Origin of the sequence: Aliivibrio sp. EL58, assembly GCF_900312675.1 — a bacterium.
In the GTDB taxonomy this organism is placed as follows: Bacteria; Pseudomonadota; Gammaproteobacteria; order Enterobacterales; family Vibrionaceae; genus Aliivibrio.
This window is the reverse complement of sequence record NZ_OMPC01000012.1, coordinates 287,790-345,460: the sequence shown is the minus strand read 5'-3', so window position 1 is coordinate 345,460 and position 57,671 is coordinate 287,790. Positions and strand designations below refer to the sequence as shown.

The 57,671-nt window shown below is 39.1% G+C and carries 52 protein-coding genes (2 of these 52 cut by a window edge); 13 read left to right on the top strand and 39 right to left on the bottom strand.

Features of this window, described 5'->3' with window-relative positions; translation table 11 throughout:
* The 3 genes from alaS to ED622_RS19685 form a co-directional block, all read right to left on the bottom strand.
* A protein-coding gene (gene alaS / locus ED622_RS19695) for an alanine--tRNA ligase (protein WP_122036720.1) crosses the window boundary here: on the bottom strand, window positions 1-690 show its 5' end (the start). The gene continues 1,890 nt to the left of window position 1, outside the view; the window shows 690 of its 2,580 coding nt (coding positions 1-690); its start codon is at window positions 688-690; its stop codon lies off the left edge, out of view.
* Between the two features lie 244 nt (window positions 691-934).
* Window positions 935-1,978, bottom strand: a complete 1,044-nt coding sequence (recA, locus tag ED622_RS19690; RefSeq protein ID WP_122036719.1) for a recombinase RecA — start codon at window positions 1,976-1,978, stop codon at window positions 935-937.
* 140 nt (window positions 1,979-2,118) lie between these two features.
* Window positions 2,119-2,616, bottom strand: coding sequence for a CinA family protein (locus tag ED622_RS19685; protein WP_122036718.1), 498 nt, complete (start codon window positions 2,614-2,616; stop codon window positions 2,119-2,121).
* 140 nt (window positions 2,617-2,756) lie between these two features.
* Between ED622_RS19685 and mutS the strand changes: the two genes are divergently transcribed.
* From mutS to ED622_RS19660, 5 genes are all read left to right on the top strand, one after another.
* Window positions 2,757-5,291, top strand: a complete 2,535-nt coding sequence (gene mutS / locus ED622_RS19680; protein WP_162922578.1) for a DNA mismatch repair protein MutS — start codon at window positions 2,757-2,759, stop codon at window positions 5,289-5,291.
* Window positions 5,292-5,514: 223 nt separating this feature from the next.
* Window positions 5,515-7,191 (top strand): AMP-binding protein, encoded by a 1,677-nt coding sequence (locus ED622_RS19675; RefSeq protein ID WP_122036716.1) that lies wholly within the window; start codon window positions 5,515-5,517, stop codon window positions 7,189-7,191.
* A gap of 428 nt (window positions 7,192-7,619) precedes the next feature.
* The gene (gene codB / locus ED622_RS19670) at window positions 7,620-8,861 is read left to right on the top strand and encodes a cytosine permease (RefSeq protein WP_122036715.1); all 1,242 of its coding nucleotides are present in this window, start codon (window positions 7,620-7,622) and stop codon (window positions 8,859-8,861) included.
* A 10-nt stretch (window positions 8,862-8,871) separates the two neighbouring features.
* Window positions 8,872-10,149, top strand: a complete 1,278-nt coding sequence (locus tag ED622_RS19665) for a cytosine deaminase (RefSeq protein WP_060992419.1) — start codon at window positions 8,872-8,874, stop codon at window positions 10,147-10,149.
* A gap of 112 nt (window positions 10,150-10,261) precedes the next feature.
* Window positions 10,262-10,501 (top strand): VF530 family DNA-binding protein, encoded by a 240-nt coding sequence (locus ED622_RS19660; RefSeq protein WP_045101298.1) that lies wholly within the window; start codon window positions 10,262-10,264, stop codon window positions 10,499-10,501.
* 139 nt (window positions 10,502-10,640) lie between these two features.
* Here ED622_RS19660 and fusA read toward each other — a convergent pair whose 3' ends face one another.
* Together fusA and radA are read right to left on the bottom strand one after the other, a co-directional pair.
* Window positions 10,641-12,725, bottom strand: a complete 2,085-nt coding sequence (gene fusA / locus ED622_RS19655; RefSeq protein WP_122036714.1) for an elongation factor G — start codon at window positions 12,723-12,725, stop codon at window positions 10,641-10,643.
* 193 nt (window positions 12,726-12,918) lie between these two features.
* Window positions 12,919-14,298: a DNA repair protein RadA gene (radA, locus tag ED622_RS19650; protein WP_122036713.1), complete on the bottom strand. Its 1,380-nt coding sequence runs from the start codon at window positions 14,296-14,298 to the stop codon at window positions 12,919-12,921.
* A 114-nt stretch (window positions 14,299-14,412) separates the two neighbouring features.
* Here radA and ED622_RS19645 point away from each other — a divergent pair, with 114 nt between their 5' ends.
* The 3 genes from ED622_RS19645 (at window position 14,413) to ED622_RS19635 (ending at window position 18,887) form a co-directional block, all read left to right on the top strand.
* Window positions 14,413-16,758: a PilZ domain-containing protein gene (locus ED622_RS19645; protein ID WP_122036712.1), complete on the top strand. Its 2,346-nt coding sequence runs from the start codon at window positions 14,413-14,415 to the stop codon at window positions 16,756-16,758.
* Window positions 16,759-16,867: 109 nt separating this feature from the next.
* Window positions 16,868-17,548, top strand: a complete 681-nt coding sequence (locus ED622_RS19640; protein ID WP_122036711.1) for a response regulator — start codon at window positions 16,868-16,870, stop codon at window positions 17,546-17,548.
* Window position 17,549: 1 nt separating this feature from the next.
* Window positions 17,550-18,887 (top strand): ATP-binding protein, encoded by a 1,338-nt coding sequence (locus ED622_RS19635; protein ID WP_122036710.1) that lies wholly within the window; start codon window positions 17,550-17,552, stop codon window positions 18,885-18,887.
* A gap of 46 nt (window positions 18,888-18,933) precedes the next feature.
* On the opposite strand, the gene ED622_RS19630 is transcribed toward ED622_RS19635, so the two are convergent.
* The 15 genes from ED622_RS19630 to serB all read right to left on the bottom strand — a co-directional run bounded on the left by ED622_RS19630 (window position 18,934) and on the right by serB (window position 31,587).
* Window positions 18,934-19,596: an OmpA family protein gene (locus ED622_RS19630; protein ID WP_122036709.1), complete on the bottom strand. Its 663-nt coding sequence runs from the start codon at window positions 19,594-19,596 to the stop codon at window positions 18,934-18,936.
* Between the two features lie 15 nt (window positions 19,597-19,611).
* Entirely contained in the window at window positions 19,612-21,000 is a 1,389-nt protein-coding gene (locus ED622_RS19625) for a pilus assembly protein (protein WP_122036708.1), read from the bottom strand.
* A gap of 2 nt (window positions 21,001-21,002) precedes the next feature.
* The gene (gene tadF / locus ED622_RS19620) at window positions 21,003-21,551 is read right to left on the bottom strand and encodes a tight adherence pilus pseudopilin TadF (RefSeq protein WP_122036707.1); all 549 of its coding nucleotides are present in this window, start codon (window positions 21,549-21,551) and stop codon (window positions 21,003-21,005) included.
* Complete coding sequence (locus ED622_RS19615; RefSeq protein WP_122036706.1) at window positions 21,526-22,011, bottom strand: TadE/TadG family type IV pilus assembly protein; 486 nt, start codon at window positions 22,009-22,011, stop codon at window positions 21,526-21,528. Before ED622_RS19615 ends, tadF begins: the two co-directional genes overlap by 26 nt.
* Before the next feature lie 8 nt (window positions 22,012-22,019).
* A complete protein-coding gene (locus tag ED622_RS19610; RefSeq protein ID WP_122036705.1) occupies window positions 22,020-22,760 on the bottom strand; it encodes a hypothetical protein in 741 nt (246 codons plus the stop codon).
* On the bottom strand, window positions 22,753-23,625 hold the full coding sequence (locus ED622_RS19605) for a type II secretion system F family protein (protein ID WP_122036704.1): 873 nt from the start codon (window positions 23,623-23,625) through the stop codon (window positions 22,753-22,755). Before ED622_RS19605 ends, ED622_RS19610 begins: the two co-directional genes overlap by 8 nt.
* Window positions 23,625-24,542, bottom strand: coding sequence for a type II secretion system F family protein (locus ED622_RS19600; RefSeq protein WP_122036703.1), 918 nt, complete (start codon window positions 24,540-24,542; stop codon window positions 23,625-23,627). Before ED622_RS19600 ends, ED622_RS19605 begins: the two co-directional genes overlap by 1 nt.
* Before the next feature lie 2 nt (window positions 24,543-24,544).
* Window positions 24,545-25,828, bottom strand: coding sequence for a CpaF family protein (locus ED622_RS19595; RefSeq protein ID WP_122036702.1), 1,284 nt, complete (start codon window positions 25,826-25,828; stop codon window positions 24,545-24,547).
* A gap of 6 nt (window positions 25,829-25,834) precedes the next feature.
* Entirely contained in the window at window positions 25,835-27,073 is a 1,239-nt protein-coding gene (locus ED622_RS19590; RefSeq protein WP_122036701.1) for a chromosome partitioning protein ParA, read from the bottom strand.
* A gap of 49 nt (window positions 27,074-27,122) precedes the next feature.
* Entirely contained in the window at window positions 27,123-27,593 is a 471-nt protein-coding gene (locus ED622_RS19585) for a hypothetical protein (RefSeq protein ID WP_122036700.1), read from the bottom strand.
* Window positions 27,590-28,900 (bottom strand): type II and III secretion system protein family protein, encoded by a 1,311-nt coding sequence (locus ED622_RS19580; protein ID WP_122036699.1) that lies wholly within the window; start codon window positions 28,898-28,900, stop codon window positions 27,590-27,592. Before ED622_RS19580 ends, ED622_RS19585 begins: the two co-directional genes overlap by 4 nt.
* A 4-nt stretch (window positions 28,901-28,904) precedes the next feature.
* Window positions 28,905-29,717 (bottom strand): Flp pilus assembly protein CpaB, encoded by an 813-nt coding sequence (gene cpaB / locus ED622_RS19575; protein ID WP_122036698.1) that lies wholly within the window; start codon window positions 29,715-29,717, stop codon window positions 28,905-28,907.
* A 7-nt stretch (window positions 29,718-29,724) separates the two neighbouring features.
* Window positions 29,725-30,156: a prepilin peptidase gene (locus tag ED622_RS19570; protein ID WP_254052660.1), complete on the bottom strand. Its 432-nt coding sequence runs from the start codon at window positions 30,154-30,156 to the stop codon at window positions 29,725-29,727.
* Between the two features lie 17 nt (window positions 30,157-30,173).
* Entirely contained in the window at window positions 30,174-30,395 is a 222-nt protein-coding gene (locus ED622_RS19565) for a Flp family type IVb pilin (RefSeq protein ID WP_122036696.1), read from the bottom strand.
* A 223-nt stretch (window positions 30,396-30,618) separates the two neighbouring features.
* A complete protein-coding gene (serB, locus tag ED622_RS19560) occupies window positions 30,619-31,587 on the bottom strand; it encodes a phosphoserine phosphatase (RefSeq protein ID WP_122036695.1) in 969 nt (322 codons plus the stop codon).
* Window positions 31,588-31,720: 133 nt separating this feature from the next.
* On the opposite strand from serB, the gene ED622_RS19555 reads away from it, so the two are divergent.
* Window positions 31,721-32,317 (top strand): YtjB family periplasmic protein, encoded by a 597-nt coding sequence (locus tag ED622_RS19555; protein ID WP_122036694.1) that lies wholly within the window; start codon window positions 31,721-31,723, stop codon window positions 32,315-32,317.
* 67 nt (window positions 32,318-32,384) lie between these two features.
* Here ED622_RS19555 and deoD read toward each other — a convergent pair whose 3' ends face one another.
* From deoD to ED622_RS19500, 10 genes are all read right to left on the bottom strand, one after another.
* Entirely contained in the window at window positions 32,385-33,101 is a 717-nt protein-coding gene (gene deoD / locus ED622_RS19550) for a purine-nucleoside phosphorylase (RefSeq protein ID WP_105054054.1), read from the bottom strand.
* Between the two features lie 71 nt (window positions 33,102-33,172).
* On the bottom strand, window positions 33,173-34,393 hold the full coding sequence (locus ED622_RS19545; RefSeq protein ID WP_122036693.1) for a phosphopentomutase: 1,221 nt from the start codon (window positions 34,391-34,393) through the stop codon (window positions 33,173-33,175).
* Window positions 34,394-34,403: 10 nt separating this feature from the next.
* Complete coding sequence (deoA, locus tag ED622_RS19540; RefSeq protein WP_122036692.1) at window positions 34,404-35,735, bottom strand: thymidine phosphorylase; 1,332 nt, start codon at window positions 35,733-35,735, stop codon at window positions 34,404-34,406.
* 115 nt (window positions 35,736-35,850) lie between these two features.
* Complete coding sequence (gene deoC / locus ED622_RS19535; RefSeq protein ID WP_122036691.1) at window positions 35,851-36,627, bottom strand: deoxyribose-phosphate aldolase; 777 nt, start codon at window positions 36,625-36,627, stop codon at window positions 35,851-35,853.
* Window positions 36,628-36,892: 265 nt separating this feature from the next.
* Complete coding sequence (locus ED622_RS19530) at window positions 36,893-37,063, bottom strand: XapX domain-containing protein (RefSeq protein WP_122036690.1); 171 nt, start codon at window positions 37,061-37,063, stop codon at window positions 36,893-36,895.
* Window positions 37,064-37,336: 273 nt separating this feature from the next.
* Window positions 37,337-38,593 (bottom strand): NupC/NupG family nucleoside CNT transporter, encoded by a 1,257-nt coding sequence (locus tag ED622_RS19525; RefSeq protein WP_122036689.1) that lies wholly within the window; start codon window positions 38,591-38,593, stop codon window positions 37,337-37,339.
* A 199-nt stretch (window positions 38,594-38,792) separates the two neighbouring features.
* Window positions 38,793-39,569 (bottom strand): TatD family hydrolase, encoded by a 777-nt coding sequence (locus tag ED622_RS19520; protein WP_122036688.1) that lies wholly within the window; start codon window positions 39,567-39,569, stop codon window positions 38,793-38,795.
* Between the two features lie 216 nt (window positions 39,570-39,785).
* Window positions 39,786-41,366: a peptide chain release factor 3 gene (gene prfC / locus ED622_RS19510; protein ID WP_122036686.1), complete on the bottom strand. Its 1,581-nt coding sequence runs from the start codon at window positions 41,364-41,366 to the stop codon at window positions 39,786-39,788.
* An 85-nt stretch (window positions 41,367-41,451) separates the two neighbouring features.
* The gene (gene rimI / locus ED622_RS19505) at window positions 41,452-41,898 is read right to left on the bottom strand and encodes a ribosomal protein S18-alanine N-acetyltransferase (RefSeq protein WP_122036685.1); all 447 of its coding nucleotides are present in this window, start codon (window positions 41,896-41,898) and stop codon (window positions 41,452-41,454) included.
* Window positions 41,888-42,289, bottom strand: coding sequence for a DNA polymerase III subunit psi (locus ED622_RS19500; protein WP_122036684.1), 402 nt, complete (start codon window positions 42,287-42,289; stop codon window positions 41,888-41,890). The genes rimI and ED622_RS19500 overlap by 11 nt, the downstream gene beginning before the upstream one ends.
* A 167-nt stretch (window positions 42,290-42,456) precedes the next feature.
* Here ED622_RS19500 and ED622_RS19495 point away from each other — a divergent pair, with 167 nt between their 5' ends.
* On the top strand, window positions 42,457-42,921 hold the full coding sequence (locus ED622_RS19495; protein ID WP_122036683.1) for a hypothetical protein: 465 nt from the start codon (window positions 42,457-42,459) through the stop codon (window positions 42,919-42,921).
* 46 nt (window positions 42,922-42,967) lie between these two features.
* On the opposite strand, the gene ED622_RS19490 is transcribed toward ED622_RS19495, so the two are convergent.
* Window positions 42,968-43,471, bottom strand: a complete 504-nt coding sequence (locus tag ED622_RS19490) for a GNAT family N-acetyltransferase (protein WP_122036682.1) — start codon at window positions 43,469-43,471, stop codon at window positions 42,968-42,970.
* On the bottom strand, window positions 43,461-43,979 hold the full coding sequence (locus ED622_RS19485) for an SCP2 domain-containing protein (protein WP_122036681.1): 519 nt from the start codon (window positions 43,977-43,979) through the stop codon (window positions 43,461-43,463). The genes ED622_RS19490 and ED622_RS19485 overlap by 11 nt, the downstream gene beginning before the upstream one ends.
* 218 nt (window positions 43,980-44,197) lie before the next feature.
* Between ED622_RS19485 and ED622_RS19480 the strand changes: the two genes are divergently transcribed.
* The 3 genes from ED622_RS19480 (at window position 44,198) to ED622_RS19470 (ending at window position 48,332) form a co-directional block, all read left to right on the top strand.
* Window positions 44,198-46,225, top strand: coding sequence for an EAL domain-containing protein (locus tag ED622_RS19480; RefSeq protein ID WP_122036680.1), 2,028 nt, complete (start codon window positions 44,198-44,200; stop codon window positions 46,223-46,225).
* Window positions 46,226-46,442: 217 nt separating this feature from the next.
* A complete protein-coding gene (locus tag ED622_RS19475) occupies window positions 46,443-47,444 on the top strand; it encodes a peptidase U32 family protein (RefSeq protein ID WP_122036679.1) in 1,002 nt (333 codons plus the stop codon).
* A 9-nt stretch (window positions 47,445-47,453) separates the two neighbouring features.
* Window positions 47,454-48,332, top strand: coding sequence for a U32 family peptidase (locus ED622_RS19470; RefSeq protein ID WP_122036678.1), 879 nt, complete (start codon window positions 47,454-47,456; stop codon window positions 48,330-48,332).
* Window positions 48,333-48,435: 103 nt separating this feature from the next.
* Here ED622_RS19470 and nlpI read toward each other — a convergent pair whose 3' ends face one another.
* The 7 genes from nlpI to nusA all read right to left on the bottom strand — a co-directional run.
* A complete protein-coding gene (gene nlpI / locus ED622_RS19465) occupies window positions 48,436-49,395 on the bottom strand; it encodes a lipoprotein NlpI (protein ID WP_122036677.1) in 960 nt (319 codons plus the stop codon).
* Between the two features lie 110 nt (window positions 49,396-49,505).
* Complete coding sequence (gene pnp, locus ED622_RS19460; protein WP_122036676.1) at window positions 49,506-51,635, bottom strand: polyribonucleotide nucleotidyltransferase; 2,130 nt, start codon at window positions 51,633-51,635, stop codon at window positions 49,506-49,508.
* A 351-nt stretch (window positions 51,636-51,986) separates the two neighbouring features.
* On the bottom strand, window positions 51,987-52,256 hold the full coding sequence (gene rpsO, locus ED622_RS19455; RefSeq protein ID WP_060992441.1) for a 30S ribosomal protein S15: 270 nt from the start codon (window positions 52,254-52,256) through the stop codon (window positions 51,987-51,989).
* 163 nt (window positions 52,257-52,419) lie between these two features.
* A complete protein-coding gene (truB, locus tag ED622_RS19450; RefSeq protein WP_122036675.1) occupies window positions 52,420-53,376 on the bottom strand; it encodes a tRNA pseudouridine(55) synthase TruB in 957 nt (318 codons plus the stop codon).
* The gene (gene rbfA / locus ED622_RS19445; protein WP_122036674.1) at window positions 53,376-53,783 is read right to left on the bottom strand and encodes a 30S ribosome-binding factor RbfA; all 408 of its coding nucleotides are present in this window, start codon (window positions 53,781-53,783) and stop codon (window positions 53,376-53,378) included. The genes truB and rbfA overlap by 1 nt, the downstream gene beginning before the upstream one ends.
* A 112-nt stretch (window positions 53,784-53,895) precedes the next feature.
* Entirely contained in the window at window positions 53,896-56,571 is a 2,676-nt protein-coding gene (gene infB, locus ED622_RS19440; RefSeq protein WP_122036673.1) for a translation initiation factor IF-2, read from the bottom strand.
* 23 nt (window positions 56,572-56,594) lie between these two features.
* Window positions 56,595-57,671 carry the 3' portion of a transcription termination factor NusA gene (gene nusA, locus ED622_RS19435; RefSeq protein ID WP_122036672.1) on the bottom strand. 411 nt of this gene lie beyond the right edge of the window, so the window shows 1,077 of its 1,488 coding nt (coding positions 412-1,488); its start codon lies off the right edge, out of view; its stop codon occupies window positions 56,595-56,597.

Here is a 57,671-nt window from a genome sequence, read left to right as displayed (position 1 = left end):
CTTTGGAAGTGGTTCCATTGTGCCGTCCGCTTGACGGTTGAACTGCATGAAAACGTTGTTCCAAATTTCGATGAAACGGTCACCATCTTCTTCAGGAGTACCTGGACGGCCACCCCAAATGTGCTCACCATGATCGTAGAAAATTTCAGTACAAGGACCACAAGGACCAGTGTCACCCATTTGCCAGAAGTTATCTGATGCATAAGGTGCGCCTTTGTTATCACCAATACGAACGATACGGTCTGCAGGGATACCCATTTCTTTATTCCAGATTTCGAATGCTTCGTCATCTGTTTCGTAGATAGTCACTAATAGACGATCTGCAGGAAGCTCTAAACGCTCTGTTAGGAATTCCCATGCGTATTTAATTGCGTCTTGCTTGAAATAATCACCAAAGCTAAAGTTACCTAGCATTTCAAAGAAAGTATGGTGACGAGCAGTAAAGCCTACGTTTTCTAAATCGTTATGCTTACCACCAGCACGAACACAACGTTGAGCGGTAGTTGCACGAGTATAGTTACGCTTCTCTGAACCTAGGAAACAATCCTTAAATTGGTTCATACCGGCATTGGTAAATAGAAGAGTTGGATCATTTGCTGGAACTAGAGAAGAACTCTCAACAATTTGGTGTCCTTTGCTTTCAAAAAAAGCAAGAAACGCACGGCGGATCTCGTCAGTGCTCATATACATGTGGATATTCCTGATTGAATCGTAGGTTAACTCACTCTTGTACTCAGTTAAGACAAGCAGTGTTTTTTAGACAGAATTTCGAACATTGTATACGCAAATGAGAGCGAAATATAGATTGAGTAGAGCGATCAAGTAAGGAAAGAGAAATAATTCTATTTGTGATTAGGGCAGTCTCTTTTTATAGACGTAAAAAAGCCAAACACGATGGTTTGGCTTTCTATTATTTCACTAAGAATTGAATAAATTAAAACTCTTCGTTTTCTTCTTCAATTTTCTCTTCGATTTCAGGTTGCTCTTCTGCAGGTGTTAATAACATCTCACGCAGTTTATGGTCTAATTCAGTCGCAATTTCTACGTTCTCACGCATGAACTTAGAAGCATTTGCTTTACCTTGGCCAATCTTGTCGCCATTGTAGCTATACCAAGCACCTGCTTTATCTACTAATTTATGCTTAACACCTAAATCAATTAGCTCACCTTCACGGTTAAAGCCTTTACCATATAGAATTTGAGTTTCCGCTTGCTTAAATGGTGCTGCAATTTTGTTTTTAACTACTTTGATTCGAGTTTCGTTACCAACAACCTCATCACCATCTTTTACTGCGCCAGTACGACGAATATCAAGACGAACAGAGGCGTAGAACTTAAGTGCATTACCACCGGTTGTCGTTTCTGGGTTACCAAACATCACACCAATTTTCATACGAATTTGGTTGATGAAGATACACATACAATTTGATTGTTTTAGGTTACCCGTTAACTTACGCATTGCTTGAGAAAGCATACGAGCTTGAAGACCCATGTGGCTGTCGCCCATTTCACCTTCAATCTCAGCTTTTGGCGTTAGTGCAGCAACTGAATCGACTACGATTACATCAACCGCTCCAGAGCGTGCTAATGCATCAACGATTTCTAATGCTTGCTCACCAGTATCAGGTTGAGAACATAGTAATTGGTCAATATCAACACCCAGCTTTTGAGCGTAGATTGGGTCTAGAGCATGCTCTGCATCAATAAATGCACAGGTTTTGCCTGCTTTTTGTGCTTGAGCAATCGCTTCCAAAGTTAGTGTTGTTTTACCTGATGATTCAGGACCGTAGATTTCTACGATACGTCCCATTGGTAAACCGCCAGCACCTAGAGCAATATCAAGAGATAAAGAACCAGTAGACACAGTTTCAACATCCATTGTGCGGTTATCGCCCAACTTCATAATTGAACCTTTACCAAATTGTTTTTCAATTTGACCTAATGCTGCGGCCAGTGCTTTTTTCTTGTTATCGTCCATTTGATTCTCCAGATTTCTAGATCACTAAATCAGTTAATGATTAGTAGTATACTGTCTATTCATACAGTGTCTATAGGCTTGCTAGTTTTTTTATTAAATTTTCTATTGCGACTTAAGAAAAACAACCATAAACCATTGAATTAATTAAACTCTAACAACCTAGTCTTTATTGTGAGAAATGCATATTCGATCGCACTTTGCCTTACTTCACTACGATCACCAGTAAAATATACAGTCGTTTCTTGATGCCAATTAGTTTTATCTGCAAAACCAAAACACACAGTCCCAACAGGCTTATCTCCTGTTGCTCCTCCTGGGCCTGCAATGCCACTAATAGACACACTAATATCAGCATGACTGTTGTGTAACGTCCCTATTGCCATCTCTTTGACTACCGCTTCGCTTACCGCACCAAAAGCACTTAACATATCTAAACTAACACCCAATGACTCTTGCTTTGCTTCATTACTGTAGGTCACAAAACCACGTTCAAACCAAGCAGAACTCCCTGCATTCTCTGTCGCACAAAAAGCAACACCACCACCAGTACACGATTCTGCACAAGCCATCGTTTTGCCTTGTTGCATTAATAGCTCGCCAACTTCTTGCGCGAGTTGAGCATTTTTTGTCATATCCATTAAATTCTTCCTGTCTTGATTCGAATTTTATTGATTCTATCTTTGATTGCCGCTTTGATTCACGTATTCTTAGCAACAAATATTCTCAACACTCATTAGGTCTCGTTGTGGCAACAAAATCAACTGAAAAACACACCCCAATGATGCAACAGTACTTGCGTTTAAAATCTGAAAATCCGGATATCTTGCTGTTCTATCGTATGGGCGACTTCTATGAGCTTTTCTATGATGATGCCAAACGAGCCTCTCAGCTTCTTGAAATATCGTTAACTAAACGAGGCTCCTCAGCAGGTGAACCAATACCAATGGCAGGTCTTCCTTACCATGCCGTTGAGGGTTATTTAGCCAAATTAGTTCAGCAGGGCGAGTCTGTTGCTATCTGTGAGCAAATTGGAGATCCTGCTACGAGTAAAGGTCCAGTTGAGCGTAAAGTGGTTCGTATCGTAACTCCAGGGACTGTAACCGATGAGGCTCTTCTTCCAGAGCGTTTCGATAATCTTATTGCCGCTATTTTTCATCATAAAGATCGCTTTGGTTACGCCACATTAGACATTACTTCTGGTCGATTTAAAGTATCAGAACCAGGCACAGAAGAAGCAATGTTGGCTGAGTTGCAACGAACTTCTCCTACAGAGCTTTTGTTTAGTGAAGATTTCGAACCTGTGCATTTATTAGAGAAACGCAGTGGGAATCGTCGTCGCCCAGTATGGGAATTTGAACTAGAAACCGCTAAACAACAATTGAACCAACAGTTTGGCACACGTGACCTAATTGGTTTTGGAGTAGAAAAAGCGGAATTTGGTTTATGTGCGGCTGGCTGTCTTATTCAGTATGTAAAAGACACACAACGTACAACCTTGCCTCACATTCGTTCTATTGTGATGGATCATCAAGATGACTCGGTGATCTTAGATGCAGCAACACGCCGTAATTTAGAAATAACCCAAAATCTAGCGGGTGGTTTTAATCATACGCTATCAGAAGTGCTCGACCACACATCAACCGCAATGGGCAGCCGTCTTCTAAAGCGCTGGTTACATCAACCAGTTAGAACTCATCAAGTTTTAAATCAACGTCTTGATGCGATTGGAGAATTAAAAGAAAGCGGATTATTCACAGAGCTAGCTCCCCAACTAAAGCAAATTGGTGATGTAGAGCGAATTCTTGCTCGCTTAGCTTTACGTTCTGCTCGTCCAAGAGATTTAGCTCGTTTACGCAGCGCATTACAACAACTGCCTGAGCTTGCACAAAGCACCAAAGAATTTGAACAAACTCATTTATTAGAACTGGCTTCACTTGCGCAGCCTATAGACTCAATTTGCGAACTATTAGAACGCGCAGTGAAAGAGAACCCTCCTGTTGTTATTCGTGACGGTGGCGTATTAGCTGATGGTTATAATGAAGAGCTCGATCAATGGCGAGATCTCGCTAATGGTGCGACGTTATTTTTAGAGAAACTTGAGCAAGAAGAACGCGAACGTCATGATATTGATACCCTAAAAGTCGGCTATAACAACGTTCATGGTTTTTATATCCAGATCAGCAAAGGTCAAAGTCACAAAGCACCTGCTCACTATGTTCGTCGTCAAACATTGAAAAATGCAGAGCGTTACATTATTCCTGAGCTGAAAGAGCATGAAGATAAAGTGCTAAGCTCAAAATCAAAAGCCTTAGCGATAGAGAAAAAACTGTGGGAAGAATTGTTTGATCAACTTCTGCCTCACTTAGAACAACTTCAACTAATGGCCAATGCGATTTCTGAATTAGACGTATTAAGCAACCTTGCTGAACGTGCTGATAGCTTAAATTATTGCCGCCCTACCTTATCATCAGAGATAGGGATGCAAATTGAAGGTGGCCGTCACCCTGTTGTTGAACAAGTGATGAGTAATCCGTTTATTGCCAACCCAATCAATTTAAACGACAACCGAAAAATGTTGATCATTACTGGACCAAATATGGGTGGTAAATCAACCTATATGCGCCAAACTGCATTGATCGCTTTAATGGCTCATGTTGGTTGTTATGTTCCCGCTGATTCAGCAAAAATTGGCCTATTAGATCGTATATTTACCCGTATTGGAGCATCAGATGATCTTGCTTCTGGACGCTCAACATTTATGGTTGAAATGACAGAGACAGCAAACATCCTGCACAATGCCACCAAACACAGCTTAGTGTTAATGGATGAAATTGGTCGCGGTACAAGTACTTATGATGGACTCTCTCTTGCTTGGGCAAGTGCTGAATGGTTAGCAACAAAAATTAATGCAATGACATTATTTGCAACTCATTACTTTGAACTGACTGAATTACCAAACCTATTTAATGGTTTAGCGAATGTACATTTAGACGCTGTAGAGCATGGCGATGAAATTGCCTTTATGCATGCAGTTCAAGATGGTGCTGCCAATAAATCTTACGGTCTAGCAGTTGCTTCTCTGGCGGGGGTTCCAAAAACGGTAATCAAAAAAGCTAAACAAAAACTTCAACAACTTGAAAATGGTCAGCCTAAAAACCAACCATTAGCGACAACTCAAGTAAAACAAGAGCATCAACTCTCTCTTATTCCTGAGCCAAGTGAAGTTGAAGAAGCACTAGCAAATGTAAACCCAGATGATCTAACACCACGACAAGCGTTAGAAGAGCTGTATCGTCTAAAAGCGTTACTGTAATCATACTGAGTAAGGCAGTAGCTCTACTGCCTTACTTTTCCTTCGCCTTCTTTTCTCCTCTTTGAATCTCCCTAAACAAGTCACCCCTTAAACTCATTCTAGAACTACAAAATAAACAAATTACCTCTCATTATTTCGAACCAAATTTGACTATTTACTCAAAAGGCATTTAACTTAACATAAAATTAACAATAATAATTACAACAACCTGCAGGATGCCGCCATGAGTCAGCCATTATTCGATCACAATACCAACCCTCAACTCCCTCATGAAGCGATGCTTAAATGGGCCGAGAAAAAACCAAATTCAATTTTCCTTCGTCAAATAAAGGAGAGGCACTTTGTTGACTATACCTTCTCTGAAGTGGTTGATAAGGCGCTACGCTTAGTGACCGCATTACAAAGTATGGGGATACAACCAAAAGATCGCGTTGCCTTAATTTCTAAAAATTGTGCAGAATGGTTTATTACTGATTTAGCTCTAATGCTTGGGGATTTTGTTAGTGTTCCTATCTTTCCAACCGCAGGGTTAGATACCATTGAACATTGTTTAACGCACAGTGATAGTAAAGCGCTCATTGTTGGTAAACTCGATAATAATGAAGCGACCACTCAAGCAATAAAAAACCTTCCTCACCTTTCTACCATTGCTTTTGATTATGACTCAGCGGCTCAATCTCAGTATCAATTTGAAGACCTAATTAAAGAACATCAGCCTTCCGAATTCAGACCTGACCATAACGACAATACGTTAATGTCTATTGTATATACTTCAGGAACATCAGGGTTACCAAAAGGGGCAATGTTAACCTTTGGCGGCTTTAGTCGTTCGTCCAAACATCTCGTTAATCATATTGGGATGCAACCCGATGATCGTTTATTTTCCTACTTGCCTCTTGCTCATATAACCGAGCGTGTATACATCTTAGGCTCTGCATTTTTCGGAGGCATTCAAACCGCCTTTCCTGAATCCTTAGATACCTTCATTGATGATGTAAAAATGCATCGTCCTACTTTATTTATATCAGTTCCCCGATTATGGACGGTCTTCCAACAACGAATTCAAGATAAATTGCCTCAGAAAAAACTCAATATATTACTCAAAATCCCGTTTGTTAATGGCTTAATCAAACGTAAATTGGCTGATGGCTTAGGCTTAGATCAAGCTCGAGTTCTAGGTTGTGGTTCCGCCCCTGTCTCTGCCGGATTATTAAAATGGTATGAAAGCATTGGCTTGAATATTACTGAAGCGTGGGGAATGACTGAGACTTTTGCTTATAGTACCCTCAACCACCCTTACCGTTCAGATAAAGTTGGAACGGTTGGCTCAGCAGGTCCTGGCGTTGAATTGAAAATAGCAGCAGATGAAGAGATTTTAGTTCGAGGTGACGGACTCTTTGCCGGCTACTATAAAAATGATGAAGCGACGGCAGAAACGTTTAATCAAGAAGGTTGGCTACACACTGGAGATATTGGCTCCATTGATTCTGAAGGGTTCTTAACAATACAAGGTCGCAAAAAAGACACATTTAAAACAGCAAAAGGCAAGTTTGTCGCTCCAGTGCCTATTGAGAAACGAATTTTTGATCTTAGTAATTTAGAAATGATGTGCCTTATTGGTTCAGGGCTTCCAGGTCCGATTCTACTAGCTATCCCTCACTCATATCCTAATTTTGACCAAGAACGGTATGAAAGAACCGCGCTAAAAAACTTAGAGACCATTAATAGTGGTCTCGAGTCTCATGAGAAGCTAAAAGGCATCTTAATGATCAAAGAACCATGGAGTATCGAAAATGGTATTTTAACTCCAACATTAAAGATAAAACGTCATATTCTAGAGAAAAAATACCACGAATTTGCATCTTCTTGGCCAACAGATAAAAAAATAATCTGGGAATAGTCCTAAATAGAGATGATTTACCGACTAAAATAGCAATCTAATTACAATAAAGACCTTAAAGCCATATAAATAAAGCTTTAAGGTCTTTTTTTAAACAAATTAAATAACATAGCATTCCCATAATGAACCGATAACCAATAAAAACAAGTAAACACCCTAGCGGTAATCATGTAAGTTTAAATTCCTCACCTAAAGTAGATTTTTCCCACCAACGGTTAGTTTTTACATATTTAAAAGTAAGGCAACCGTTTGTAATTAAAAATAATTTCTAATTCAAAAACAGACAAAACATTTAAAATCAATAGGATAAGCACGAGCTACTTATAAAATAGCAAATAAGCCTTATTGACATTATTAATAATCCCTTTAGACTCCTGTCCGTTTATCAAAATCCTGATCAAAAAATTCAAAACAGACGAGGTTCACACATGTCTCACGATAACGATTATAGCTTAGGTCCAGTACCTAAGACCGCAAGAAAAGGCGTTGTTTCACTTACTTTAGTAATGCTTGGACTCACCTTTTTCTCTGCAAGTATGTGGACAGGGGGATCGTTAGGAACGGGGCTCTCTTTTGATGATTTCTTCCTTGCTGTTCTCATTGGTAATTTAATTCTCGGCATTTATACTTCTTTTCTTGGTTACATCGGCGCTTCAACTGGTTTATCTACCCACCTTCTTGCTCGTTTCTCTTTTGGTTCTAAAGGTTCTTGGATCCCCTCTTTACTTCTTGGCGGTACTCAAATCGGCTGGTTTGGTGTTGGTGTTGCAATGTTCGCAATCCCCGTCCACAAAGCAACAGGCATTGATACCAACGCATTAATCGTAATATCAGGTCTATTAATGACGGTTACTGTTTATTTTGGTATTTCAGCATTAATGGTTCTTTCCATGATTGCGGTTCCTGCCATTGCCGTCTTAGGTGGCTACTCTGTGCTTACCGCCGTTGACAGTATTGGTGGTATTGCAGAATTACAAAAAATTCAACCTGAAGAACCAATGGACTTCTCTATTGCACTTGCAATGGTTGTCGGTTCATTCATTAGTGCTGGTACATTAACCGCTGATTTTGTGCGATTTGGTAAGAAGCCAATGGGCGCTGTTGCTATCACAATGATTGCCTTCTTTATCGGCAACTCATTAATGTTCATCTTTGGTGCTGCTGGTGCAGCGGTAACTGGTCAGTCTGATATTTCTGAAGTAATGATAGCTCAAGGTCTACTGATCCCAGCAATCATCGTATTAGGTTTAAATATCTGGACAACTAACGATAACGCCCTTTATGCATCAGGCCTTGGCTTCTCAAATATCACAGGCTTACCAAGTAAGTATATTTCAATGCTTAATGGTTTAATTGGTACTGTTTGCGCATTATGGTTATATAATAACTTTGTTGGCTGGTTAACTTTCCTATCAATAGCTATCCCACCAATTGGAGGGGTTATCATCGCTGACTTCTTCATGAATCGTAAGCGTTACATGGATTTTGAAAACGCAAAATTTAAAACGATTAACTGGGCAGGTATAATCGCTGTTGCTATTGGGGTTGCCGCTGGTAATTTCTTACCTGGTGTTGTTCCTGTAAACGCCGTTTTTGGTGGCGCACTAAGTTATCTAGTACTTAACCCTCTTTTAAACAAAGAAAAAGCATCTAAAACAGAAGCTGCATAGAAGAATTCTTATGACTAATTTATTAATTAAAAATGTGGCATTACGAGATCAAGAAGGGTTATTCCAAATCTTGATCCAAGATGGTCAATTCAAAACTATCGTATCAAATGAGCAAGATCTTGCTTTTTCAGGTGACACCTTGGATGCTGAGGGCGGTCTAGCCAATGCACCATTTTGTGAGCCTCATGTTCACTTAGATACGACTCAAACTGCGGGTGAGCCAAGCTGGAATATCTCAGGAACTCTTTTTGAAGGGATTGAACGTTGGTCTGAGCGTAAAAAACTTCTAACCATTGAAGATGTTAAGAGCCGCGCTAAACAAACACTAAAATGGCAAATCGCGAACGGCATTCAACATGTTCGTACCCATGTAGATGTGTCTGATCCAACATTAATCGCACTAAAAGCAATGCTTGAAGTAAAAGAAGAGATGAAAGAGTGGGTTGATATCCAAATCGTCGCTTTTCCTCAAGAAGGTATTCTTTCTTACCCAAATGGTAAAGAGTTATTAGAAGAAGCCGTTCAACTTGGTGCTGATGTTATTGGTGCAATTCCTCATTTTGAATTTACTCGTGAATACGGTATTGAATCTCTACATTACGTTTTTGAACTGGCACAAAAATACGACCGTTTGATTGATGTTCATTGTGATGAAATTGATGATGAACAATCACGTTTTGTTGAAACCCTAGCGGCACTTGCTCATAAATTTAATATGGGTGAAAAAGTAACAGCAAGCCACACCACAGCAATGCACTCTTACAACGGCGCTTACGCTTCTCGCTTATTCCGTTTATTAAAAATGTCAGGCATCAATTTTGTTGCAAACCCATTAGTGAATATTCACTTACAAGGGCGCTTTGATGACTATCCTAAACGTCGTGGTATTACCCGCGTTAAAGAGATGCTTGCAAGTGATATCAACGTCTGCTTTGGTCATGATGATGTATTTGACCCATGGTATCCATTAGGTACAGCAAATATGCTACAAGTACTGCATATGGGCCTGCATGTATGTCAAATCATGGGTTATGAGCAAATTAACCAAGGTCTTGACCTAATTAGCTATAAATCAGCAAGAACGCTAAATATTCAAGATAACTATGGTATTGAAGAAGGTAAGCCAGGTAACTTAATTATTTTACCTGCAGAAAATGGTTTTGATGCACTTCGTCGCCAAGTTCCTGTTCGTTACTCAATCCGTCAAGGTAATGTGATTTCAGAAACTCAGCCAGCAACAACGACCATTACTTTAGATAAACCAGAAGTAGTTTCATTTAAGCGTTAATTGGAAATTCAATAATCAGATACCAATGGGAGCCTTTGTGCTCCCATTTTTTATGAATATTCTTTAAGGGTGAATGCTATACTTACCCTAATTCAAGATAAATGGCGATATTATGACACAGCAAAATAACCCGCTTCACGGTTTGACCCTACAGGCAATCTTAACAGAATTAGTTGAACATTACGGTTGGGAGGAATTAAGCTACATGGTTAACATCAATTGTTTTAAATCTGACCCAACCATTAAATCAAGTTTGAAATTTTTGCGAAAAACCGAGTGGGCGCGAGTGCGAGTAGAAAATATCTATTTGAAACTTCAACGTCATAAAGAAAAAGCAGAAAAATTAAATTAATCTGAATAATACCAATTCCAGTAATTACTAATCGTTCTACTGGTTTAAATCGTAACTTAAATATTCAATCGATTAAAAACAAAAAGCCCCGTAAGTTTGCACTTACGGGGCTTTTTTAATTAAAGAGCGTTAGCCAGAATTACTTCTTAGCGTTAGCTTCTTTAACGTCAGCAATTACTTGCTCTGCTACGTTCATTGGACAAGGTGCGTAGTGAGAGAACTCCATAGAGAACTGACCACGACCAGAAGTCATTGTACGTAGTGAACCGATGTAACCAAACATTTCTGAAAGAGGGATGTCAGCTTTAACACGAACACCAGTTACGCCAGCCATTTGGTCTTTGATCATGCCACGACGACGGTTAAGGTCACCGATTACATCACCAACGTGGTCATCTGGAGTAAACACGTCTACAGCCATGATTGGTTCTAGAAGTTGAGCACCAGCTTTTGGCATAGATTGACGGAATGCGCCTTTCGCTGCGATTTCAAATGCTACTGCAGATGAATCGACTGCGTGGAAACCACCATCTAGAAGTTCGATTTCAACGTCAAGAACAGGGAAGCCAGCAAGAACACCAGTATCCATCATGCCTTTGAAGCCTTTCTCGATTGCAGGCCAGAATTCTTTAGGAACGTTACCGCCCACTACAGAAGACTTGAATAAGAAGCCTGAACCAACTTCACCTGGTTTCATGATGTAGTCGATCTTACCGAACTGACCAGAACCACCAGATTGTTTCTTATGCGTGTAGCTATCTTCAACAGGTTGAGTGATAGTTTCACGGTAAGCAACTTGAGGTTGACCAACAGTAAGGTCTACACCGTATGTACGACGAAGGATATCAACTTTAATGTCTAGGTGAAGCTCACCCATACCTTTAAGGATTGTTTCGCCAGTTTCTTCGTCAGTTTCAACTTGGAAAGATGGATCTTCTGCAACCATTTTACCGATAGCAATACCCATTTTCTCAGTACTGCCTTTATCTTTAGGCGTTACTGCGATTGAGATTACTGGAACTGGGAAAACCATTGGCTCAAGTGTTACTGAGTGCTTAGGATCACAAAGAGTGTGACCAGTTTGAACGTTTTTCATACCTACGATAGCGATGATATCACCAGCTTGTGCGTAAGTTAATTCATTACGATCATTCGCTTGCATCTCAACCATACGGCCAACACGCTCAGTTTTACCTGTGAATGAGTTAAGAATTGTGTCGCCTTTGTTCAGTTTACCAGAGTAAATACGAACGAAAGTTAGAGCACCAAAACGGTCATCCATGATTTTGAATGCTAGCGCTTTGAATGTTTCGTCTACAGAAACGATAGCGTGTTCGCCAGTTTCTTCGCCTTCTTCATTCATTAGCGGTTGAGGATCTACTTCTGTTGGAGAAGGTAGGTAATCAACAACAGCATCAAGGATTAGTTGCATACCTTTGTTCTTAAACGCAGAACCACAGAATGCAGGGAAGAAATCCATTGTGCGAGTACCCTTACGGATACATGCTTTTAGTTGCTCAATAGTTGGCTCTTCGCCTTCCATGTAAGCTTCCATTAGATCGTCGTCTTGCTCTACAGCAGTTTCAACTAGCATCTCACGGTATTCTTCTACTTGATCAACCATGTCCGCAGGAACATCAGTGATTTCGTAGTTTTCAGGAAGACCAGAGTCATCCCAAACGTATGCTTTACGAGTTAGAAGGTCAACAACACCAACGAAATCGTCTTCGATACCGATAGGAAGAACCATAACTAGTGGGTTAGCACCTAGTACGTCTTGAGTTTGCTTAACAACACGGAAGAAGTCAGCGCCCATACGGTCTAGTTTGTTAACGAAGATAATACGTGCAACTTCTGATTCGTTCGCGTAACGCCAGTTAGTTTCTGATTGAGGTTCAACACCACCAGAACCACAGAATACACCGATACCACCGTCAAGTACTTTAAGAGAACGATAAACTTCAACAGTGAAGTCAACGTGTCCAGGAGTATCGATAACGTTAAAACGGTGATCTTTCCAGAAACAACTTACAGCTGCTGATTGGATAGTAATTCCGCGCTCAGCTTCCTGTTCCATGAAGTCAGTAGTAGATTCGCCATCATGAACTTCACCAGTTTTGTGGATCTGACCAGTAAGTTTTAGGATACGTTCAGTTGTGGTAGTTTTACCCGCATCAACGTGCGCGAAAATACCAATATTTCTGTATTTTGATAAATCAGTCATTGTTTTACTCTATTAATAGGATAGAAAATGCGCGCAGAGTATAACACAAACTGTCAATTGGTATATGCTTTGTTCTATTTTTGGATAGAATTTAGCCCAATTAACCCCTGCTTATTTTCTGCTTTTGCAAATTATAGTCGAATTTACACAATTTCAAATGCAAAGAATAGTGTAAATCCATAATTATTGTCGTTTATAACTCATCAAAAGCATCAATTGCTTCTGAGAGCTTCTTTACACCATGGATCTGCATACCTTCAATACCACCTTTAGGCATATTTGCCGCAGGTACGATTGCACGTTTAAATCCATGTTTATAAGCTTCCATTAATCGCTCTTGGCCACTAGGTACAGGGCGAATTTCACCAGCTAGACCTACTTCACCAAATACCACCACATTTTTTGGCAGTGGGCGATCTTTAAAGCTAGACAGTAAAGCCATAATTAAGGCTAAATCGGCACTAGTTTCAGCGACTTTGACACCACCAACGACGTTTACAAATACATCTTGGTCTGCCATTTGTAACCCACCATGCTTATGCAGCACTGCCAGTAACATAGATAATCTATTTTGATCCAAGCCAACCGACACTCGACGCGGATTTGATAATTGGGAGTAATCGACTAACGCTTGAATTTCTACTAATAAAGGTCGAGTCCCTTCCCATACCACCATAACAGAGCTGCCAGAAGTTTCCTCCTCGCCACGAGACAAGAAAATAGCTGATGGGTTATTAACTTCTTTAAGCCCCTGCCCTGTCATTGCAAACACACCCAACTCATTCACTGCACCAAAACGGTTTTTATTGCAACGTAATGTCCTAAAACGGCTATCAGCACTACCATCAAGCAATACTGAACAGTCAATAATATGTTCGAGAACTTTTGGCCCTGCTAATGTACCGTCTTTTGTTACGTGTCCAACAAGGAAAATAGATACATTATTTTGCTTTGCATAACGCGTTAATGTCGTTGCTGATTCCCTCACTTGAGAAACACTACCAGGAGAAGACTGTACATCATCGACATGCATTACCTGAATTGAATCAATAACCATTATTTTAGGTTTTTCTTTTTCAGCAATCTGGCAAATTTTATCAATGCTGGTTTCAGATAACATTTTTAAATTATCTTTTGGCAATCCTAAGCGAGACGCTCTCATCGCCACTTGTTGCAAAGATTCCTCACCCGTTACATACAAGGTTGGCATATGTGCCGCTAACTGACACATTGTTTGTAATAATAGCGTTGATTTACCCGCACCTGGATTACCGCCAATCAAAATAGCCGCTCCAGGAACAATGCCGCCACCCAGCACTCGATCAAACTCTTGAAACGTAGTGGTAAATCTAGGAACTTCTTGAAGATCAATACTTGACAAGGCTTGAACTTGAGATTCAGCCGATGAACCAGCATATCCTACTAAACGCTCATTACGAGCAACTTGTGGAGAAGCCGCTAAACGAACTTCTGTTATCGTGTTCCACGCCCCACAAGCACTACACTGCCCTTGCCAACGAGGGAAGTCTGCCCCACAATCATTACAAACGTAGGCTCGTTTTGCTTTTGCCATATATCACCGACATAAATGTTATTAAAGTGATGGGTATTATTTAACGTATAGTGTTAAATATTTTAGCAACTCTGCCGATAAACCCATTAGATTGTTATTACTGTACCAGAAATCATGCAGCAAGAAGAATATCAAAGCTACGTAGATCAACTTATCCCAATTTTTGGCGAACCAGATTTTGAACTGGTGTGCGGCCAAGTAATGGCACATGAACACCCTTCAGTTCATTTAATCGTTAAGATTGAACTGAAGCGTATTATGACGCCTTGCATAAAGAGCATTGATTTACGTGGCCGTGTAAAAGGAGAGTGTCATCAATACGAACTTGATGGCTATACACATTGGTTAGATGATGTCGCAATCAATACCTATCACAAAACAATAGAACGCTACGGAAGCTATACCGAAGGGGTTTGGGAAGCGTTGACCAATACCCGTAATAATTTTCGTGTTTTGCATAAGAATAAAGAAATCGACAGCCCTTCTGATGAGAAAATTGAAGGTGGTTCTTTTAAAGCAAAATTAGTTCGTTTTGGCCATTATCTCACTCGAAGTGAAAACCGCTTACGCATGTCTACACAAGTGACGGTTCTTTTACCCAATGGCAATCTTATCCATGGAACAAGCAGTGATCTATCCTCTTCTGGAGCGAGGATCAAAGTCCCTACCGCTTTTGAATATGGATTAGGCCAAATTATTCAGGTTAGTTTTCCAAGCCTTGCTAAAGATACCGGCATTAAAGAGCTTAATGGTGATTTTCCTTATCGTATTTTAGGTATTCACGACAGTGAAGAAAATGATAGCTATCGCTGGCTACGCCTAAAAATGGAATCTGATCATGATGTTATTGCGGCAGCTATCGATGAGAAACTAAATAAAAACAAACGTCGAACTCAGCATGATCAAAAAGATCAAATTGTGAGAGCCCGAACTCAAGGCTATGAGCACTGTTTTTTAAAACACACGACCAATATCCCTCTATTTTTCTCTGGGGATAGCCTAAAGTACGCCATTATTACCGATCACAATGAAACGCTTTGGAAGCATTGGCATGATGAAAAAAACCAGCCGGTTATTAATCATCTTTTTAAAGCAGAACGAATGCAGTTTCTGACCAAGCCTGGATTAAAAGCCAGTCGTACGCATTTTTACAGTTTTAAACACGACCATGAAGACAGAGAGCTGTTTTACTCAATGATGTCATCGGAAGGCTCACAGCAAGAACGCCAGTTATTCTGGCATGTTGGCGCTAAAAGAAAGAGTTGGAAGGTTATTCGCTTATCTCTTTTTGAATTAGAACAAGGTGACAAAGAAAGACTGTTAACCGTTGCTCCTGAAATGGAAGGTGTTCTTGAAACGCTAACTCATATGGGGATCTTAACGGAGATCAGCTTACCTGAAACACAAAAAGATTATCTTTTAACAGATAAGCCAAGCCTTGCGCCTAAAGAATTGAATCCATATCGTCATGCCACTGCACCAATCAGTCAGGCGCATGCACTCTATTTTGATTCAGCACCACGTCGCACAGAACCAAGATTTAATTACCAAACCTTAATTACGCTTTCTCATCCGAGTTTTGGTGAAATCACAGGTAAAACGTTAGATATATCAACCAACGGCCTCTCTATTCATTTGGACAAGCCAGCGCTGTTAACAAAAAAATCAGATGTAAAGATCACATTCAATGACTTACAAAATTTAGACAAAAATACGCCATTGAGTCGTATTGGTTATCACGTATTGAAAGTGGCCTCTAATGGTCTAAACATTCAGTTGCATATTGAAGACAGCTTACAGACCCAAAAAAGTAAAGCCTTCTTAGGTCGCTTAATCCAACATAATATAGAAAAACTACCGATGGACTATGAGCAACTTCCATCAATGGATATGCTAAGAATTATGCATCAGTTATTACTCAATAAATTAACGACAACACCGTTCTTTATTGAGAAGGATGACCATAAATTAAAAACTCGCTGTATTGGTGTTAACTTTCCTCTTAATCGATTAAATAAAATTTGGCAGCATTTAGGTGATGAACAACACTTAAATTTAGAGCCTATTTTTAAATCAAGAATGCAGAGATTACTCGTTGAACCATTGAGAACACCTGCAAATCAGCGTTCTCACCATCACGAGATTTATCTCGCGGTTGTGATTCGTGATGGGAAAATAAAATCGGTCTTTACTCGAATGCTGCAAGAGTTCTCCTCTTATAATGACCGTATTACTTTTATAAGAAAAGCGAAAGAACACGGTGAATTTTTAGCGATACGAGTAACTACAACTGCAGTTAAGAATCCATTATCAACAACTTCAGAGATAGAGTTAAGTCAGTTAGCTCAATACGCAATACACTACGCAAGAGCTTTAGAAGATGAGCTATCTAGTATTGTTGGTTGTGGTGAAATTGCAGACATCACTGATGAAGTTCTTATCCGCTTAGAGTTAGGGTAATTAGCCTGATTTATTTATAATAAAGCCGACAATTAGTCGGCTTTGTTCTTTATAAACAAAATGATAAATGCTATTAATTATTATCTATCATTAGTTTGGCGATAAAATTATGCAAATAGCGCTTGTTGAAGACAATGAAATACTCAATCATCATTTAACCAGTTACTTAAAAGATCTTGGACACGTTGTCTATTCAGATAAAACCGCTTCTGCTTTTCTTCAAACTGCACAAAAAAAAGAACTACTTGATGTAATGATTGTTGATCTTGGATTACCAGATTTTGATGGTATGACGCTGATTAAACAAATTCGTCGAAAAGAAATCACAACACCAATTTTAATACTAACCGCGCGTGGTAATTGGCAGGATAAAGTAGAAGGTTTAGAAGCTGGCGCAGATGACTACCTTGTTAAACCCTTTCAATCAGAAGAGCTAGTTGCGAGACTTCATGCTCTTGCCCGTCGTTCTGCCGGATTTAGCCAATCAAACATCGTTGCTGATAATATTGTTCTAGATACGAAGGCAAAAATCATACTTGTCGATAATTCTCCACTAAACTTAACCTCATTTGAATACGATATTATCGCTTACTTAATCAAAAATAGTTTACAAATAATTTCAAAACAACAATTTGTAGATGCCTTGTACCAAGATGGCGATCAGTCCCAACTAAACAACATTGAAGTACTAATTTCAAGATTAAGAAAAAAATTTGCAGCCGTGGGCCATAAAGAATTAATAAGTACAATTAGAGGACAAGGCTACCAATTTCAGATAAAGGCCAAATAATATGAAACGTTTAGTTCAAAACCAATTTAGACGACGGATTCTATTTAGCTTTTTAGCGGTGGTTATCTGTTTTTTAGCACTAAACGGTTATTTACGCTATAACCAAAAAAAAGAGCTATTCATACAAAAAAGTATTACCGCATTATTCAAAGACGTTCCTGGAGTAATTAATGAAGTAATGGTATCTGGACTCATTCCTCCTATAACACCTAGCTCTGGGGTCTACCACTCAGAAGCAGCAAATGTAGCAACGGTTATATGTGATGAAAAAGATAATATTCTTTGGCATAGTTTTTCTAATGGCTCTCCAAAACACGTAAAAAACCTATGCGCTCAATTCCCAACAACGTTAGATACTCCGATCTTAGAGACAAAACCAAGTGGTTCAAGTTTTTTATATTATAAAGCCTACTTCCCAGCTGATAATATTGCACCAGGAAGATTCTTAGTGATCATCCAAAAAATGGACACTCAAATAGAATCACTTAAAAGCCTAAAATTAACGCTTATCATTGCTTATTCCATCATTATTTTAATCGCTATTTTTGGCGTTCTTTGGGGATACAAACGCTCATTTCACCCTTTAAATAAACTTCATAGAGAATTAAAATCAATCAAAGATGATACTCAAGAAAAGTTAACTTATTCATACCCTGCAGAATTAGAACCAATAGCAAACACGATCAATCGATTATTAGATCAACAAGAACAACAATCCGAGAAATACAAAAAAGCGATGGATGATTTAGCACACAGCTTAAAAACACGAGTAGCAACTTGTGATGCTCTGCTATATCAGAAGCAACCGCCTATTTCTGAAATTATAGAACAGCTTCATGATATGGATTCAGTGATTCAACACCAATTAAAACGCGCATTAATGGGTTCTAGAGGCATTAGTAAACACCATACTCAAGTTTCGCCTATTATAGAAAAACTGACCAAGATGTTTAACAAGATCCACCAAGCGAAATCCATCGAATTTATCCATAACTATGAAAAAGACCAAACGCTGCCCATTAACTATAATGACCTAATGGAAGTACTAGGCAATATTTTAGAAAACAGTTATCGCTTTGCAAATAACTACATTATTTTGTCTATTGTTGAGCGTAGCGAAGGCTTTAGTGTACACATTGAAAATGACGGAGAAGCATTACCTGAAAATAAAATTAATTCCGTTTTTCAGCGTGGCGTTAGAGCGGATGAAAAGAACCCAGGTACAGGTATTGGCCTTGCGGTATGTGAAGAAATAATCTCTAGTTATCATGGGCAGATCTGGTTTCAAGCCCAAGATATTGGTACACGATTGGAAATATTCTTACCTCATCAAAATTAAAAAAAGGAGAGTACATACTGTATTCTCCTTTTTTCAACAAATCAGTTTATTCTTCAGGTTCATCTACGTTTGTCATATCAACGCGACGATTATGATGTCGTCCAGAAACGGTGTCATTATCCTCAATTGCATTAATCTCTCCCGATGAATCTGCGTTAAGCAATGCTTCATCGACACCCAACTCTACTAAATATGCCTTAACACTTTCAGAGCGAGACAATCCAAGTGTCATGTTATAACTTTCTTTACCTTTATTATCAGTATTACCATCTAAAAGAACCACATCGTCTTGCTGAGTTAACTGCTGTGATATTTGACTTAAAATATATTTTGAACGTTCAGTTAAAGAGTATTTATCAAAATTAAACAATACCCTTGCTAGATACTTCTGACTCACTTTATCGTCTTTCACTTCTGCATAAGTTAATAAGTATTCACTGCATTGAGTATCTACCCTGGTATTTTTTAACTCTTCGCCCAACGCTTTTTTTATCGTTTTAGAATCAAGAGTTGTACTCACTTGCATAAAAGGCCCTTGATGAAATAAAATCTGCTTTCCTTCGCCAACCACAACCTGCTCTTGATACTCAGAACTGTTTGTTGCGCAATAATAATTTAACGCCTGGTTAATATCGGTTGTATCTACGGCTTCTTGGCTGGCAACACTGAACGTCGACATTAGCGCCAACAATAAACTTACTTTTTTCATTATTTTCTCTCGACGTTATTGAGCTAAATGCCCGACTTCTTCTGATACCAACGACATAATCAAATTCAAAATTTCATCTTTATCATTAGCACTAAATGCATTTTCTTCACCAACACAGTTTAGTAAGCCAGTGTTATCATGAATATCATAACCATTACCAAAACCAATCATGGCAATTCTTGCGCTAGGATCTTCTCCCGTATTTGTCGGCAGTCCTGAGCTGTACCCACCAGAAAAATCGACTTTATCCGCCGTATTATCATTCGCAGTAACGGGACCACCTTCAATAGCATTAATTAAATTGGTACACATCCCCTTATTTACCAGTTTCTGTATTTGAGTTAAGTAATGAGGTTGATCGACACCATCAGATAAAATAATAATTAACTGCTTAGGATTTGCCTCCTCTTTATCTTTAGTTACATGATAAGAGACAATTTGGCTTGCTCGAATTAGCCCCTGTAATGATGCAGTCCCCCCGTAAGCTTTGAAGCCTTTTACTTGACTGTTAAACGTCGCAAAATCACTGGTATAATTAATATCATTAAACTCTGCAAGTTCATCACCATTAGGTATTCTCCCTGCTTCACCTTTTGGCTTAAATTGCTGTTGTATAGTTTTAGAAAAATTGACCACATCATCTTTATCGTATTGCCCTGTACTTTGGATAATACGTTGATCTCTTACAATAAACTTACCACCGCTACCTGCATTCACCGTACGACGATTATAACCAGTCATTGCTACACGATGTTTTGGCCCTGATGTTGAGCTGTTATAAACTTGCAGTTCATCGGTCACCATTTGCACCACATCTTTTAACTCACTCAACCGCGATGGTGGTGAAAATCGACCAGGAACGTTTGGAACCTCTTCGGCCATATCAGGTGGAGCATGCCCTTTCCAGTCATAATTCATTGACCCTGAAAAGTCGAGAATGAAAGTGATATCCATTGGCTGACTACTTTGAAACTTACGCGCTTTTGAAGAGCCTGTGACATCAAAAGTATCACCAAACCCAATGGTTATATCGTTCCCTGGAAACCAAGATAGATGCTGTGTTCGTCCTGCTACTCGATACTCAACAAAAGGCCTTTTATTATCATCTGCCGTGCATTCTGCAATTTCAGAGCACTCTAGTTTTTCGACGTTAATATCAACTAAGTTATCCATATCATGAAGATAATGGTCGATATAGTCTTTACCCGTTTGGGTTGATACTGCATCTTCTTCACCATAAGCAGATACAGCAAGTACCGCCGCTTCGGCTGCATCTTCCAATCGGGCTTTTGATTGAAGTGCTCTAGCGCCATCAGAAGCCAAGGTAAATACGCCAAATAAAATAGGAATACACATCACAAATAAAATGGCAGCATGGCCCGATTGTTTCTGTATCGATTTCATGCTTACCTTCCTATCACAATAGAGTCAGACATGACTCGTGTGTAATTCTTTCCAACTAAACCGCCGAACCAATTATTACTTTCATAACAAATAGCGACTCGATATAGAGGCATGGTGCGTCCTCTCACACTAAGTACAGTTAATTCTTTTAGTTGACCTATAGGTTTACCGACATGACAAGTTTCCGCCCCGCGATCTTCACTAATCACTGGGTTGGGAACATCCACTTCAGAGAAACTTAATTCTTCTACTAACATGCCATATTTATTAGCATCAAAATTTCCGAAAGTTCTTGAAAGTGAATGCTTAGCGATATTATTTAAGCTATCTACTTCTTCAGACGTTAATTGATAATCCATACCATAAAGTTGGGTGCGCTCTTTTAGTACGTTCACTAAAGAATAGGAGAGGCGATCTAATTTTCCTTTTATCGATAACTTAATAATCACATCACCACTGAAGGCGAGAAGTAAACTAAAACAGATACCAACAATGGCAAATTCAATACTAAAGATCCCACGTTGCTTAGACTTCAAACTGCGATCGTTCATACTCTTGTACCACTATCATTTCACGGCTCAAATTAGCTGAGCGACTAAATACATAAGAGAAAATAGGATGAAAATTATAGTCAATTCGATAAATTGCTAAGGCATTATTAACCTCTTCTCCACATTCTCGAGTCCGTTGCCCTTCAGGTATTAGACAGCCTTTTTTCTCCGCTTCTAATACTTCCAACGAAGGAAAGTACTGAATTGATACTCTAAAATTATCCGCAGAGATCACTGAGTTCCAAATACTGTTTTCACGGTGCAATACCTTATCAACAATATCTAAATAGTGCCCTTCACCTTTTTTTGCACTTCTCGATACCTCTGAAATAGCAAGGTCATTAATAGCAGAAATATAAGACATATAACTCATTTCAACCCATGCCATGCACATGAACCAAAACGCCATGAAACCCATAACAAACTCAATAGAAACCGAACCATTTTGTTTACTTTTCATACATCAACCTAAACGCTTTTTTTTGTATCAATATCTAAAGAATTAAAGCTTTGTAATGATTGATAAATACGCTCAATTTCTTTTTTGGTATGTTTATCAGCTAGCACAGCTTGAATAAATTCAATATTTTTTTCTTTTGCCATGCTTAATATTAAATTAGCCATCACTTGTTCATTAGCCTGCCCACTACGATAAACTGGTAACAATCGTTGTGCTGCTTGTTTGTAATTACCTTCAGCGATATCTAGGACGGCTAAATTATTTGCGATCGTATTGCTATCATAAAAATGCAATTGTGCTTTTTGAAAATATCTACGCGACTTTTCATATTGATATTCATGACCATATAAAATCCCTAATAAATTTTCTGCTTCAGCGTTATCTGGTTTTTCTTCCAAAGAAAGTAATGCAGCTTTTATCGCTTGAGGGTATTTTCCTAAATCACCTAAAGCAGAAGCTTGAAGGTAGTAGGTTTGAAAATTTGCATCATTTTCAATATTTGGTTTTAAGTAGAACAAAGCACTTTCTGGATCTTCTAAATTCAATAATGTTGCAGCAAGAGCTTCACGGGTTTCTTCAGAATCCTCTTTTTTCAACTCAGCTCTATATAAATCAGATAAAGCTACATAGTTTTGTGTTTGCTCATAAATATTAATTTTTGACTGAGTTAATGTACTTTCACTGTATTGGCGAGAACTGCATGCCGACAATAAAAGAACAGTAGAAATTAGGAGTATTTTTTTAAGCATTTAACATCAACCTCATTACACCAGGTGCTGCAATTAAAATAACAATAGGGATCATAATGAATACGATCAGTGGAACTGACATCTTGGCTGCTAACTTCCCTATCCGCTCTTCTAATTCCAACATTTGCACCTCTCTTATATCTGATGCCAATGTGGTTAAAACAGTATAAATGGATGAACCGTAATGCATACTTTGTGTCAATGTCATCACAAAACTCCGCATTTCATTAGAGGGAATTTCGACATACATTTCTTCTAATGATTTCTCCAACCCGACCATGCGAGAGCGTTCATTCATTTTGGTTAATACTTGTGTTAAATCTTTATTAAACCCTTTCATCTCTTTAGCTAGATAACTAAGAGAGGCTTCAACTGTCATACCCGTTTGGACACATACTGCCATTAAATCCAATAGATAAGGCATTTGGGTTGAAACTCGATGGATCCTTGCTTTTATCTTCGCTTGTAAATACATATCGGGAGCAATAATGACAAAAACCATCCACAGCGATGCTGCAACAACCCATCCCGTACTCGATAAAAATAATAGGTAATAGGCGACACCAACAATCACTTCACCAATCAGTAGTACGCTGTATTTGATTGGCATAAATAGATGTACATATTGCGTATTCGTCCAACCAGCTTGACGCAACTTTTGTTTAATACCTTCTTCATCAGGGTTAAGTTCTGACGCTTTATTTTTTAACCACCCCCCAAACTCATTCTCTTTCGTTTTTTGATTACTGCCACTTAATACTTGTAACTGCTTCTCTCTTAGAAACTTCGTAATGCTTAAATAAACAATAAGCATCAAACCAAATGAAATAAGTGTAATGAATATAAATCGATACCAATCAGTCATTATTTGGTTCCTTTTAATAAGCCCCAAATAATAAGCATCCCTATAGCTTCACTAATGAGTACATAATATAAAATGGGTCTACCTTCAGCATGAAACATAACAAACTCATAATTTTCAGGGCTGAGGAACTGCAAAATAAACAAAAAGAAAAAAGGCGTTGCACAGACTATTTTTGCTGAGATCCGCGCTTCTGATGTTAAGGCGTATTTCTTTCTCTCTACTGCTCGCGCATCAAACATCAAACGATTTAAACGTGAAATAACATCTCTTAATTGTCCACCTCGGTTCATGTTTGCGCGTAATGTAATAACGAAAAAACGGAAAGCTGGATAAGGGAAGCGAACACATGATTTCTTAAATACTTCATCTGGACTCTCACCAAGCTGCAAACGCTCTCCCATTACTTTAAACTCTTTACCAACATCGCCTTCAAGCTTCTTACCAACAAAAGCAATAGCATGGGTGATACTTTCACCCGCAGATACCGCACTCGACAGCATATTTAATGCATCAGGAAAACGCTCATTAAATTGTTTTTTCTCTCGTTCTTGAAGCCAAACGTATCCCCAAATCAATCCTGCTACGATAGATATTAATACAACAATATAAGGCGGAGCATGAATCATAGAACGGTTAATTAGCAGACCAATTAAAGCAAATATACATACTGAAAAAACCAGTTTTAACGTTGCTCCATTACCTAATTGTCTTGCTATATTTTTCCAAACAAACTCAATCTTTTGTCGAAATGTTCTCTCTGTTAATGACGCTAAATTGATAGCTTGATCTGTACTATTTAAATCATCAACAAATTGAGTTGCATTAAGCTTTTCTAAATACTGACTTTTCTTTACTGGCTTATCCCCTAGGACTAACATCAAAAGAAGTAAACCAATACCAATCGCAATCCAAGACATGATTATACCTCTGCGTAAGGTGCTCTAAATGCTGATTGTATTTTGTCTTCCATACCAAAGAACCGAGCTTTTTCCATTAACACTGAACGTTGCATTAGACCGGATGTAAAATAGTTTCCTTTTACCTTTCCTTCATCGCTTTGATCTTTGTTTGGTTTAAAAAAAAATATCTCTTCAAGGACGACATTATTACCTTCTAATCCAACAACTTCGGCAATGCTCATCACTTTACGAGTTCCGTCATGCAAACGGCTAATTTGGATAACAATATCAACCGCGCTAACAATGGTTCTTCTTACGGCTTCTAGTGGTAAGTTATTTGTTGCCATCATGACCATCGCCTCGACACGTGCTAATGCATCTCGTGGTGAGTTAGCGTGTAATGTTGACATTGAACCGTCATGACCAGTATTCATGGCTTGTAGCATTTCAAATGCTTCTCCACCACGACACTCCCCAACAATGATCCGATCAGGACGCATACGTAATGAATTAATTACCAAATCTCTTTGAGAAATAACCCCTGTCCCCTCAATGCCTGCCGTTCTTGTTTCTAATCTCACGACATGTGGTTGTTGCAGCCGTAGTTCAGCGGCATCTTCTATCGTTACGATACGTTCACCTTCTGAAATAAACTGAGACAAAGCATTCAACATGGTTGTCTTGCCAGAGCCGGTACCACCAGAAATCAATATATTTAAACGACAGCGAGAAGCCACCATCAGTAATTGCGCCATTTCTTTACTCATGGCTCCAAATTCAACTAAATCTGAAAAAACAATGCTTTGTTTTTTAAACTTACGAATTGAAATCGAAGTTCCATCAATCGCAATCGGTGGGATAACAATATTGACGCGACTACCATCTTCTAAACGGGCATCACACGTAGGGCTTGACTCATCCACTCGGCGACCAACACGACTTGCTATTCGTTTCGCTATATCAGTTAATTGCTGTTCATCAATAAAGTTAACTTTTACTTTTTCAACCAATCCATTTCGTTCAATAAACACATTCTCATGGCCATTGATCATGATGTCGGTAATGGTTTCATCATCCATTAAGTTCTGTAATGGACCTAAGCCAACTAATTCATTAACTAAGCTTTCAACAAATTCATTTTTCATGATAAGAGACACAGGCAGCTGCTCTCTATCAATCAATAATTCAACAGCATTAAGTAACTGTTGTGTAAGCTCTTGTTTCGTTAGTTTATTTAATGCCTCAGGTTCTAACGCATTAAAAATTTGAGTTCTTAATTGGATATATAACGCTTTATTATTCATTCGTCATTATCCTTTATGTTTAAAAAATCTAAAAATAGATCGTTTTTCTTGTTTTTGGTCTTCACCTAAAATCAATGCAATTAGATTAATTAAAGGTAAGGCCATTGATGATTTTGTTCTTATAATTTGTTGCCCTTCAAGAATATGCTGTGGTGCTTTTTCGTCATAAGGAACAATAATATGAGGCCTTTGTGCGCTATACTTTTCTATTTCATCAAGAGAAACAGAACCGCTATTTACCGGTCTTGATGAGTTCAAAACTGAAATAATACGAGTGTGATTATCTACATTATTTTTCTTAACCAATTGATTTAATCGGTTGTAATCTCGTAATGCAGATACGGTTTCATCAAAAACAAAAATAAGTACATCAATACGCTGTAATAAGCTAACGATATCACCTTCATTTCTAATCAAGTGCGCGTAATCTTCTATCATAACGCTTGAATTATTAAGCACTTGTTCTTGCACTGCTAAAGTATATTCATTTAACTCTTGAGTTGATAACTCTTCAGAATCAATAGCAAGCATAGACAGCATAGGGGTCACTTTACGTATAACCCCAAGCGCATAAGTCCCATCAATATTAGATAATAATGTGCCTTTTTGTACCGCTCTTTTTTGGTATTGCTTTAAGCCCATAAAAATATCAAGATTTCCACCATGATAATTATGATCAACAAGAAGCGTAGAAACCCCTTTATCTAAAGAAAGTGAACGAGATATCTCACTACTAATTAGAGATACTCCCACCCCCCCTTTAACACCAACCATTGCAATACGCTTTGCTTTTCGATTAGCCATCAATCCTTTATGCTGTTCATGGTTATCTAAAACATTTCGTATAAAATCAGAACATTCTTGCTTGCTTACTGGCCAAAAAAGGTAATAAAAACCCATTTCTTTTAATAAACGAATCGTTGAAATTGCATCTTCAGAGCCCACAATAACAACGGAAACTTGGCTTGGTAATAAATGAGCTAATCGCTGTGCATCTTGAACTACATCTTGGCTTGCATTTAATTCAATAATCACAACTTCTGGTGGATTTAATAAATCAATTTGACGAAACTCTTCGTCACGATTTTTAACACACTTTGGATCATCTTTACCATCAAACCGAAAAGATTCATTAACCAATGATCGACACTCTTCTGTCTGATAAAACAGCATCGTTTTTAGTTTATTACTTAACTTACTTTCATTATTTTTGTTCGCACTTAAACGCTCTGCCAAATCAAACATGATAGCTCCAATAATATGATGTTAATTACGCTAACTCTTTGTGAAATAGCTACATTGCATTTTTAGGATTAACCATAGAATGCCAGCGATTATTTTCGGTATAACAACCGATATTATTAGAACCGTAATAATCAATTTGCTCATAACCACAAATTTGATATTCAATTTGTTGAGTCATAAATGAAACAGTGACAAGAAAGTAAGGTTTATGTTGTAGTTCAACCGTTTTTATTTGAGTAAGGGTATAACCAAACTCTCCTAACAATTGCTGATATTTGACTTCTTGCTCTTTTATATCATCTTTATAAATTGATATTTTCCAATGACCTTTTTTATTTTTAAGGCCATGCTGACGAATAAAAGTATCAAGCTTATTTTTTACGATTTCGTCATTCTGACTATTAATAGAAAATGAATACGTCACAGGAATTACATTAATATACGTTCCTTGTTTTTCATTAATATGATCAGCACAACCAGATAAAATCAAAAGTATTGCTATTGCATAAAGTTTTTTCATTTTCTAAACCCACCGGCATTCAGAACTTCACTAGCCCATTTATCTTCAGCTCTTTCATAATCGCTGCCCATACCAAGAAAACGTCTTAACGTACTGGTTTTCTGCATGGTTGGAAGCTGGATTTGATTAGCTTTAACAGGTTGAACAAGATTTACCGTTGCAACAATAATCAATTCAGTTCGATTTCGTTCGGTTCCGGTATGACGAAATAAAGCCCCTAAAATAGGGATATCACCAACAAAAGGAATACGAGTTAACGACTCTTTCTCTTCACTATTAAGTAAGCCACCTAGCACAAAGCTTTGTCCGTCGCCTAGTTCAACAGTCGTTCTTGCACTGCGGGTTTTTAATGATGGTAAGTTATAATTATCATTAGCGTATTGAGTATCAAGAGAACTAACGCTAGGTGCTAAAGCTAACTTGATTTTGTCATCTCGCTCAACTTTCGCGGTTAGATCCAATTTCACACCAAACTCTTTATACTGAACGTTTGTCGCCCCATCAATTACGGTAACAACGGGTAATTCGCCACCAACAAGAAAGCTTGCATCTTCCCCTGATATCACTGACAAATTCGGTTCAGCTAATATTTGCCCTACTGAATCAGTCCCTACTGCCGTAATAACAGAAACAATGTCGCTAGCACTAAAATGAACGAGTTGATCAACAAAAATACCGGCTTGGCCATTACTGCCCACCTTAATACCAAAATCCTGCATGAAAGAATGAGAGACTTCAGCTATGGTCAGTTTCACATTGACTTGCTTTGTTCTAGCAACTTCAATTTGGTTTACAACCCCTTCAAAGTTAAGCTTATCCATGTAAGTCAATTCTGTACGATCATCTTGGGCATTGTTATCAGCGCTATCATCAAATAATAATGTTCCAACCATTTGATAAATTTTGTCTCGGTCCTCTTCATTAAGAACAGTTCCACTTACTACTGCATTAGTACCAATAGCATAAATATCGATATCTGAGGTTGGGAACCTCAACTTAACTTGTTGTTCAATACCTGAATAATTACGACTGATAATGATTTTTTTATTTATTAATTCACGCCCTTGAACATCAAAAGCAATAAAAACAGAATCACCAACTTCACGTCCAAATAAAACCACTTTATATTTATCAATAATTTTGTAATCGGCTACTTTTGGATCTGAAATGAATACTGAAGATATCTCTGAATCGGTAATAATACTTTTTGCGTCACCGGCAGATAAGTTTTCAATATCTTTAGCATGTAACGGACTTGATAAGAAACCAAGTAAAGCGACTAAAACAATAAGAATTCGACGTTGCATATTATTAACCTCTAAACTCTTTAATAGAATTGTTTGGCTTTATTTTTTTAGATTCAGGAATACTAATAACATCACTTGAATCCGCATGAAGCTCATGAGAAAACTCAGCACCAATAGATTTATGAATTTCCAGTTCAGCAATACGTTGAGCTATTACTAATTTAGCTAACTCTCTATTTGATACTTCTAAAACTAGCGTAGTTACTGTCTTTGTCGATTTACTGTTTAATCGCACCGATTTTTCTTGCTGAATAATGTCAAGAACCATAATCTGGGTTAATAGTGGAGCCATCTTTAAGCTCTTCACATTTGAAATAGAATTACTGTTTGATAGATTTTGATCTGATGATGAAATAGAGGCAATATCAACAACATCACCAGTAGAAATAGCTCCACCAAGGATGGCATCATTTTCAACTATTAGGTTAAAAGGAACTTTTCCTTCCTTAATAACTAGATTGATATACCCTTCTTGCCCTGGACTTAACAGCACATCAGGAGTAACAATATCCCCCTGAAAAATATCTTTTTTAACTAATAAGCTTTTATTAAAATCATACTTAATATCACTAACAATGCCGAAACGATCCGCTTGTGTTTGACTGATTCGTTGCACCTCAAGATCCGTTCGTTGCACTAACGAACCAAACATTAAATCTTTTTTGGCTATCCAGACCATAACGGTTGGCTCTGGAAGTTTATCTAATTCTTTTATCTTTTCGGGATCTGAAGAAGCTATATTGGTAGTTTGAGACATACCAAACAGACCTATTGAAATAGCAACTACAGCTAAAACCAATATTATTTTTGATTTCATTTTTCACCTACATTGATGCGAGAATACCGAATAAACTTCCTATAGAAATAGCGACCCCATAAGGAACACCCCTATCTATCCACTCTCTATTATTCGTTAGTTTATACATACTGTATTGGCAATAAGCTTGAAGCCCACCAATAAATAATATAATGATAGTAATTAGTAATATATATTCTTTATTTATCATTAATGACATCGCAGAAAACAACTTAATATCACCTGCGGCTATAACATTAAATTTAAATAAAATAAAACCAAAAAATAGAATTATTAAAGGAGATATTAAAAAATCAATATCACCTTTAACAAAGATAGAAAAAAATCCAATAAGTGAAATTAATACAATTATATTATTAGATATTTTTCTATTTCTAATATCGTGAAAAACAATATAAATATTAGTAGAGACAATTAAACCAATAAAAATAAGTGTCATAATTTCGATACTATAAATTACTTAGTCGGTGGAATTGGAGTATTAGCGGAAGTAATATTACTAGAAATATTATCCATTGCAGTAGACAAAGCATCTGCTAATGATCCCTTGAAAACAGCAAGTACAACAACAGACATACAAACACCAATGATTGCATATTCAATAGCTGTTACACCACGCTCATCACTTTTAAAAGATTGTAGAGCAAGTTGAGATTTTACGAATAATTTAGTTAGCATAATAAACCCTTGATTGATTAATATCTGTTCGAAGTGAACAAGATGAATAATATTCAACCAACCAAAGCGCGTCAATTTAATGACACAACCTATGACATTTCCATGACATGTACGTAAGTTTCATTCAGACTCCATTCAGGATTGGGCTGTAATCATACTCTTATAAGGTTTATATAAAAAATGGGCCTGCATGTAGTGGCCCATTCTATTTACTTTTAATAATTTACCAGCTTAGTTTTTTATTCAACAACAACGAAACAGAAAGAATACAAGCGACTCCGCCTAAATCAGCATGACGAATGGCTGCTTGAGCTTGTTGTTGAACCTTAGGTTTTGCATGATAAGCAATGCCAAGGCCTGCAGCCTCCATCATTACCAGATCATTGGCACCATCACCAACGGCGACCGTATTGCTGATCTCAATGTCATACTTATCAGCTAATTCAACTAAGATTTCTGCTTTTGTTTCACCGCTAACAATGTCACCAATAACGTTACCTGTCAGCTTTCCATTAAGGATTTCAAGTTGATTGGATTGTGCGTGTACTAAATTTAATTCTTCTTTTAGATAATCCGAGAAATAAGTAAAGCCGCCAGAAGCAATTGCCGCTTTCCAACCATACTTATGCATCGTTGCAACCAGTTCTCTAATTTCAGGCATAAAAGGAAGTTCAGACTTAACTTTAGCAAGGATCGCTTCATCTGCACCAGCCAAGCTTCCGACACGTTGAAGTAAACTTTCTTTAAAATCGAGTTCACCCTGCATTGCTCGTTCTGTGACTTCTGATACTTGCTTGCCAACACCGGCTAGTTTCGCAATTTCATCAATACATTCGATCTCTATTGCTGTCGAATCCATATCGAAAAGAATGATCCCTGGCGTTGAAAGATCTGGAATATCTTTGATCTCGACGTAATCTAAGCCTAGTTCATCAACAATGATTTTATATTCAGGCGTAATATCACCAGCAATGGCAGCAACTTCATAATTGCCAACTTTCCAGGTTCTAACGATGGTGGTTGTCATACCAACAAAAAAATCGATATCTTTAAAATGAAAAGGTGAAAGGTGTGGCCCATAAATGACCCATCCAACACTCTTTATCTCTAACTGAGAGGCTGTTACTGATGTTCTAAAGCGGCTAACTAATGTGGCGTGCTTCTTAATTGAAAATGGCGCTATCGTATCCATGATTTATTTCCTTACTCATCCTGTCTCAAAAATACCGATTGAAACTACATTGAGCAAGCCTGTTAAGACATAAACTGCTATTTTTTTTAAATTTGGGTATAATTCCGTCATTCTTATTTTTGTGGTGCTAACGATGCTTTCTCAAAATTTTGTCACCAAAAGTATAATGTTACTTTCTCTTTTGGCATTCAGTTATTTTATTTTAATCAACAGTACCGTTATCAGTGACAGTAACCAAGTCATTCAAAATAAACAGTTACAAGATTTAAGTCGAACCATGACTCGCCAAGCTGCCCTCTTTTCTGTTGATAATATCAAACAAGATAATCATGAAGGGTTACTGCAACTGGCTAACAATTTAGCCAAAGAGCCTCTAGTATTCGATGCAACGATTTATGATGCGGAAGGCGGCATTTTAGCTAAAAGTGACAATGCACTTACTGCCTCTCAAATTACAGGATTAAACACCCCACTTTCTATTGATGGTATTGGCCGCCAACAGTTAATCGAGCCAATCACAAAAGATAATCATCTAATGGGCTTTTTAAGGATTACCTTTGAGAAATCAACCCTGACAGGATTTGCTAATCATCATTACCGTAAAAGTGATCGCTTAATGTTTGGTATGTTAGCGATAAGTTTAGTGTCGGGAATGCTCATTATGGCTCTACTTCGAAAACGTAAAAACTCAAATAAACCCATCACTACTTTATTTGGTGGAAAATCATAAAAAAGAAAGGCGATGAAGTCACCCTCATCGCCTTTTTTATATCTAAGCGTTAACTTAGCAATTGATATTATTTATCGCCAAGTAATACTGAATCTAGTGCGATTAGCATCATTTCATCAAACGTCGTTGCACGCTCATCTGATGTTGTTTGCTCACCGGTCTTAATGTGATCCGATACTGTACAAATTGCTAATGCTTTGGCACCGTATTCAGCAGCCACACCGTACATGCCAGCGGCTTCCATCTCTACGCCTACAATGCCGTATTTATCCATTAGATCAAACATGCTTGGATCTGGCGTGTAGAACAACTCAGCAGAGAAAAGGTTACCTACTTTTACATCGATACCACGTGCTTGAGCTGCTAACTCTGCGTTACGAACCATTTCATAATCAGCAATCGCTGCAAAGTCATGATCTTTAAAACGGATGCGGTTCACTTTTGAATCAGTACATGCGCCCATACCGATAACAACATCACGTAGTTTGATGCCATCATTCACAGCACCACAGCTGCCTACACGGATCACTTTTTTAACGCCAAAATCTTTTACTAACTCTGTCATGTAGATTGAGCATGATGGAATACCCATACCGTGGCCCATAACAGAAATCTTACGACCTTTATAAGTACCCGTAAAACCATACATATTACGAACGTCACATACTTGAACTACATCATCAAGGAATGTCTCAGCAATGTATTTTGCGCGGATTGGGTCACCAGGCATCAGTACTACGTCTGCAAAATCACCCATTTCAGCATTAATATGTGGAGTAGCCATAATTTATATCCTTGCTTATTTAACGTTAAATAGAAAAAAGCAGTAGAGAGGGCTCTACTGCTTATCATTTTTTATAGGAAAGATTTTCCATATTCCATATCAGAGGTTTCAAAGTACTCTGCTAAGGTTTGACCAATATCTGCAAATGTATCACGACGCCCTAATGAGCCAGCAGGTACTTTATGACCATAAACAATCACTGGGATATGTTCACGTGTATGATCGGTTCCTGGCCATGTTGGATCACAACCGTGATCTGCCGTTAGAATCAGAATATCATCTTCTTTTAGCATATCCATGATCTCAGGAAGACGACCATCAAAATATTCTAATGCTGCGGCATAACCTGCCACATCGCGACGATGACCATACGCTGAATCGAAATCGACAAAGTTAGTAAATACGATAGTGTTATCACCTGCCGTTTCAATCGCGTCTTTAGTCGCATCAAACAATGCAGGGATACCTGTCGCTTTGGTTTTTTGAGTAATACCGCAACCTGCGTAAATATCAGAGATCTTGCCAATTGAATGAACGTGGCCATTCTTCTCTTCAACTAATTTTTGCAGCACGGTAGTTGCAGGTGGCTCTAATGATAAATCACGACGATTACCTGTACGCTCAAATTTACCTTTGCCTTCACCAACAAATGGACGCGCAATTACACGGCCAATGTTGTAATCAGCAAGCTCTTCACGAGCAATCTGACAAAGCGTTAGCAAATTATCTAAACCAAATGTCTCTTCATGACAGGCAATTTGGAATACTGAATCGGCAGAGGTATAGAAAATAGGCATGCCTGTTTTCATGTGCTCTTCGCCCAAATCATCAAGTACTTGAGTTCCTGATGCATGGCAGTTACCTAGGTAACCAGAAAGATTTGCACGAGCAAGAATGCGATCAGTCAGTTCTTTAGGGAAGCTGTTTGTTTTATCAGAAAAGTAACCCCAATCAAACAATACTGGAACACCGGCGATTTCCCAGTGGCCTGAAGGCGTATCTTTACCTGAAGACAATTCAGCCGCATGGCCGTAAGCACCAATGATCTCAGCGTTCGCATCTAAACCTGCTGCAAATTGACCTGTTGATTCTTTACCCGCCATCGCTAAACCAAGCTTAGAAAGGTTTGGAAGAGTTAAAGGTCCTTGACGATTACTGTTGTCAGCTAGGCCTTTATCACACTGCTCAGCAATATGACCCATAGTATCTGAACCTACATCGCCAAATTTTTCAGCGTCGCCTGCGGCACCGATACCAAATGAATCTAGTACTAAAATTATTGCACGTTTCATGTTTTCTTCCTTACACATCTTCAGGGCGAATTTTGCGATAAACTTCCGGAGTCATTTCTGGTTGTTCATCACTAATCACGATTGCTGCTTTTACAGCATCCGCGGCTTGTTGCCATTGTTCTTCACTGCGAGCATGGATCATCGCTAGTGGTTGTTCTGTATCTGCTGTTTGACCAAGACGGATCATATCACTTAAACCAACCGCATAATCAATAGTATCGGTTGCAACACGACGGCCACCGCCCATACCTACAACTGCCATACCCAAATCACGAGTATCCATTGCATTAACGAAACCGGCTTTATCTGCAAATACAGGTTTAATAATTTGTGCGCTTTCTAAGTGGTTATCGTAATTTTCAATAATGTCACTTGGACCACCAAGACCAAATACCATTTTACCAAAGCATTCTGCTGCTTTGCCATTATCTAATACCGTTTGTAATTTAGCTCGAGCTTCTTTTTCATCTTTTGCTAAGTTAGCAATTACTAGCATCTCAGCACATAGTGCCATCGTTACTTCGTATAAACGAGGATTACGATATTCACCAGTTAAGAAACGAATCGCTTCACGTACTTCTAATGCATTACCGGCTGTAGAGGCCAATACTTGGTTCATATCAGTAAGCAGTGCCGTTGTCTTAGTTCCTGCTCCATTTGCTACTGCTACGATAGATTTTGCTAACTCTTCAGATGCTTCGTAAGTTGGCATAAATGCACCAGAACCGACTTTAACATCCATTACTAACGAGTCTAAACCTGCCGCTAATTTCTTAGATAAGATAGAGGCCGTGATCAATGAAATATTATCAACAGTTGCTGTTACATCACGAGTGGCATACACACGTTTATCAGCAGGAGCTAAATCACCTGTTTGGCCAATAATCGCCACACCAGCTTCTTTAGTTACTTTTCCAAAAATCTCATTGCTTGGCATAATGTTGTAACCAGCAATAGATTCAAGTTTATCCAGAGTACCGCCAGTGTGACCTAAACCACGGCCAGAGATCATTGGAACATAGCCACCACACGCAGCCACCATAGGGCCAAGCATCAATGAAGTCACGTCACCAACGCCACCTGTTGAATGTTTATCAACAATAGGTCCGTCAAAGTTCATGTGACTCCAATCAATCACCATGCCTGAATCACGCATTGCACACGTTAATGCGATACGTTCTGGCATTGTCATTTCATTAAAGTAGACCGCCATTGCAAAAGCTGCAATTTGACCTTCAGACACGGTATTCTTTGCAACCCCTTGAATAAAGAAGTTAATTTCTTCTGTTGTTAGTACTTTATTGTCACGTTTTCTGCGAATAATCTCTTGTGGTAGATACATTAGTGCCTCCCCAATCTTGGTTGGGTAATTTATATAGGTAGGGTTGAGGTAGGTGAGACGGTAATGCCTCACCTAAGTCGATTTATTTTTTAGCTATAAATCAAGTAACGAGAAACTAGTAAGCTGATGGGTCAGCTGTTTCTTCTGTTACTTCTAATGTATTTAAAAGATTAGTCAGTAGGCTTGAAGCACCAAAACGGTAGTGCATGTTATCAGCCCAATCGCCACCTAAAATATCATCAGCCATTGCTAGGTATGCTTGTGCATCTTCAGCAGTACGAACGCCGCCAGCAGGCTTAAAGCCAACTGTTTTAGCTACGCCCATATCACGAATTACTTCTAGCATCATGCGTGCATATTCAGGTGTTGCGTTAACTGGCACTTTACCTGTTGATGTTTTAATGAAGTTAGCGCCTGCTTCAATACAGATTTGAGACGCTTTTTTGATCAATGCTTCTTCTTTTAGCTCACCCGTTTCGATGATTACTTTAAGCAGAACATCACCACACGCTTCTTTACACTGTTTAACCAGTTCAAAACCTACTGTTTCGTCACCAGCAATCAATGCACGGTATGGGAATACCACATCAACTTCATCAGCACCGTAAGCAACAGCGGCTTTAGTTTCAGCAACAGCGATAGCAATATCGTCATTACCGTGTGGGAAGTTAGTTACCGTTGCAATGCGTACTTCTGGTGTGCCTTGCTCGCGCAGCGTTTTCTTAGCGATAGGTACGAAGCGCGGGTAAATACAAACAGCAGCTGTATTACCTACTGCTGTTTTCGCATTCTTACATAATGCGATTACCGCTTCATCTGTATCGTTATCGTTAAGCGTCGTTAGATCCATTAATTTTAATGCACGTAGTGCCGCTGCTTTTAAATCGCTCATTGTTATCTCCAAAATAGAATAAATTCTTTGATAGTTTTGCTGTTCATATATTAAGTTCAACAGCAAATGAGCGGACTTGATTCCCTGAAGACTTGAGCGCATAACGCCCAATCAATATCCATTTTGCCGCCAGTACTTACTTCAATAGTATGAATGAGTACCGCTCTAACATCTCATCATGAGACGCCGTTGAAACATGGTTCATTTTACCAATACTTCTCTAGTGTCACTAGTGAAACCATGTTTCCATATAAAGACACAGAGATTATGAAAAGAAACGTTCAATTATCCATTGATAACCGACTGCACCGGCGTAAACACCGACAATCCCCATCACTCCTGATAAAACAGGTGGTGCTGGAATAGGTAATTTAATTGCTGAAAAAACAACGCCAACAATCAAACCTGCAAATATAGACAATAGAACTTCATTCATAATTAACTCTCTAGATTCTCATTATATGTATGCATTAAACATAGTTTATTTTTGATAATCTAGCTGTGTTTCTCTTTACTATGCCTCACATTATACCAAGTTAATTTACTGCTTATGTTTCTAACGAGTAACGCAATCGGTTTGCATCTCAAACTTTTTACCTAAAAAGTGTGAAAACGATTCATTCAGACATCACAATTTTTTCTTTTCTATAGATATAAAAAAACCCGCATTGAATGCGGGTTTTTAGGTATCTAACTTACTCTATAATGATTATAGAGATAGGAATAGACCTGCGATTGTTGCAGACATTAAGTTTGATAATGTACCAGCAGCAACAGCTTTCATACCCATCTTAGCGATATCATGACGACGTTCAGGAGCAAGGCTACCTAAACCACCAAGTAGAATCGCTACAGAAGAAAGGTTAGCAAAACCACATAATGCGAATGAAATGATTGCTTTTGTTTTCTCAGAAAGAACTACTTCAGCGCCTTCAGCTAGGTACGGTGCAAAGTTTAGGTAAGCAACGAATTCGTTAACTACCAGTTTTTGACCAAGGAATGAACCTGCGATTGTCGCTTCTTCCCACGGCACACCGATAATGAATGCAACTGGAGCAAAGATGTAACCAAGAATAAGCTCTAGAGTAATGTCTGGCATACCGAACCAACCACCAACACCACCAAGGATACCGTTGATTAGAGCGATTAGACCGATGAATGCAAGAAGCATTGCACCTACGTTTAACGCAAGTTGCATACCTGTTGCTGCACCAGCAGCTGCGGCATCAATTACGTTTGCAGGTTTGTCTGCGCCTTCTTGTTCTAAAGCATCAAATTGATCAACCGGAGTTTCCGTTTCTGGTTTAAGAATTTTAGCAAATAGAAGACCACCAGGTGCAGCCATGAATGATGCCGCGATTAGGTATTCTAGAGGCACGCCCATAGAAGCATAACCAGCAAGTACACCACCAGCAACAGAAGCAAGACCACCACACATTACTGCAAACAATTCAGATTGAGTCATTTTTGGAATGAATGGACGAACTACTAGAGGTGCTTCTGTTTGACCAACGAAAATGTTCGCAGTAGCAGAAAGTGATTCCGCACGAGAAGTGCCTAGTGCTTTTTGAAGAGCACCACCTAGGAAGTTAATCACGACTTGCATAATACCAAGGTAATAAAGTACCGCAGTTAATGATGCAAAGAATACGATTACAGGAAGAACACGCAGTGCGAAGATGAAACCGCCGCCGCCAAATAATTCAAACATTTTACCCGATACTAGGCCACCGAATAAGAATTCGATACCTGTGTTACCGTAGTTTATTACATTAGCAACCGCTTCAGATGCACCTAAAAGTACATCACGACCCACAGGTACATAAAGTATGAATGCACCTAAAAGAAATTGAATGGCAAAAGCGCCACCGACAGTACGTAGATTGATTGCTTTGCGGTTATCAGATAGAAGTACTGCAAAAGCAAGCAGTGCTACAATCCCAACCAAGCTCATTAACAGGCTCATAGTTAAAAGTTTCCCTAAAATTGATTGTTGGCGTGTTTCAAATTAGCGGGGGCGATTATACTCACTGAAGCACCAATAAAGTAATGCTGTTGTCACACATTCGTCGTCCGTACATCATGTATTCACTCATAATTGTGACTCTTATCACTAATTGAAATCTAAATATTCATCAATTACACCTAAAGTAATGACAAATAACTCAAATCCCAAACAAAGAGGTGGTATTTTTATAAACAGCTTTTGCAACCGTTTGCTTTGATTCTTTTCTAAGCAAACACAAGTATTCATAGATACTTAGCACTTTATCTGGCGAATTGGGCTCCCCTTGAAATCCATTAATTGGCATATCTGGAGAATCAGTTTCTAATAAAATCATCTCAAGTGGTATTTGAGCAATCACCTCTCTTGTTTTTTTTGCACGCTCATAAGTGATCACTCCGCTAACACCAATCAAGAACCCCAAAGAAATGAATTGTTCTGCTTGTTGCAAGCTGCCACTAAAGCCATGGATAACGCCCCCTTTCTCTGGTTTTATTTCTCGCAGTATTTTAAAAACATGATCGTGGCTTTTTCGACTGTGAACAATTAAAGGAAGTTGGTGGATTTTGGCTAATAGGCACTGCTCTCTAAAGACATCAATTTGAATATCTCGATTACTTTCTTTATCCCAAAAATCTAAGCCGCACTCACCAACAGCAACACACTTATCTCTATGTTCGTTGACAAATAGCTTTAATGAGGCCAATTCAGATTGATGATCATTTGAGATAAAGAGAGGATGAATGCCTAAAGCATAATAAATTGATGCATTCTGACGTGATAAGGAGACAACGTTAGCCCAATTAGATTGATTAACACTAGGAACAATAAATTTGCTGACGCCTTTCGCTTGAGCTTTTTGAAGATAATACGGTTCATTTCCAGAAAAAGGAGAAAAATCCAAATGACAATGAGAGTCAATAAATTCAAATGACATTATTCACCTTCTTTTTTATATGGTACACAGCTGCGCTTATTTTCAGGTGTTAAGCCAAGAGACTCGCACCATGCATCATATTTTTTAATCCATTGTTTAATAATTTTCCACATAACTCACCTCTAACTTCAAAACTAAAAACAGCGACTAAGTAAACTATAGATACAAAAACGGAGTCCATTAAGACTCCGTTTCATTTATTTGATAAATAGCTAATTAGTGTTCGCGAGTTGCTCTGAATTGAACCTCAGGGAAACGCTCAGACGCTAAATTCAAATTAACCATCGTCGGTGCAATATACGTTAAGTTATTGCCACCATCTAACGCTAGGTTAGTTTGGTTTTTACGTTGGAAGTCGTCCATGATTTTACCATCGGTACATTCAACCCAACGAGCGGTTGCGACACTGATACCTTCATAAATAGCTTCAACGTTATATTCAGATTTCAAACGAGAAACAACCACATCAAACTGAAGTACACCAACCGCACCAACAATCAAATCATTGTTTTGTAGTGGACGGAAAACCTGTACAGCACCTTCTTCTGAAAGTTGAACAAGGCCTTTTAGCAGTTGCTTTTGTTTTAGTGGATCTTTTAGGCGAATACGACGGAATAGTTCAGGGGCAAAGTTTGGAATACCTGAGAACTTCAAGTTTTCACCTTGCGTGAACGTATCACCGATTTGGATCGTACCATGGTTATGTAAACCAATAATGTCACCTGCATAAGCCGTTTCAGCACGAGAGCGATCCCCTGCCATAAAGGTTACTGCATCAGAAATACTAACGTTCTTACCTGTACGGACGTGATTCATTCTCATGCTTTGAGTATAAGTACCAGACACGATACGCATGAAAGCAATACGGTCACGGTGTTTAGGATCCATGTTTGCTTGGATCTTAAATACAAAGCCTGAGAACTTCTCTTCTGTAGCTTCTACTGAACGCTCTACCGCTTCACGAGTTTGTGGTGCTGGAGCCCACTCAGTTAAGCCTTCTAGCATATGGTCAACACCAAAGTTACCTAGTGCAGTACCAAAATAAACCGGTGTTAGCTCGCCCGCTAAGAATAATTCAAGATCAAACTCAGGACATGCGCCAATAACAAGCTCTAACTCTTCACGCACACTTGCAGCCAGTTCAGCACCTACTGCAGCATCCAATTCAGGGTTATCTAAGCCTTTAATGGTGCGAACTTCTTGGATCTCATGGCCATGGCCTGATTCATACAAGATCGTTTCATCACGATGAATGTGATAAACACCTTTAAACTCTTTACCACAACCGATAGGCCATGAAATAGGTGCACAAGCCATTCCTAGCTCGCTTTCTACTTCATCAAGCACTTCCATTGGATCACGTACTTCACGGTCTAATTTGTTCATAAACGTAACGATTGGTGTGTCACGTAAACGTGTTACTTCCATTAGTTTACGAGTACGGTCTTCGACACCTTTCGCCGCATCGATAACCATTAGACATGAATCTACCGCTGTTAATGTACGGTAGGTATCTTCCGAGAAATCTTCGTGTCCAGGAGTATCAAGAAGGTTAACTAGGCAACCGTTAAATGGAAATTGCATTACCGACGTAGTTACCGAGATACCACGTTCTTTTTCCATTTCCATCCAGTCTGATTTTGCGTGCTGGTTTGAACCACGACCTTTTACCGTACCCGCTTTTTGAATCGCGTTTCCGAATAATAATACTTTTTCAGTAATGGTTGTTTTACCCGCATCCGGGTGAGAAATGATGGCAAACGTTCTGCGTTTACCCACTTCTTGTAAAAAAGACATAAGCGTTGATAATCCTGTAAGATTTCAGAAAGGATGTAATTAGGCGAGATTATACTCAAAGACGTTGATTATCTAAAGCGCCGAATTAAAAGAATATATAACTCATGATAATGGCATCTTCCTTACCATTAGCTGTTGGGTAGTAATCGTGGCGTCGAGTCACTTCATTAAACCCTTCAGATTCATATAAAGAAATCGCGTTAACATTACTTTCACGCACCTCAAGCCAAGCAGACTCAGCGCTTTGTTCCATACACATATCAATAAAAAACTCCGTCAATTTACGACCAAACCCTTTTCGTTGATACGCAGGATCTATTGCTATATTGAGTAAAGTGACTTCTCCCACCACATTTTGAGCATAGAAATAGCCAACAACTTGATCGTTTTCTAGCATCACTCGGTGTTGCGCGCAGCGACTATTCAAATCACGGATCATTGATTCAGCCCAAGGGTGTGAATGTGCCGCTCTTTCAATTCGCCAAATATCATCTAGGTGAGCATCGGAAATGCATTGAATATTAATGGTCATAAGAACAAATTTGTCGCCATAAATCGCGTCGTGATTGGGTATTGGTATGCATTTCAGAAAGAAGCAGTGAACTTAATGCTTTTACTTCTTCCAATTCAGTAACAGGCACACCTGAGAACCAGCACCATGTTAAATGATGCTCAGCTAAATACTCTAACGACTCAGAAGGAAGAAATAACGCCTGCTCTGGTAATAGTTTCATACTCGCAAGTACCTTTCCAAAGAGAAAAGCATCCCGTTCAGTAGGAATAGCAGGAGCTACAAATAACAACTGACAAGTTTCAGGTAGCGATATTGTGCTTGCTTCTAATGCAGGAAAGAATTCAGGTTGACGAACTTGCCAAACCGAAATATTCATTTCATTTAAAAACTGTAACGCTTGCTGTGGCATATCAATTCACCTGTCAATCTAAGGGGAAGAATACTATCAACATTCCAGTATTGATGCCACTTGAAGTGTCTTAAATAATAAACATCTGATGGATTTGACCTCCCCCTGACTTTGGCATTATCTTCATTTTATAGTCTTTGCGACCCGACTGACTTAAGGCCATATTCATGAAAAAACAATTACTCACCGCTGCTGGTATTTGCTCATTAATCACGTTTTTACTATTGGTAATATTGATTAATGTCGCCTCTGTAAATACTGCCTATGCCAATGAAAATGAATGGGTTTTAATCAGCGATAAAGTAGTTAACTTTGAAGAAGAAACAGATACCGTTGAACCTCTTGCTTTTGTCAGCGAAAGAAAGTTTTCAAAAATAAAAGTAAAGTGTATCCAAGGTACGGTAAACATTAAAAGCATGAATGTCACTATGACGGATGGGGCGACTAAAAAATTAAGTACATTAGGTACCTTAACCAAAGGCATGTCGACCAGAGTTTACAAGCTTCCAGGTTCAGAAAAAGCGAAATTTGATTTTCTTGAGTTAGAATATAAAAGCTGGGGAAGCTTAGCCTTAAACGCCGCAGGTGTCGTCAAAAAAGCAAAGATAGAAGTCTGGGGACTAAAACGATAAATAAAAATGAATGCCCATTAGTAAATATGAGCATTCCATGACTTCATTATAGTAAATCAAACTCAGGGCAGTATTCGATCAAGCCTGCTTTCCCTTCTATGAATTCGGGTGAGCACGCTTTAATCATAAATGCCTCTTCTGGCACTTCCCATTTGCATTCCATACCATGATTTTTGGCCGTTTCAAAACCAAAGCGTTGATAATAGGCAGGATCACCTAACACAACAACAACAGGGTAACCGAGTTCGGTCAGTGTTTCTAACCCCTCTTTAATTAAGTCCTGGGCTATGCCTTGTTTTTGGTACTCTTCTTTAACGCACAAAGGAGCGAGCCCTTGCCAATTAAGATCTTCACCATTAAGCATTACAGGGCTAAACAAGCAGTGTCCAATCACTTCACCTTCATCCGTACAAGCCACTAATGATAAAGTTAAATGGCTATTTTCACGTAAGGACATGACCAAGCTAGCTTCTGCTTCTGTTTCAAATGTCGTACGAACTAATCGATCAATCGTTAAAATATCCGCTGGAGCTTCAGTTCTAATAAGCATTTATCGTCTCTTTTACTTCAGGCTTCTGCAAGCCCTGTTGGACAAAATTAGCCAACGTCATTAATGCTTGATTTAAAGGCTTTGGTAATGAATCAAGATCTACACTGTCCATCAAGTTTTTCACTTCTAACCCAAGCTCTGTATCACCTTCAATTTTCAAGCGACGTTGGAAAAATAGAGTATCAGGATCTTCTTTACGGCCAGCAATCAAGATTAAATCATTTAACTGTCCGCTAAAGCTCACATCATCACTCTCGATGTTGCCTGAGACTATCAGCTTTTCATCTTGATAACTGATAAACCAGTGCAATTCGAGATCAGTAATTGAAACTTTTAACCATTTATCTTCTAAAAACTCAAAATCACCATCTTCAAGCGCTTCATGAAATACTTGTTTTAACCCTTCAAGCAATACCTTCTGTTGCATTGAAACAGGAACTAACTTTGCCGGTGTTTTTAAGATCGATGCCGCATTTTTTACTATTTTTGAACGAATTTGATTAATCACGCTTAATTTCCATTACATTTGGTCGATAACTGTAAGCAAGTATAAATTGATTGCCCGATATCTAACCTGTTTCTTATCAAAAAAAGCACTTATTACAATTTAGGGTAGAAAATAGGGATTCATTCAATGTATATTTTATTGTTCGACTTATAAATACTGATGATTATTATTAATTCTGGAAGTTATTGGTCTTCTTTTTACTAAAAAGCGGTAACACTATGTCTCTTTCTCAAATACAACATTGGCTTCCTTTACTGACAGATAATAGTCCATTTCTGTTTGCTATTTTGGACTCGGATCATAACTATGTGACCGTAAATAATCGTTACTGCGAAATCAGTGGATTAAATAGAGAAGAGTTATACGGTCGATCTGATAGCGATATTTTAGGAGCTCATTTCTACTCGTCACTTAAAGCGTATTATAATAGAGCGCTAAATGGAGAGAAAATTGAAGCTGAAATCACTCTCGATGACCACCGCTTTGATACCAGTCTTCATTTCAGTCTATTCCCTATTGAACAAGATAATGGCACCTATATTGTTTTTCACGCTGTCGATACCTCTGAGCGGCAGCAACTACTTAGCTCTTTGAAAGAGAGTGAATCAAAATATCATAAACTCACCGAACTGCTTAATGACGCGGTCTTCTTAATTGAAGGTGACATTATTGTCTCCGCAAATACCGCCTCAGCTAAAGTACTTGGTTTTAATAAAGCCAGTGAATTTATCGGTGAAAGTATTGAGCAACTGTTAACTCCTGCAAATAAAAACCAATCATTATCAGAAGCCATTATCACTCTAGCGTCGGAACAACAATTAATTGTGAGAACGACCGTTAATTGTGGTACGCGAATAGAGCTAACCTTAACCGTTGAAGAAACACACATTTTAGGTAGCCCTGCTCATTTAGTTATTGTAAAAGAAAATAAAAAACAGACTGCAGTTGTAAGCCAAGTTGCCGCATCCCAAATTGATTTATTAACGGGGATCTATAACCGACACGGTTTTACTCACGTTATTGAAAAAATGATTAAAGAAGATGTTCCCTTTTTCATGCTCTATTTGGACATCGATAACTTTAAAAACATTAACGACTCTTTAGGCCATCACATTGGCGATAGAGTATTAAAAGAAATTTCAACTCGCTTACAGAAGTTACTTCCAAAACACGCAGTGGTTGGTCATCTAGCCGGAGATGAATTTGGTATTCTTTTTCCAAAACCTGAACACAACCAAATCCTTGAACAACTGGCTGAAAAGATAATAAAGCTGATCAATCAACCTTTTGACCTGGTTCATTTCTCTAAACGACTCGCTTGTTCTATTGGTAGCGTTCAATACCCAACCGATGGGACAGATGCTCGAAGCTTGCTACAAAATGCAGATACCGCAATGTACGAAGCCAAAGATCGTGGCCGAAATCGATTAATCAAATTTCATGACCAAATGAACAAAGAAGCAAGAATGCGTTTATGGTTAGAAATTGAATTACAAAAAGCCTTACAAAACAATGGCCTTGAAGTATGGTATCAGCCAAAAGTAAGTGCTCGTGATTTCAGAATCAATGGTGCTGAAGCTCTTGTGCGTTGGAAGCACCCTGTAGAAGGTTATATCAGCCCTGCTCGATTTATTCCCGTTGCTGAGCGTTCAGGCTTGATTGAAACGCTAGGCAAAGTGGTTATGCGTGAAGTATTCCAGACAGTTAAAGAATGGAGAAGCCAAGGTATTTTACCGGGAAGAATTGCCATCAACCTGTCACCAGAACAATTTGGCAACCCTCTGTTGCTTGAATATATGGAGCGACTATTAAAAACAACTCAAGTGGATCCAAACGACATCACTCTCGAGTTAACAGAAAGCGCAGTAATGAGTGATGGTGAGCATGCCATTCAAATGCTTGATGCGATTAAAAAACTTGGGTTTACCCTTTCTATTGATGACTTTGGTACTGGTTATTCCTCTTTAGCTTACCTTGCTCGCTTCCCACTCGATGAATTAAAGATTGATCGTGGTTTCATTAATGAAATAGATACACTACCCAAACAAATTACTATTATTGAAAATGTGATTAATTTAGGTAAAAACTTGAACATGGATATCGTTGCTGAGGGTGTAGAAACAAGACAACAAGCGATGCTGCTATCAAGTTTAAACTGTGATTCCATTCAAGGCTTCCACTTCCACAAACCTCAACCAAAACATGAGATTGAAGCGCTATTAGTACAAAATAAACGTTCAAGATAATCAAATACTTGCCTACTTAATACCTAGATAGTGCCTGCCACTTTCTAGGTATTACAACCTATTATGTAAAATTAAATCAAAAAAAGTCATCTTTAATACTATTTAATGCCAAGGCTTTATTAAGACAACAAAAGAACAAAAAACCTGCCTTAAATCAAGTTTCAAATTTATCTTATCATTATCATAGAGCATCAGATTTTTGTAACTAGGTATTCTTATGGAACTCCTCTGCCCAGCTGGTAATTTACCTGCTCTAAAAACCGCAATTGATTGCGGTGCCGATGCGGTTTATATCGGTTTTAAAGACGATACTAATGCTCGCCATTTTGCAGGTTTAAATTTCACCGGTAAAAAGCTTGAGAAAGCAGTGCAATACGTTCACGACCATAATAAGCACATTCACGTCGCTTTAAATACATTTGCTCACCCAGATGGATTTAGCCGTTGGACTAAAGCCGTCGATAATGCGGCAGCTATGGGGATTGATGCATTAATTATCTCAGATATTGGGGTTCTAGAATACGCGGCGAACACTTATCCAGATTTAGAACTACACTTATCAGTTCAAGCTTCTGCAACCAACGTTGCTGCGATTGATTTCTATAAAAAGAATTTCAATATCAAGCGTGTTGTCTTGCCACGAGTTCTCTCAATCCATCAGGTAAAACAACTATCACGCAATCTAACCTCTGATGTGGATTTAGAAGTTTTCGCCTTTGGTAGCTTATGCATCATGTCTGAAGGTCGTTGTTACTTATCTTCTTATATGACAGGAGAATCACCAAATACCGTTGGTGCTTGCTCTCCAGCAAAATATGTTCGTTGGCAAGAAACAGAAAATGGCCTTGAATCACGATTGAATAATATTCTTATTGATCGTTATGGTGAAGGTGAGAATGCAGGTTACCCAACACTTTGTAAGGGCCGCTTTGATGTAGAAGGAAAAACATTCCATGCATTAGAAGAGCCTACCAGTTTAAATACCTTATCTCTTGTGCCTGAACTTTTCGCTGCTAATGTGGCCTCTGTAAAAATTGAAGGTCGTCAACGTAGTCCTGCTTATGTCGAACAAGTAACGCGAACTTGGCGAGCAGCCATTGATCATTATAAAGCAAATCCTGAAGGTTATTCTGTTGAACCTAAATGGGATGCAACTCTGGCAAATGTATCTGAGGGGACTCAAACAACCCTTGGTGCTTATCATAAGAAGTGGCAATAGGAGAACATTATGAAATATGCATTAGGTCCACTTTTATACTTTTGGTCTAAAGAGAATATTGAATCTTTTTATCTGAAATCGATAAGCAGTGAAGCAGATATTATTTATTTGGGCGAGAGTGTTTGTTCAAAACGTCGTGAAATGAAACCAAAAGATTGGTTTGCTATTGCTAAAGATATTTCTGACTCTGGCAAGCAAGTCGTTTTATCGACTATGGCGCTCTTAGAAGCCCCAAGTGAAGTCAATGCCATGAAAAAGTACATTGATAATGGTGATTTCATTATTGAGGCTAATGACGTTTCAGCGATTCAATTAGCTTCAGAAAGCAAAGTTCCTTTCGTCGTTGGACCAGCGGTTAACTGTTATAACGCTCAAACCTTAAACTTATTTTTGAAGCAAGGTATGACTCGTTGGTGTATGCCTGTTGAACTATCACGTGAATGGTTACAGAACGTATTAACTCAATGTGACGACCTTGGGATCCGCGATAAGTTTGAAACTGAGGTGTTCAGCTATGGTTATCTGCCATTAGCATATTCAGCTCGCTGCTTTACCGCAAGAGCGGAAAATAAACCCAAAGATGAATGTGAGACTTGCTGTATTAAGTACCCAAATGGCATCACGGTAAACAGCCAAGAGGGACAAGAAGTCTTCACCTTAAACGGCATTCAAACTCAATCGGGTTATTGCTACAACTTAATTAACGATCTACCAAGTATGAATGAACTGGTTGATGTTGTGCGATTAAGTCCTTTAAGTGTTGAAACATTCAGTGAAGTTTCTAAATTTAAAGCCAATGAAACAGGCTTAGAAAAATTCTCTTTAAAAGATGCTCGTCACTGTAATGGTTATTGGCATAACATTGCTGGCCTTGATATACAGTTATAATATCGCCCAAATAGCGTTATTAAGATAACAAAAAGCCCTTACTTATACACTTTAAACTAAGAGTATAAGTAAGGGCTTTTTATTTAACTGAGTCGAACGACTATTATTCGGTCGCTTCGTCTTTTAACACTTCTTTTTCTGGTTGTTCTGGCGCTGATTTTACTTCTAACGCTTGTTGCTGTTTCAGTTTCTCTTCTTGTATCGCTCGTAATGATTGGTAAATTTTACCAAGCTCAACAAATGAATAACGATGTTCAACAAACTCATAGACATTACCCGCCATTGCTAATTTATACAGAGCAATTGCATTTGGATAATCACCTTCGTGTTGATAACGCTTAGCAAGATAGAAGTAACCTTCTGTCAACTTTTCAGCTAAAGCAACATTATTGCGGGTAGTACTAAGTATTGTTTTTAAAAATTCATCTTCTGATGTTTCTTTTAAAATAACGCCAGCTAACTCCCAACCAAAATCACCGTCAGTTCGTTGTTGATACTGAACTTTAAATTCTTCTGTTGCTGCAATAGGATCAATTTCAAGACCTATCCAATAGAGCCAAATCGCACGATATGGGTCTGTTGGTGCATCATTATAATGTTTCTTTGCTATCTCATAAGCTTGATCGTAACGCTCGCCATAATAAAGGGCGATAGCTAAATTACGCTCTGCAAATTGATTCGTTGGGTCGAGTTCTAATGCAGAATCTAATGCTTCATAAGCACCATCAAAGTCAGTATTTTGCGTGTAATACACACCCAAAATATTAAAAACATCACTTTGATCTGGCTTTAAATTAAGAGATTGGGTGAAGTCTACACGAGCTAAATCACGTAGACCTAAACTGTCATTAATTAAACCACGTTCATAGAACATTTTTGCACGAGTAATATTATCGACATCTGGTCGTAATAACAGTTGGTCCAAACGAGACAGCTGGATCTCTTGCTGAATACTTGGCTGCAAAGGAACCGCCATTGGTGGAGTGCCCCATCCAGAGGAGTTTGATGCACATCCTGATATAACTAATACTGCGCCTACTAACGCAACTCGAATCCAATTCACTCATTTTCTCCTATGATAAGCTGACTTCTTCTAACTACAGTTAAAAGAAAAGGGAGCATTTCTGCTCCCTTTATAACACGCTTTAAATCAAAAGACTGTAATCAATCAGATTATTCTGCGTCTTTAACTTCTGCAGCAGCTGCTGGGTTTAGCTCAGCATTTGCTTCTTTGATACTTAGACGGATACGGCCTTGACGGTCGATCTCTAGTACTTTAGTTTGTACTTCTTGACCAACTTGTAGGTGGTCAGCTACTTTCTCGATACGCTCTTCAGCGATTTGAGAAATGTGTACTAGACCTTCTTTAGGACCAAGAACTGTAACGAATGCACCGAAATCAACGATACGCATTACTTTACCTGGGTAGATCTTACCTACTTCAACTTCAGCTGTAATCTCTTCGATACGACGAATTGCTTCTTGTGCAGCAGCACCTTCAGTCGCAGCGATTTTGATAGTACCGTCGTCTTCGATTTCGATAGTTGTACCAGTTTCTTCACAAAGAGCACGAATAACCGCGCCGCCTTTACCAATAACATCTTTGATCTTATCAGAGCTGATTTTCATTGTGTGGATACGTGGAGCGAATTCAGAGATATCTTCACGAGCACCAGAGATTGCTTCATCCATAACAGTAAGGATGTGCTTACGCGCGCCTTGTGCTTGGTTTAGAGCGATCTGCATGATCTCTTTCGTGATACCTTCGATCTTGATGTCCATTTGAAGTGCAGTGATACCAGCATTAGTACCTGCTACTTTAAAGTCCATGTCACCTAGGTGATCTTCGTCGCCAAGGATGTCAGAAAGAACAACGAAATCGTCGCCTTCTTTAACAAGACCCATAGCGATACCAGCAACAGATGCTTTAATTGGAACACCAGCATCCATAAGTGCTAGAGAAGTACCACATACAGAAGCCATTGAAGATGAACCGTTAGATTCAGTGATTTCCGATACTACACGTACTGTGTATGGAAATTCTTCAACAGAAGGCATAACCGCTTGGATACCACGTTTAGCTAGTTTACCGTGACCAATTTCACGACGCTTAGGAGAACCAACAAAACCAGTTTCACCTACACAGTATGGAGGGAAGTTGTAGTGTAGAAGGAAGTGATCTTTCTTCTCACCCATTAGGCTATCGATGATTTGCGCATCACGTTGTGTACCAAGCGTTGCAGTAACAAGTGCTTGAGTTTCACCACGAGTGAATAGAGAAGAACCGTGTGTACGTGGAAGAACACCAGTACGTACGTCTAGCGCACGAACCATGTCTTTTTCACGGCCATCGATACGTGGGTGACCAGCAATGATGCGGCTACGTACAACGTTTTTCTCTAGAGAACCAAGCATGCCACGGATTTCGCGCTCGTCTAGTTCTTCATTTTGAGCTAGAAGTGCTTCAACAGCTTCGTTTTTAATTACGCCAACTTGCTCGTAACGCGCCATTTTCTCAGTGATTTGGTACGCTTCAGAAAGACGAGTTTCTGCAAGCTCAGCAACTTGTGCTTTAAGCTCAGCGTTTACTTCTGGAGCAGTCCAATCCCAAGCAGGAGTAGCAACTTCAGCAGCAAATTCGTTGATAGCTTTAATTACTACTTGTTGTTGGTCGTGACCAAATACAACAGCAGAAAGCATTTCTTCTTCAGATAGGTTATCAGCTTCTGATTCAACCATTAATACTGCGCCTTCTGTACCAGACACAACTAGGTCTAGTTTAGAATTTTCAAGCTCAGTGTTTGATGGGTTAAGAACTAGCTCACCATTGATGTGACCAACACGTGCAGCACCGATAGGACCATTGAATGGTACACCAGCGATAGAAAGTGCAGCAGACGTTGCGATCATAGTGATCATATCTGGGTTTACGTCAGGGTTGATAGAAACAACCGTAGCGATAACTTGAACTTCGTTTTTAAACGCACTTGGGAAAAGTGGACGAATTGGACGGTCGATTAGACGAGCCGTTAGAGTTTCGCCTTCTGAAGGACGACCTTCACGCTTAAAGAAACCACCAGGGATTTTACCAGCAGCGTATGTACGCTCTTGGTAGTTTACTGTTAGTGGGAAGAAATCTTGACCTGGTACTGCGTCTTTTTTAGCAACAACAGAAACGAATACTGAAGTATCGTCCATGCTTGCCATAACAGCAGCAGTTGCTTGACGAGCCATTACGCCCGTCTCAAGAGTTACGGTATGGTTACCGTACTGGAATGATTTTACGACTGGATTCGCGAACATTATTTTTCCTTTATTCTTAACGCTCAAACCATTTCTGGCTGAAATTAAGAAAATTTAAGTGATAATTCAATCTATTACCAATCGCGACTAGTACAAATTTACTTAATAAAAGATAACTTGTAATAGTCGCGACCTAGTGGCCGACTTCGGTGACTGTAATAGATGAACAAAATTATAGAGTTAAAAACGCACACTGCGATTTCAACGGCCATAGTATACCCCAATTAGGGCAATATGCGAGGTTCAGAAATGAAAAAGGAGAGTTATACCAAGCTATGTGTTTATTGCAGATACAAAAAAAGGAGCGATAAACGCTCCTTTTTGTCAAACTGTCTTTACAGACATCGCAAATTAGCGACGTAGGCCTAGACGTTTGATTAGATTTTGGTAACGCTCGCTGTTTTTACCTTTTAGGTAATCAAGAAGCTTACGACGGCTAGAAACCATACGTAATAGACCACGACGGCTGTGGTGATCGTGCTTGTGATTAGCGAAGTGACCTTGAAGGTGGTTGATAGAAGCAGTAAGTAGTGCTACTTGTACTTCTGGTGAACCTGTATCGCCTTCAGATTGTGCGTATTCTGCAACGATTGCTGCTTTAGTTTCTGCATTCAGAGACATAATGCTCTCCTGATAAGAGTTGTTTAATATATGTAGCAGCCAATCTCTGATTCAGCCACTACGCGAAGGGCGAATTATACGGATGAACAATAATAAAGCAATAAAAAAAAGAGCAAAAACCACAAGGCCTTTGCTCTTTCTTAATCAAGACACTCAAGAGTGTTTATTTATCTTCTTCGACTTCATCTCGGAAAACAACTAAACGCTTTGGTGCAACACGACCGTCATTATCAATATGTCCAATACCAATAAATAAACGCTCTTCACCCGAAGTCATTCGTACGATCCCCTCTTGAGGAGCCCCAAACACTTGAACTGGTTGTCCATGTAAAACATGATCAGCCAATTCTGGGATCATGTTTACTTCAGGTAAATCTTGAACTGCTGAATCCATAGGCATTAGTAACGGATCAAGTAACTCACGCGGTGCAATATCTTCACGATGAGCTTGTTCTAGTAAAGCTTCAAGATACTCAATCGTTACCATATTCTCATATGGGTAATTTGATACACCCGTACGACGTAAATAGGTTACATGAGCACCACAGCCTAACATCTCACCTAGATCATCTGTAATTGTGCGAATGTAAGTGCCTTTAGAACAATGCACTTCCATCTCAACTTCATGACCTTCAAAGCGAATTAATTCAATTGAATAAACCGTGATTTTACGAGATTTACGAGGTACTTCAATGCCTTCACGTGCGTATTCATACAAAGGGCGACCTTCGTGCTTTAACGCTGAAAACATTGATGGAATTTGATCTGTTGTACCACGAAACTTAGCGATGCAACGCTCAAGCTGACCACGATCAACCTTCACTTCACGAGTTTGAACCACTTCACCATCAGAATCTGACGTATTAGTACGTTCACCAAGCTTCGCTACCACACGATAGCGTTTATCTGAGTCTAATAAAAACTGAGAAAACTTCGTCGCTTCACCAAAACAAAGAGGCAACATACCTGTAGCTAGAGGATCAAGCGCACCAGTATGGCCCGCTTTCTCTGCAAAGTAGATGCGTTTTACTTTTTGCAATGTATCGTTCGACGTAATTCCTGCCGGTTTATCAATTAAGATAACGCCATCAATAGGACGACCCTTACGACGACGAGCCATTACTCTTCCCCTTCGTCTGATTCAGTACGGCCTGATTCAGCCATTTTACGCTTATCGGTATTCATCACGTCTGTTACCAAGTTAGACATACGCATACCTTCAACAAGAGTATTGTCGTAAGTAAAACGAACTTCAGGAGTTAGACGGTGACGGATACGTTTACCAAGCATCATTCGAACTGGAACTTCATGCTCTTTCAATGCAGCTAGGCATGTTTCTGGTGTTTGATCACCAACACAGAAGAAAGTAACGAACACTTTTGCGTAAGCAAGGTCACGAGATACTTCAACATCTGAAATAGTAACCATACCGATACGTGAATCACGAACTTCACGTTGCAAGATTACCGCTAATTCTTTTTGTAACTGTTGCGACACACGTTGTGCGCGGCTAAATTCTTTTGACATATCATTTCTCACTTAGAAAGATGGGGGGCGTGGTAATTACCAGCCCCCCATGGTGTATTTAACAACCGATTACTCCATTATTTCATTGAATAATAGAAGTAATTATAGTCAATTAATCAAGAGTACGTTGAATCTCGATGATTTCGAATACTTCGATTTGGTCGCCAGCGCGAACATCGTTGTAGTTCTTAACGCCGATACCACACTCGTAACCATTTTTAACTTCAGCAACATCGTCTTTGAAACGACGTAGTGATTCTAGTTCGCCTTCGTAAATTACGATATTGTCACGTAAAACACGAATTGGGTTATTACGCTTAATAGTACCTTCAGTAACCATACAACCAGCGATAGCGCCAAGTTTAGGAGACTTAAATACTTCACGTACTTGTGCAAGACCAATGATTTCTTGACGGAACTCAGGAGCAAGCATACCGCCCATCGCTTGTTTAACTTCGTCAATCAACTGGTAGATGATTGAGTAGTAACGAAGGTCTAAGTTTTCGTTTTCAATTGTACGGCGAGCTGTCGCATCAGCACGAACGTTGAAGCCTAGAAGGATTGCATTAGATGCTGCTGCAAGTGTTGCATCAGTTTCAGTAATACCACCAACACCAGAACCAATGATGTTAACTTTTACTTCATCAGTAGACAGTTTCAGTAGTGAATCAGCGATTGCTTCAACAGAACCTTGAACGTCAGCTTTAAGTACAACGTTACATTCAGCAACTTCACCAGCTTCCATGTTTGCAAACATGTTTTCTAGTTTCGCTTTTTGTTGACGAGCTAGTTTAACATCACGGAATTTACCTTGACGGTAGTTAGCAACTTCACGCGCTTTACGCTCATCACGAACAACTGTTGCTTCGTCACCTGATGCAGGAACACCAGAAAGACCAAGAATTTCTACAGGAATAGATGGACCTGCTGATTCGATGTCTTTACCGTTTTCATCGCGCATTGCACGAACACGGCCGTACTCTTGACCACAAAGAACGATATCGCCTTTGTTTAGTGTACCTGACTGAACAAGAACAGTAGCAACTGGGCCACGGCCTTTATCTAGACGAGATTCAACAACAACACCTGATGCCATACCTTCTTTAACCGCAGTTAATTCAAGTACTTCAGATTGAAGAAGGATTGCTTCAAGAAGACCTTCGATGTTTGTACCTTGCTTAGCAGAGATATGAACAAAGATGTTCTCGCCGCCCCACTCCTCAGGAATAACGTCGTATTGAGCAAGCTCATTTTTAACGTTATCTGGGTTAGCGCCTTCTTTATCGATTTTGTTTACCGCTACAATCAGAGGTACACCAGCCGCTTTTGCGTGTTGGATAGCTTCGATTGTTTGTGGCATAACACCATCATCTGCAGCAACAACAAGTACAACGATATCTGTCGCTTGAGCACCACGAGCACGCATAGCAGTAAACGCTGCGTGTCCAGGAGTATCAAGGAAAGTGATCATACCGTTGTCAGTTTCAACGTGGTATGCACCGATATGTTGTGTAATACCACCAGCTTCCGCGTCAGCAACGTGTGCACGACGGATGTAATCTAGTGTTGAAGTTTTACCGTGGTCAACGTGACCCATGATAGTAACAACAGGAGCACGGCCTTCAACCGCTGCATTGTTATCACGATCAGATAGTACAGCTTCTTCTAATTCGTTTTCTTTACGAAGAACCACTTTATGGCCCATTTCTTCAGCAACTAGAGCTGCTGTTTCTTGGTCAATAACTTGGTTGATAGTCGCCATAGCGCCCATCTTCATCATAACTTTAATTACTTCAGTCGCTTTTACTGACATTTTGCTTGCCAGTTCAGAAACAACAATCGTCTCGCCAATTGCAACATCTTGCTTAGCAACAGTTGCTGATTTATCAAAGCCGTGTTGCATAGAAGTAGGTTTGTTTACTAGAGGCTTCTTGTTGCGACCGCCGCGTTGGTTACGACCACCGCGAGATGCTTCAGCAGGTTTTGCTTTTTTCTTACGACGACGAGGCTGTTGCTCATCTTTACGGTCTGCAGCATCTTCTGCTTCACGAGCGTGAGATGAAGTTGTTACGTGATAATCTGCAGTTTTTTCAGCTGCTGATTTTTTCTGCTCTTCTTCTTTCCAACGAGCTTCATTTTCTTCAGCTAGTTTACGAGCATCTTCAACTAGTTTTGCAGCTTCTGCTTCTGCTTTACGAGTCGCTTCTTGTTCTTGACGAAGTTTTAGTTCATCAGCTTCTTTTTTTGCTTGATCGTTTTTAGTAGTCATTTCTTTTTTAGCCTTTTCAGTCTCAGCACGCTTCGCTTTTTGTTCAGCGTCACGCTTTGCTTTAACCTCTGCTTCAGCATCACGTTTAGCATTTTCTTCCGCTTCACGTTGTGCTTTCTGTTCAAGTTCGCGAATTGCAGCATCCTCTGCATCACGTTTTGCTTGTTCTTCAGCTTCCGCTTTCAGTTGCTCAGTCTTTTTCTCTTCTTCAAGTGTGCTTGCTTTTACATAAGTACGTTTTTTACGTACTTCAATTTGCACATCTTTACTTTTTCCGCCTGAACCAGCAACACTTAATGTGCTGCGAGTCTTACGCTGAAGAGTTAGACGGGTTGGTGAAGCGCTTTCATCAGCACTACCATGCTCTTTCTTTAGATGAACAAGCAATGATTGCTTTTCACCTTCAGAAACAGAGTCTCCATCTTTTTTATTAATACCAGCATCTGAAAATTGCTGAAGTAAGCGGTCAACCGGAGTTCCAATTTCTTCACTAAGTGCTTTTACCGTAAGCTTTGTCATACCGCTTCTCCTTGCTGAAATAATTATGCTTCGTCGCTGAACCAACAAATGTTACGTGCTGCCATGATTAATTCACCAGCGCGTTCTTCTGTTAAGTCTTCAATATCAGACAGCTCATCAACACCTTGGTCTGCAAGGTCTTCCAGTGTAATTACACCTTTAGCTGCAAGTTTGAACGCTAGCTCACGTTCTAAACCTTCAAGAGCAAGCAAGTCTTCAGCTGGTTCAATACCATCTAAAGATTCTTCTTGCGCTAGTGCAAGTGTTGTTAATGCTTCTTTAGCGCGAGTACGAAGAAGATCTACTGTTTCTTCGTTTAACGCTTCAACTTCAAGTAATTCATTTACAGGAACGTAAGCGATCTCTTCAAGTGTTGTGAAACCTTCTTCAACAAGTAGTTGAGCGAAGTCTTCATCAATGTCTAAATGCTTAACAAATGCATCAATAGAGCCTTGAGCTTCTTCTTGGTGCTTCTTGTTAAGATCAGCAACTGTCATTACATTTAGTTCCCAACCAGTTAGTTGAGATGCTAGACGTACGTTTTGACCACTACGGCCAATAGCTTGTGCTAGGTTATCAGCTTCAACAGCAATATCCATAGTATTGTTGTCTTCATCAACAATAATAGAAGCTACTTCAGCAGGTGCCATTGCATTGATAACGAACTGCGCTGGGTTATCATCCCAAAGCACGATATCGATACGCTCACCGCCAAGATCGTTTGATACAGCTTGAACACGTGCGCCACGCATACCAACACACGCACCAACTGGGTCAATACGCTTATCGTTAGTTTTCACTGCGATTTTAGCACGAGAACCTGGATCACGAGCAGCCGCTTTAAGTTCAATCAGCTCTTCACCAATTTCTGGCACTTCTACGCGGAACAATTCAGTCAGCATGATGCCTTTTGAACGAGTCATGAATAACTGGAAGCCTTTAGCTTCTGGTTTCACTGCGTATAGAAGACCACGAACACGGTCACCTGGACGGAAGTTTTCACGAGGAAGTTGGTCTTCACGTAAAATTACCGCTTCAGCGTTGTTACCAAGATCAACAATAATAGCATCACGGTTTACTTTTTTAACGATACCAGTGAT

Excerpts from the sequence above, each read along its gene's own strand:
- ED622_RS19470 (WP_122036678.1), top strand. The coding sequence starts at position 47,454 with ATGAAATATGCATTAGGTCCACTTTTATACTTTTGGTCTAAAGAGAAT.
- radA (WP_122036713.1), bottom strand. The coding sequence starts at position 14,298 with ATGGCAAAAGCAAAACGAGCCTACGTTTGTAATGATTGTGGGGCAGAC.
- mutS (WP_162922578.1), top strand. The coding sequence starts at position 2,757 with ATGATGCAACAGTACTTGCGTTTAAAATCTGAAAATCCGGATATCTTG.
- ED622_RS19645 (WP_122036712.1), top strand. The coding sequence starts at position 14,413 with ATGCAGCAAGAAGAATATCAAAGCTACGTAGATCAACTTATCCCAATT.
- ED622_RS19615 (WP_122036706.1), bottom strand. The coding sequence starts at position 22,011 with ATGAAAAGTAAACAAAATGGTTCGGTTTCTATTGAGTTTGTTATGGGT.
- ED622_RS19660 (WP_045101298.1), top strand. The coding sequence starts at position 10,262 with ATGACACAGCAAAATAACCCGCTTCACGGTTTGACCCTACAGGCAATC.
- infB (WP_122036673.1), bottom strand. The coding sequence starts at position 56,571 with ATGACAAAGCTTACGGTAAAAGCACTTAGTGAAGAAATTGGAACTCCG.
- ED622_RS19635 (WP_122036710.1), top strand. The coding sequence starts at position 17,550 with ATGAAACGTTTAGTTCAAAACCAATTTAGACGACGGATTCTATTTAGC.
- truB (WP_122036675.1), bottom strand. The coding sequence starts at position 53,376 with ATGGCTCGTCGTCGTAAGGGTCGTCCTATTGATGGCGTTATCTTAATT.
- fusA (WP_122036714.1), bottom strand. The coding sequence starts at position 12,725 with ATGACTGATTTATCAAAATACAGAAATATTGGTATTTTCGCGCACGTT.
- deoA (WP_122036692.1), bottom strand. The coding sequence starts at position 35,735 with ATGTATCTACCACAAGAGATTATTCGCAGAAAACGTGACAATAAAGTA.
- tadF (WP_122036707.1), bottom strand. The coding sequence starts at position 21,551 with ATGAACGATCGCAGTTTGAAGTCTAAGCAACGTGGGATCTTTAGTATT.
- recA (WP_122036719.1), bottom strand. The coding sequence starts at position 1,978 with ATGGACGATAACAAGAAAAAAGCACTGGCCGCAGCATTAGGTCAAATT.
- ED622_RS19640 (WP_122036711.1), top strand. The coding sequence starts at position 16,868 with ATGCAAATAGCGCTTGTTGAAGACAATGAAATACTCAATCATCATTTA.
- ED622_RS19580 (WP_122036699.1), bottom strand. The coding sequence starts at position 28,900 with ATGCAACGTCGAATTCTTATTGTTTTAGTCGCTTTACTTGGTTTCTTA.
- rbfA (WP_122036674.1), bottom strand. The coding sequence starts at position 53,783 with ATGTCAAAAGAATTTAGCCGCGCACAACGTGTGTCGCAACAGTTACAA.
- ED622_RS19530 (WP_122036690.1), bottom strand. The coding sequence starts at position 37,063 with ATGAATGAAGTTCTATTGTCTATATTTGCAGGTTTGATTGTTGGCGTT.
- serB (WP_122036695.1), bottom strand. The coding sequence starts at position 31,587 with ATGGATACGATAGCGCCATTTTCAATTAAGAAGCACGCCACATTAGTT.
- ED622_RS19675 (WP_122036716.1), top strand. The coding sequence starts at position 5,515 with ATGAGTCAGCCATTATTCGATCACAATACCAACCCTCAACTCCCTCAT.
- prfC (WP_122036686.1), bottom strand. The coding sequence starts at position 41,366 with ATGTCTTTTTTACAAGAAGTGGGTAAACGCAGAACGTTTGCCATCATT.
- ED622_RS19585 (WP_122036700.1), bottom strand. The coding sequence starts at position 27,593 with ATGAAAAAACTTTATGCAATAGCAATACTTTTGATTTTATCTGGTTGT.
- rpsO (WP_060992441.1), bottom strand. The coding sequence starts at position 52,256 with ATGTCTCTGAATGCAGAAACTAAAGCAGCAATCGTTGCAGAATACGCA.
- ED622_RS19520 (WP_122036688.1), bottom strand. The coding sequence starts at position 39,569 with ATGTCATTTGAATTTATTGACTCTCATTGTCATTTGGATTTTTCTCCT.
- deoD (WP_105054054.1), bottom strand. The coding sequence starts at position 33,101 with ATGGCTACTCCACATATTAATGCTGAAATGGGTGATTTTGCAGACGTA.
- cpaB (WP_122036698.1), bottom strand. The coding sequence starts at position 29,717 with ATGAAATCAAAAATAATATTGGTTTTAGCTGTAGTTGCTATTTCAATA.
- ED622_RS19545 (WP_122036693.1), bottom strand. The coding sequence starts at position 34,393 with ATGAAACGTGCAATAATTTTAGTACTAGATTCATTTGGTATCGGTGCC.
- ED622_RS19525 (WP_122036689.1), bottom strand. The coding sequence starts at position 38,593 with ATGAGCCTGTTAATGAGCTTGGTTGGGATTGTAGCACTGCTTGCTTTT.
- ED622_RS19590 (WP_122036701.1), bottom strand. The coding sequence starts at position 27,073 with ATGTTTGATTTGGCAGAGCGTTTAAGTGCGAACAAAAATAATGAAAGT.
- ED622_RS19500 (WP_122036684.1), bottom strand. The coding sequence starts at position 42,289 with ATGCCACAGCAAGCGTTACAGTTTTTAAATGAAATGAATATTTCGGTT.
- ED622_RS19480 (WP_122036680.1), top strand. The coding sequence starts at position 44,198 with ATGTCTCTTTCTCAAATACAACATTGGCTTCCTTTACTGACAGATAAT.
- deoC (WP_122036691.1), bottom strand. The coding sequence starts at position 36,627 with ATGAGCGATTTAAAAGCAGCGGCACTACGTGCATTAAAATTAATGGAT.
- ED622_RS19600 (WP_122036703.1), bottom strand. The coding sequence starts at position 24,542 with ATGTCTTGGATTGCGATTGGTATTGGTTTACTTCTTTTGATGTTAGTC.
- ED622_RS19625 (WP_122036708.1), bottom strand. The coding sequence starts at position 21,000 with ATGAAATCGATACAGAAACAATCGGGCCATGCTGCCATTTTATTTGTG.
- rimI (WP_122036685.1), bottom strand. The coding sequence starts at position 41,898 with ATGACCATTAATATTCAATGCATTTCCGATGCTCACCTAGATGATATT.
- ED622_RS19685 (WP_122036718.1), bottom strand. The coding sequence starts at position 2,616 with ATGGATATGACAAAAAATGCTCAACTCGCGCAAGAAGTTGGCGAGCTA.
- codB (WP_122036715.1), top strand. The coding sequence starts at position 7,620 with ATGTCTCACGATAACGATTATAGCTTAGGTCCAGTACCTAAGACCGCA.
- pnp (WP_122036676.1), bottom strand. The coding sequence starts at position 51,635 with ATGTTCGCGAATCCAGTCGTAAAATCATTCCAGTACGGTAACCATACC.
- ED622_RS19490 (WP_122036682.1), bottom strand. The coding sequence starts at position 43,471 with ATGCTTATTAGAACTGAAGCTCCAGCGGATATTTTAACGATTGATCGA.
- ED622_RS19630 (WP_122036709.1), bottom strand. The coding sequence starts at position 19,596 with ATGAAAAAAGTAAGTTTATTGTTGGCGCTAATGTCGACGTTCAGTGTT.
- ED622_RS19610 (WP_122036705.1), bottom strand. The coding sequence starts at position 22,760 with ATGCTTAAAAAAATACTCCTAATTTCTACTGTTCTTTTATTGTCGGCA.
- ED622_RS19565 (WP_122036696.1), bottom strand. The coding sequence starts at position 30,395 with ATGCTAACTAAATTATTCGTAAAATCTCAACTTGCTCTACAATCTTTT.
- ED622_RS19570 (WP_254052660.1), bottom strand. The coding sequence starts at position 30,156 with ATGACACTTATTTTTATTGGTTTAATTGTCTCTACTAATATTTATATT.
- ED622_RS19475 (WP_122036679.1), top strand. The coding sequence starts at position 46,443 with ATGGAACTCCTCTGCCCAGCTGGTAATTTACCTGCTCTAAAAACCGCA.
- ED622_RS19555 (WP_122036694.1), top strand. The coding sequence starts at position 31,721 with ATGCTTTCTCAAAATTTTGTCACCAAAAGTATAATGTTACTTTCTCTT.
- ED622_RS19605 (WP_122036704.1), bottom strand. The coding sequence starts at position 23,625 with ATGACTGATTGGTATCGATTTATATTCATTACACTTATTTCATTTGGT.
- ED622_RS19495 (WP_122036683.1), top strand. The coding sequence starts at position 42,457 with ATGAAAAAACAATTACTCACCGCTGCTGGTATTTGCTCATTAATCACG.
- ED622_RS19665 (WP_060992419.1), top strand. The coding sequence starts at position 8,872 with ATGACTAATTTATTAATTAAAAATGTGGCATTACGAGATCAAGAAGGG.
- ED622_RS19595 (WP_122036702.1), bottom strand. The coding sequence starts at position 25,828 with ATGAATAATAAAGCGTTATATATCCAATTAAGAACTCAAATTTTTAAT.